The organism is Caballeronia sp. ATUFL_F1_KS39 (assembly GCF_023630985.1).
Classification (GTDB): domain Bacteria; phylum Pseudomonadota; class Gammaproteobacteria; order Burkholderiales; family Burkholderiaceae; genus Caballeronia; species Caballeronia zhejiangensis.
Window position 1 is genome coordinate 1 of the sequence record NZ_JALQDZ010000014.1, and the last position, 56944, is coordinate 56944.

Genomic DNA, 56944 nt, shown 5'->3' on the forward strand with positions numbered 1-56944 from the left:
CCGCGTAGATCGAGTTGTCGGGGGACACCCCCAAAATCAAAAAACAGACCCCGCCTCTAATATTAATCCTTGGGGAGAGCGCCGCGGGGGGCGCGAACGGCGGCAAAAGCGGCGGGGCGCGCGGCGCCCCCCGCGCCGAACGGCTGTGCGTGAGCGTGCCTTCGCATTGCGTGCTGCTGGAAAGCGCCGCGCAACGGCTCGGCGAAGCGGCGAGCAAGGTGCGGATCGAGGCGCCGCGCATCGCCTACATCGGCAATCGCGGCGCGCGCGTGCTGCGTCGCGCCGACGCCATTCGCGAAGACCTCGCCACCAATCTGCGCTATCCGGTGCGCTGGCACGAATCGACGATCGCGCTCGCCGAACTCGGCGCGAAGGTGTTCGTCGAGATGCCGCCGGGACAGACGCTCACGCAGCTTGCCGCCGAAGCCTTGCCGGACGCGGCTTCGATCGCGATGGACGCCGCACCCGCCGCATCCGTCGCCGCACGCGTGCGCGCCGCCTGCAGGCGCGCGACCGATTGATTCGCGTTCCGTGCGCGACTGATGCACGGTTTCCGCTGGCGTTTTCATCTTTTTTGCCGACAAAATCGGAATTTTCGAATAGCTTACGAATCGACTGTCATTAGCATTTCGCTGCGTTCGCGCAATCTGCGCAGAACGACGATCACAACAACATTCGAAAGGTAAAACTATGACGATCTTCCGCATCGCGCTGGCGGCCTCCGCTGTGTTCACACTTGCGTCGTGCAGCAGCATGAGCAGCATGGATCCGAACCAATTGATGCAATCCGGGCAAATGGCGACTCAGGCGCTGTCGCTGAGCGACTCCGATGTCCGCACGCTGTCCGACAAGTCCTGTGCCGAACTCGACAAGGAAAACAAAGTCGCGGCGGCCAACAGCCCGTACACCCAGCGCCTGAACAAGATCTCGAAGCAGCTCGGCGACAACATCAACGGCGTGCCGGTCAATTACAAGGTTTATCTGACGAAGGACGTCAACGCGTGGGCGATGGCGAACGGCTGCGTGCGCGTTTACAGCGGCCTCATGGACCTGATGAACGATGACGAAGTGCGCGGTGTCGTCGGGCACGAAATGGGGCACGTCGCGCTCGGCCATACGAAGAAAGCGATGCAGGTGGCGTACGCGACGTCGGCGGCGCGCACGGTGGCTTCGGCGGCGGGCGGTATGGTCGGAAGCCTGTCGGCGTCGCAGCTCGGCGATCTGTCGGAAAAATTCGTCAACGCGCAGTTCTCGCAAACGCAGGAATCGGCCGCTGACGATTACTCCTTCGATACGCAGAAGAAGAAGGGCTACGACCCGAAGGGACTGGTCACGGCGTTCCAGAAGCTCGCGACCATCGATGGCGGCAAGTCGAGCATGCTGAGTTCGCATCCGTCGTCGCCGGCGCGCGCGAAGCATATCGAGGACCGGATCGCGTCGGGGAAGTAAGGATGTGACTGAGCGCGAGCGGCGACGCTCGCGTTCTCTTCGGCGACGATTCAGAAGGATGACGAAGCGATGCACTTCGTCGCAATGCACTTCGTCGCAATGCACTTCGTCGCAATGCACTTCGTCGCAATGCACTTCGCCGACTAACGCGGCAAAAAGAAAAAGCCCCGCAAGTTTTTAACCTTGCGGGGCCTTTCTACGACAACTGGCGGAGACGGAGGGATTCGAACCCTCGATCCAGTTTTTAGCCAGATGCTCCCTTAGCAGGGGAGTGCCTTCGACCTCTCGGCCACGTCTCCCAAACTTTTCGCCGCACCGGGAGTGCAGTGCAACGAGATCGAGATAATAGCGTGTTCGCAGGCCGGGGTCAAATTCACACGACGATTTTTTTCGAAACGGCCAATATGGAATCGCGCGTTCAGCGAACCGCAACGATGTGAAGGCCCGCGAGCCTTCACATCTCCGTCACACGCTTACACGCTTACGCGCGATCCAGCTCGAACGCCTTGTGCAGCGCGCGCACGGCGAGTTCGGTGTACTTCTCGTCGATCAGCACCGAGATCTTGATTTCGGACGTCGAGATCATCTGGATGTTGATGCCCTCTTCCGACAGCGTGCGGAACATCGTGCTCGCAATACCCACGTGCGAGCGCATGCCGACGCCCACCACCGACACCTTCGACACCTTCGGGTCGCCCAGCACGGTTTCGGCCTGGACGTGGCCCTTCACCTGGTTGTTCAGGATTTCGAGCGCGCGCTGATAGTCGCCGCGGCCGACCGTGAACGTGAAGTCGGTCTTGCCGTTCACGCTCTGGTTCTGAATGATCATGTCGATGTCGATGTTCGCATCGGCGACCGGGCCGAGAATCTGATACGCGACGCCCGGCTTGTCAGGCACGCCCATGACCGCGATGCGCGCTTCGTCGCGCTGGAACGCGATGCCAGAAATCACTGCTTTTTCCATGTTCTCGTCTTCTTCAAAAGTAATCAGGGTGCCGGAGTGCATTTCGGCTTCGAGCGGCATCAGCGGGTCGGTCAGGCTGGAGAGCACACGCGTCTTCACCTGATACTTGCCGGCGAATTCCACCGAGCGGATTTGCAGCACTTTCGAGCCGAGGCTCGCCATCTCCAGCATTTCCTCGAAGGTCACGCGGTCCAGCCGGCGCGCTTCTTCCACCACGCGCGGATCGGTCGTGTAGACGCCGTCGACGTCGGTGTAGATCAGGCATTCGTCCGCTTTCATCGCCGCCGCGATCGCAACCGCCGACGTGTCCGAGCCGCCGCGTCCGAGCGTCGCGATATGGCCTTCCGGATCGACGCCCTGAAAGCCCGTGATGACCACGACCTTGCCCGCGTCGAGGTCCTTCAGCACGCGTTCGCCGTCGATTTCGCTGATACGCGCCTTCGTGAACGCGCTGTCCGTCTTGATCGGCACTTGCCAGCCGGCATAACTCACGGCGTCGAGGCCTTCCGCGTGCAGCGCGATGGCCAGCAAGCCCACGCTGACCTGCTCGCCGGTGGAGGCAATCATGTCGAGTTCGCGCGGGTCCGGATCGGCCTTGATGTCTTTCGCGAGACCGAGCAGGCGATTGGTTTCGCCGGACATCGCCGAGGGCACGACGACCATCTTGTGGCCGGCCTTATGCCATTTGGCGACGCGCTTGGCGACGTTCTTGATGCGCTCGACCGAGCCCATCGAAGTGCCGCCGTATTTGTGTACGATGAGTGCCATTGTCGTTCTTGAACTGGAGAGAAAACCGCGCTTCACGCGCTTTGACGCGAGAACGCTCGAGACTCGCGCTCGATCGCTTCAGGGGATGTCGAAGCCGGCTACGATACGCGGGCGCTGCCGCACGCCCTTCGCACGCTCGCGCCATTGATAAGCGACGCGAGCGGATGCGTCGTTGCGGGCGAAATCGAGTCTTTTGAACGCAGATGCCGCGCAAAAACGCGCTTGGGCGAAAACGAGTTACCGTACCCGATCGAGGCTGAAATTACAAGATGAGGCACCGGTGACGGCGATTTTACCGGCTTCGGCGCAACGTTTGCCCAAAGCGCCTCACACGAGCAGCAAATCCGGCCGCCACGAAATGCGCCGCAGCGGTCCGTGCGCGGCGCTCGGCGCGGCCTCGCGGTTCACGCCGACATGCGGCACGAACAGCAGCGCCTCGCCGATGAAAAGCAGCGGTACGTCGCGCTTCCAGGCCGGCACGCCGCGCTCCTGAAAGAGGTTCTTGAGCGTGCGGCTCGGCGCTTCGGCCGCGACGCGCATGCGCTCGCCGCCCGCACGCGAACGCGCGACGAGCGGCGCGGCGCGCAATACGCCCTCCCCGACGACATCGTCGGCGGAAGAATCAGCGGGCTCGAACACGAACGAGCCGCGCCATTGCGGCAGACGCCACACCTCTTCGCCCTGCCATAGCAGTTCCGCCGCGACTTTGAGCGCGGCCGCGCCTTCATCGAGATCGGGCGCATCGGCGCTGTCGCCGGCTTCCCAGAACAGCAGATTGCGATACACGCGCAAGCTGTGCCCCGCATGATCGACGCGCAGCGCGTGGCCATCGCGCGCGGCGGCGGCATCGCGCAACTGACGCAACATGTCGGCGATGCGCGCCGTCGATGCCGCCATCAAACCGCGCGAGCGGATCCAGAAACGCATGAGATTGATCGCGCGCTCGTCGTCGAGTGCGAGAAACGCGTCGAGCACGAGCGCGCCCTCTTCGTCGGCGCTCTGAACGTGTCCCAGATCGATGCGCGCAAGCTGATCCAAAAGCCGCTGCGCCGCCGCGGCATGCGATGCCGTGCGCGCGAGGGCATCGCGAAAGCCGGGAAAATGCACCGCGAGCATCGGCAGCACGTCATGGCGCAGCGCGTTGCGCGAATAGCGCGTGTCGGCGTTGGATTCGTCGTCGATCCAGCTCAGGTCGCGCTCGTGCGCGTATTGCTCCAGTTGCGCGCGCAGCAGGCGCAGCAGCGGACGCACACGCGGCGCGGCGCCGTCCGCGCGTTGCGGCGCCATCGCCGCGAGGCCCGCGACGCCCGCGCCGCGCAGCAGTTGCAGCAGCACGGTTTCGGCCTGATCGTCGGCATGATGCGCGATGAGCAGCGCCGCCGCGCCATGCTGATCGCAGAGCTCGTCGAGCGCGCGATAACGCGCGTCGCGCGCCGTGGCTTCGAGGCTCTCGCCGCCGGTCCGCGCGACATCGACATGACGCGCGTCATACCGCACGCCGAGCGACGCCGCAAAGCGCTCGCAATGCGCGGCCCACGCGTTGGCGTTCGGACTCAGACCGTGATGAACATGCAGCGCGATCACACGTCGCGCGCCGAAGCAACTCACGGCCGCGTCGAGCAGCACGGTGGAGTCGAGCCCGCCGCTCAACGCGACCGCGAGAAGTGAATCCGGGGAAAGGTCCGCGTCCGAAACCGCCGCGCGCACCGCCTGTAACACGAGGCGGCCGGCCGGGGTTTCGTTATCGGATGTCACGAGAGTTCGTGATGGATGAGATGACGAAGATGACGGGAACGGATTACGCGCCCGGCAGCGATTCCTTGAACTTGCCGTACGCCATCAGCTTTTCGAAGCGGCGCTCGCGCAAGTCGTTGACGCTCATGCCCTGGAACTGACGCAGCGAATCGGCGAGTGCGCGGCGCAGGAGCGCGGCCATGCCCTTCGCGTCGCGATGCGCGCCGCCGAGCGGTTCGTTCACGATCTTGTCGATGAGACCGAGCGCCTTAAGACGATGCGCCGTGAGGCCGAGCGCTTCGGCCGCTTCCGGCGCCTTCGCCGCGCTCTTCCACAGGATCGACGCACAGCCTTCCGGCGAAATGACCGAGTACGTGGAGAACTGCAGCATCATCACGGTATCGGCGACGGCGATCGCCAGCGCGCCGCCCGAGCCGCCTTCACCGATGATCGTCGTGATGATCGGCGTCTTGAGCTCCGCCATCACATAGAGATTGCGGCCGATGGCTTCCGACTGGCCGCGCTCTTCCGCGCCGATGCCCGGGTACGCGCCCGGCGTATCGACGAACGTGAAAATGGGCAAGCTGAACTTCTCGGCGGTACGCATCAGGCGCTCCGCCTTGCGATAGCCTTCCGGACGCGGCATGCCGAAGTTGCGCAGCGCGCGTTCCTTCGTGTCGCGGCCCTTCTGATGGCCGATCACCATGCACGGCTGGCCATTGAAGCGCGCGAAGCCGCCGACGATCGCAAGGTCGTCCGCGAATGCGCGGTCGCCATGCAATTCATGAAAATCGGTGAAAAGCTCGCTGACGTAATCGAGCGTGTACGGACGCTGCGGGTGACGCGCAATCTGCGAAACCTGCCACGGCGACAGGTTTGCGTAGAGATCCTTCGTGAGCTGCTGGCTCTTCTTCGACAGCCGCTCGATTTCTTCCGAAATATCGACAGCGGAATCGTCCTGAACGAAGCGGAGTTCTTCGATCTTCGCTTCGAGTTCAGCGATCGGCTGCTCGAAATCCAGAAACGTGGTCTTCATATGTTCGAGTCCTGGGAACATCGGGCAGCGCGTATTCTAACCGCGTCCGCCCCTCAAAAATTCGCGCGTGAACTATCGATTATAAAGCAACGATAGCGCGCGCTTTTCGCGTGGTTATTTTAGTGATCTGACGGAATCGGATTGAGGCTGCGCCACATGTACCACGTCGCGACCGTGCGCCACGGCTCCCAATTCGCCGCCACTTCGCGCGCCTCGCTGCGCGTCACCGGCTCGCCGCTGAAGTAGTTGACGCTGATCGCCTGAATCAGGCCGAGATCGTCGAGCGGCAGGACGTCCGGGCGCGACAGATTGAAGATGAGGAACATCTCCGCCGTCCATCGGCCGATGCCGCGAATCTGCGTGAGCTCGGCGATGACGGCTTCGTCGTCCATCGACGTCCATGCGTCGACGTGCAGCGCGCCCGATTCGAAATGCTGCGCGAGATCGAGAATGTACTCGGCCTTGCGTTTGGATAAGCCGCACGCCTGCAGTTTCTCGTGACCGAGCTTGATGAAGTGCGCCGGATGAACCTCGGGACATGCGCCCTTCACCCGTTCCCAGATCGCCTGCGCGGCCTTCACCGAAATCTGCTGGCCGGCAACGGAACGCGCGAGCGTGGAGAACGGATCGCCGAGATTGACGAGATGAATCTCGCCGAACTTCGGAATCAGCTTCTTGAGTATGCGGTCGCGTCGCATCAAATCTGCGCACGCGCGGTCCCAGTAGTCGGGACGAACGGCTTCGCGCGTGAGTCCGCCGATTTGCACGGGCACCGCGGCATCCGATGTGACGACGCGCGACTTGCGCACCACTTCGCCACGTTCGGCGACCAGCGCCTGAGCGCGCGCGCCATCGCCTGCGACCGCGCGGCCGTTGCCCTTCGCGGGCGACGCTTCGGCTTCTTCCGTGCCCGCTTTCGATGCGCGCGCAGCGCCGTTCAGGCGCGTTGCCGTCTCCGGCTTCGCGGCCTTGAGCGCAACGCTGCGCGCCGGCTTCGCCGTCTTGCCGGCCGCCGCACCTGCGCCATCGATCTTCTGCGTGTTCACTTTCGTTTGTGCGCTGCTCGCGCGCTTCGTTGCGCCCGACGCATCGCTGACAGACGCGGGTCGCTTGACCGGCGTCTTCCTGGCCGTTGCCATCTTGCCTCCTGCCTGGTGAGTCGATCAGAGGGTTCGAAGGGCCGCGCTCAAACGCGGCGCCATTCGGTCGACCCACCCGGTTTGTCTTCAAGCGCAATACCGGCTTCGAGCAATGCAGCGCGAATCCGGTCTGCTTCGGCATAGTTCTTCGCCTGCTTCGCGGCGATGCGCTCGGCGATCTTCGCTTCGATCTCTTGCGGCGAGAGTCCCTCGCTCGAGCCTGCGCCGCTCGCCCGCTGCAGGAACGCACGCGGCTCGCGCTGAAGCAGTCCGAGCACGCCCGCAAGACCCTTGAGCTGACGAGCGAGCGCGGCATCGCGCGTACGATTCACTTCGCTCGCGAGATCGAACAACACCGACACGGCCACCGGCGTGTTGAAGTCGTCGTTCATCGCAGACTGGAAACGCTGCGCGTTCGCCTCGCTCCAGTCAAGTTGCTGATTGTCCGGCTCGACATCCTTCAACGCCGTATATAGGCGCGTCAACGCGTTCTTTGCGTCGTCGATATGCACGTCGCTGTAATTCAGCGGCGACCGATAGTGTGCCCGCGCAATAAAGAAGCGCACGACTTCAGCATCAAATTTTTCAAGAACTTCGCGGATCGTGAAAAAGTTGCCGAGCGACTTCGACATCTTTTCACTGTCGATCTGCACGAAGCCGTTGTGCATCCAGTAGTTCACGAACTGCTTTCCGGTTGCGCCTTCGCTTTGCGCGATCTCGTTCTCGTGATGCGGGAACTGGAGATCCATGCCGCCACCGTGGATGTCGAACTGTTCGCCGAGCAACGTGCAGCCCATCGCGGAACATTCGATGTGCCAGCCGGGACGCCCGCGGCCCCACTTCGAGTTCCAGCCTGTGTCTTCCGGCTCGCCCGCCTTCGATTGCTTCCACAGCACGAAGTCGAGCGGATCTTCCTTGGCGTCGTTGGCCGTGACGCGCTCGCCCGCGCGCAAGTCTTCGATCGACTTGCCGGACAGCTTGCCGTAGTCGGTGAACTTGCGCACCGAGTAATTGACGTCGCCGTCTTTGGCCTGATATGCATAACCGTTGGCGTGCAACGCATCGATCATGCCGAGCATCTGCGGCACGAACTCGGTCGCGCGCGGCTCGATGTCCGCACGCGCGACGCCGAGCGCGTCCATGTCCTCATACATCGCCTCGATGAAACGCTGCGTGAGCGACTTGATCGATTCGTTGTTCTCCACCGCGCGGCGAATGATCTTGTCGTCGATGTCGGTGATGTTGCGGACGTAAGTCACCTTGTAGCCGGTCTCGCGCAGCCATCGCTGAACGATGTCGAACACCACGAACATGCGCGCGTGCCCGACGTGACAGTAGTCATACACGGTGATTCCGCAGACATACATGCGTACCTCGCCGGCGCGAAGCGGCGTGAAGGTTTGCTTGTCACGCGCGAGCGTGTTGTAGATGCGCAGCGAGTTCATAGAAGGCGAAGCATGGGCCGGAATCAACCGTGTGCCGGGCAGCGAGCGCCGTGAGCGATACGCGCGGGAGCGAAGAGACCCACACGCGAGCGCGAACACGACGGTCATGCGACCAGGACGGAGACGGCCACGAGTGGCGAAAGACAGTCTGGAGTCGGCGCGAGATGCTCGCCTGGAGATCCAGGCGCAAGACTCGTGCGCGGGACGTGCAGACCTTTTGTTAGAATGGGTCGGAGTATAACACCGGGACTTGAGCCTATGAAATCTCGAAGCGGCCGCGCGGCGGGCATGGCAAGCCGCGCTCCGGGCCGGGCCGAAAGCCTTGCCGGACACGACGCCGCATCGGGCATTTCCGCTCGTTCTCCCGTGCTCGCACGCCTTCGCGTGCTCGGGCGCTCGCCGTCCCTTTCGCCGCTTTCACGGCTTCTTTCGCCGCCTCATTCATTGACTCGATTCCAAGTGACTCATCGCCACGCGCGCACGCCTCTGCAACTCTCTTGCCGGCTCGTTTCCCGGACGCTCGCCATCGCGGCGCTCGGCTTCGCATGTGTCGGCATGTCCGGGGCCGCGCTCGCGCAGACCTCGACCGCAACTCGCGACGACACGCCGCAGATCGATTCGGCCATCGCGGGCAAGGACTGGAACGCCGCGCTAACACAACTCGATGCGCGCATCGCGAGCAATCCGCGCGACGTGCAGGCAAAGTTCAAGCGCGCCACCGTGCTCGCGCGCCTGAATCGCGACGACGAAGCCATCGCCGCCTTCACCGAGCTCACGCAAGCCTATCCAGAATTGCCGGAGCCGTACAACAACCTCGCCGCGCTCTACGCGAAGAAGGGCCGCTACGAGGATGCACGCGTCGCGCTCGAAACCGCGGTCAAGGCGAATCCAGGCTACGCGCTCGCCTATGACAACCTGGGCGATCTTTATCTTCGTCTCGCGAGCGAGTCGTACAAGCGCGCGCAATCGCTCGGCTCGAAGAGTCCGCTCACGCGCCAGCGCATCACGGCGATTCAGAACATCTACAACCCGCCGAAGAAGCGCGCGGGCGCGGCAGAAGGCGCATCGGGAACGGGCGCGGCAATTGCGCCAAGTCCGGCCGCGGACGAATGGGCGCCGGCATCCGGAGCCGCCTCGCAGACGATGCCCGGTCCCGACGATTACGCGCCGTTCGGCGGCCCGACGAGCCCGCTGCCGGCCACGCCATACGTCGCGCCGCAAGCGCAGCCATAAGCAGGCGCATTCGCGGCCGACTGTTTGCATTCACCACACGAGGATCGATCCTTCATGAAATTCCTGATGTTGGCGCTGTCGAGCGCTGCCCTGATCGCGACCACGCCTGCGTTAGCGCAGCCGAACGCGCAGGCCGCGCACCCCACCGTGCTCTTCAAGACCACGCAAGGCGACATCAAGGTCGAGCTGTATCCCGAGAAAGCGCCGAAGACGGTCGCGAACTTTCTCGACTACGTGAAGTCCGGTCAGTACAGCGGCACGATCTTTCATCGTGTGATTCCGGGCTTCATGATCCAGGGCGGCGGCTATAGCACGAGCTTCGCCGAGAAGCCGACGCGCGCGCCGATTCCGCTCGAAAGCAAGAACGGTCTGAAGAACGCCACCGGCACGCTCGCGATGGCGCGCACGAGCGATCCGAATTCGGCCACCGCGCAGTTCTTCATCAATACCGTCGATAATGCGGGTCTCGACTATCCGAGCCCGGACGGCAACGGCTACGCCGTGTTCGGCAAGGTCGTCGCGGGCATGGACGTCGTGAAGAAGATCGAAGGCAGCCCGACCACCACGCGCGGCCCTATGCAGGACGTGCCGCAAAAGCCGACCGTGATCGAGTCGGCCACCGTGGTCCCGCAGTAATCCGTAAGCGCCTGTCGCTGACCTGGCGCGCGCTGCGCCAGGGCTCAATCAAACACAATGGAGAGAACATCATCATGGTCGAACTGCATACGAACCACGGCGTCATCAAGATTGAACTGGACGCCGACAAGGCCCCGAAGACGGTCGAGAACTTCCTCAACTACGTGAAGAAGGGTCATTACGACAACACCGTGTTTCATCGCGTGATCGATGGCTTCATGATCCAGGGCGGCGGCTTCGAGCCGGGCATGAAGCAGAAGCCGACCGATGCGCCGATCGACAACGAAGCCAACAACGGCCTCAAGAACGAAAACGGCTCGATCGCGATGGCGCGCACGAACGACCCGCATTCGGCGACTGCACAGTTCTTCATCAACGTGAAGGACAACGACTTCCTGAACCACTCGTCGCCGACGCCGCAAGGCTGGGGCTACACCGTGTTCGGCAAGGTCGTCGAAGGCATGGACGTGGTCGAGAAGATCAAGAAGGTGAAGACCGGCTCGAAGGGCTTCCACCAGGACGTTCCGGTCGACGACGTGGTGATCGAGAAGGCCGTCGTGGTCTGATCACGGTCATTGCATGATCGATACGAAGACTTCATTCGATCGCGAAGCAGCGGGCACAGCGAAAAACGCGCGCCCGCTGTTTTTCATTGGCGATCTGCATCTCTCCGAAGCGATTCCGAAAACCGTTGCGGCCTTCGAGCATTTCATCGAGGTCACGGCGAACGACGCCGATTCGGTCTTCATCCTCGGCGACCTGTTCGAGTTCTGGATCGGCGACGACATTCTCGACGGCCCGCCAACCGACCCGCGCGCCAGCTTCGCGCGCCGCATGACGCGCCTCATGCATACGCTCTCGGAACGCGGCATCGGCCTATATGTGATGCACGGCAATCGCGATTTCCTGCTGGGCAAGCGCTTCATGAAAGATGCAGGCGCGCTGCCGCTGCCCGATCCGTTCGTCATCACCGCGTTCGGCAAGCGCATCGTGCTCGCCCACGGCGATGGCCTGTGCACCGCCGATCGCGCCTATCAAGGCTTTCGCTCGTTCGCGCGCAACAAGCTCGCGCAACGGCTCTTTCTGGCGTTGCCGCTCGACACGCGCCTGGGCATCGGCCAGCGCATGCGCTCGAAAAGCGAGGGCGCGCGCGTGACCACCGGCGTCAAGGCGAAGTACGACGTGACGAAGAAAGCGGTCGCGGAACTCTTCATCAATAGCCGCACGAACACGCTGATTCACGGCCACACGCATCGTCCGGCGATGCATCGCGAAGTCGCAGGCGTGCGCTGGGTTCTGCCCGACTGGGAACTCGACGCGGACCCGCCGCGCGGCGGCTATCTGCGCGTCGATGAAGAAGGCGTGCGCCCGCTGCCGCTTTAACTCGCGCGTTCGAGCGACGCGGCGCGCTCGTCCGCCGCCTTGCCATCCATCGACGTGCACAGGCGCTTGAGATCGACGAGCGCGGCGCCATCGACGGCGTTGAGCGCTTCCACGCGCGCGCCGAGCCGTTCGAGCGCCGCGACGATGTCGTCGATGCGCTGCGTCTGCGTCGACGCGTGATCGATCAGCCCGTGGATCGCGAGCGACACGGGATCGTCCGCGTTCGGCGTAATGCCGTAAGCGCAAAAGCCGCTCTTCGCGGTTTCATCGGATGGCTTCTTCGCGACGGCCGGCATCACGATGCGCGCCGGATTGCCCACCGCCGTACCGCCCGCCGGCACCGGCTTCACGACGACCGCATTCGAGCCGATCTTCGCATCGGCGCCGACCGTGAAGCCGCCGAGCACCTTCGCGCCCGCACCGACGATCACGCCGCGCCCGAGCGTCGGATGACGTTTCGCGCCGCGCGTGAGCGACGTGCCGCCGAGCGTCACGCCCTGATAGATCGTGCAGTCGTCGCCGATTTCGGCCGTCTCGCCGATCACGACGCCCATGCCGTGATCGATGAACACGCGCCGTCCGAGCGTCGCGCCCGGATGAATTTCGATGCCGGTGAGAAAGCGCGCGATCTGCGACACGAACCGCGCGAGCCAGCGCCACTGTCCGCGCCAGCACGCGTTCGCGATGCGATGCAGAGCGATCGCGTGCAGCCCCGGATAACAGGTGACGACTTCCCAGGCGCTGCGGGCGGCGGGATCGCGCTCGCGGATGGCGGCGATGTCTTCGCGAAGTCGGTCGAACATGGCGATGTCTCTGAAAGGGGGACGAGTGCTTTGCACGAATCGCGCAAAGCTTATCGGCGTTCGCCGTTTTTCGCCGATTGTAGGACGAGCGCGCGCAGTCTGCCCGATGCCCCCGACGCCAGCGCGGTCAGTCCTTTTTCGTCCGAAGGAGGATGTGCTTCGCGATGCCGCGCAAAATATTCACTTCTTCGCGCTCGAGCCCGGAACGCGCGAACATCCGCCGCACGCGCGACATCAGCTTCTTCGGATTGGCCGGATCGAGAAAATCGAGCGCGACGAGCGCGTCTTCGAGATGCGCGTACATGCCTTCGATTTCATCGCTCGATGCGCTCTGCCCCGCCGATTCCACCACGGCAAGCGGGCTCGCGGACGTCTGGAACGCGACGCGTAGTTCATACGCGAGCACCTGCACGGCCTGCGCGAGATTGAGCGAGCTGTAGGCGGGATTGGCCGGAATATGTGCGAGCGCGCTGCATCTTTCGACGTCCGCGTTGGAAAGCCCGGTGCGCTCGTTGCCGAACACGAGCGCGATATCGCCGTGGCGCACGAATTCATGCGCGCGTTCGGCGAGCGCGCGCGGCGGCATCTGCGGCGGCCCGTATTCGCGCATACGCGCGGTCAGCGCGACCGACCAGCGCACGCCGACGAGCGCATCGGCGAGCGTGTCGACGACATGCGCGGACGCGAGCACGTCGTCGGCGCCGGAGGCCATCGCGATGGCTTCGGGCTCGTTCTTGACGTCGGTCACGCGCGGCGCGACGAGGACGAGGCGCGCGAAGCCCATCGTCTTGAGCGCGCGGGCGGCCGCGCCGACATTGCCCGGATGACTCGGCTCGACCAGGATGAAGCGCGTCGACGTGAAGCCGCCGGCGGGCGCGGAAAGTTCGTTGGGTTCCAAGGCGCGGTTCGTGCTGAATTTTGAAGAAAGTGCGACCCGATATGTTAACGCGCTTTGGCCATGCGCCGGAACCGCGCGGCCACTTTCGGGTAAAATGGCGCCTTCGCGCGCGGCGAACGGTTCTTGCGTGGCTTCCAAAGAACCTTCGCGCGAACGCCCCGCTCTTATTCAATTCGTCTTTCGTCGACATAGTCGTTGTCGCCAATTTTCCCGTCCACACGAAGCTGCTGGGCGGTCAGAGGATTTCGCTCATGCATCCGATGCTCAATATCGCTGTCAAGGCCGCCCGCCGCGCCGGACAGATCATCAACCGCGCGTCGCTCGATCTGGATCGTCTCCAGGTCAGCAAGAAACAGCACAACGACTTCGTGACGGAAGTCGACAAGGCGTCCGAAGCCGCGATCATCGAGACGCTGCACACCGCCTATCCCGATCACTCGATCCTCGCCGAAGAATCCGGCGCGACGGATCGCGAGTCGGAGTTTCAGTGGATCATCGATCCGCTCGACGGCACCACCAACTTCATCCACGGCTTTCCGTACTACTGCGTGTCGATCGCGCTCGCGCACAAGGGCGTCGTGCAGCAGGCGGTCATCTACGATCCGACGCGCAACGACCTCTTCACCGCATCGCGCGGCCGCGGCGCGTATCTGAACGAGCGACGCATTCGCGTGGGCAAGCTCGACCGTCTGTCGGATGCGCTGATCGGCACCGGCTTCCCGTTCCGCGACGGCCAGGGTCTGAACGCCTATATGCGCCTCTTCAGCGAAATGACGCTGTCGTGCGCAGGGCTGCGCCGTCCGGGCGCGGCGGCGCTGGATCTCGCGAACGTCGCGGCCGGCCGTCTCGACGGCTTCTTCGAGCAAGGCATCCATCCGTGGGATGTGGCGGCGGGCAGCCTCATCGTGACCGAAGCGGGCGGACTCGTCGGCAACTACACCGGCGAATCGGATTTCCTGTTCAGAAACGAAATCGTCGCCGCCAATCCGAAGGTCTACGCGCAGATGGTCAAGATCCTCGACATGTACTCGCGCACGCGCCTGACCGGCGAATAAGCTGCATCGAAGGGGCGCGTCTTGCGCCCCTTTTGTTTGACCTCTTCCGCATCCCGGGCGCGCCGCCTGCTCTGCACCGAATGCAGGGCTCCGTTACAGTGCAAGCTTTGCCCTCGTTCCGGCAACGGCGATGCGCGCTTTCTTCCGCCCGCCCCGCTCTCACGCCGCGCGCCGCGCCCCACGTCATTCCCGCTCATGAAGAAAGGCTTCTATACGATCATCGCCGCGCAGTTCGTTTCGTCGCTCGCCGACAATGCGCTCCTGATCGCGGCGATCGCCATGCTCGCCGTCGTGCATTCCGCGCCGTGGGTCACGCCGCTGTTGCAGATCTTCTTCACGATTTCGTATGTTCTGCTCGCGCCATTCGTCGGCGCATTCGCCGATGCGATCCAGAAGCGCCACGTCATGTTCACGTCGAACGCGCTCAAGGCGGCCGGCTGCGCGATGATGATCGCGGGCGTGCATCCGATGATCGCGTATGGCGTCGTCGGCCTCGGCGCGGCGGCCTATTCGCCCGCGAAATACGGCATTCTCACCGAGCTCTTGCCGCCGCAAAAGCTGATCGCGGCGAACGCGTGGCTCGAATCGGCGACGGTCGGCTCGACGATTCTCGGCACCGTGATCGGCGGCGCGCTCGTGAGCCAGGTCGTCGGGCGCTGGGTCGAGCACGCGCATCTGCCGTTCGTGAGCAGCGCCGCGCACGCCGCGCTCTTCGCCGTGATGGTGATCTACGCGTCGGCGGCCGTCATCAACGTATTCATCCCCGATACCGGCGCGCGCTATCCGAATCTGCTGAACGAACCGACGAAGCTCGTCCACGATTTCTCGCGCTGCTTCATGGTGCTGTGGAAGGACAAGCTCGCGCAGATCGCGCTGTGGGTCACGACGCTGCTCTGGGGCGCGGCCGTCACGCTGCAATTGCTCGTGCTGAAATGGGCCGATGCGAACCTCGGCCTGTCGCTCTCCAAAGCCGCCGTGCTGCAGGGTGTGACGGGCGTGGGCATCGCGCTCGGCGCGGCGGCGGCGTCCGCGTGGATCGTGCTGCGCCAGTCGCTGAAAGTGCTGCCGGTCGGCGTGCTGATCGGCGCGGTCGCGGTCGCGATGGCGTTCTACAACAAGGACCTCTTTCCGGCCGGCGCGGGCGTGCATATCGGTCCGCTCTTCGCGCCGGCGTACATCCTGATGGCCTATCCGCTGATGATCGCGCTCGGCGGCCTGTCGGGCTTTTTCATCGTGCCGATGAACGCGATCCTGCAGCATCGCGGCGCGACGCTGCTGTCGGCCGGACATTCCATCGCGGTGCAGAACTTCAACCAGAATCTCGCCGTGCTCGCAATGCTCGGCGCTTACGCCTTGCTGTTGACGGAGAAGGTGCCGGTGCAGTGGATCATCGTCGTGTTCGGCGTCTTCGTGTGCCTGATGATGGCGCTGGCGATGCGCCGCCACACGCACAACGAGCGCGAAACCGATCTCGTCGCGCTCGTCGAGGAATGAACCTTGCTCCACGGTGAACGGTGTATTCTGGGTTCATGCCCCGGCGCCGGCTCACGAGGAAACCATGGGAGGAACGCCGGCGGCGGGGTCGGGTCGTAACGCCATGTACGGCCCGGCGCGGCCGATCGCGGGCATCCGCATGGCGCATCGCGGACGGACCCGGCGATATTCATTTCTCGGCAAACGTCAATAAAGGAGCATGGAAATGGGATTGTTCACACGTTCGACGCTCGACAGCAAGATCAATGGCGCAGCCGATGTCGGCCAGCGCGCGGTACGCGGTGCGAGCGACGCGGTCGATTCGGCGAGCAGCCAGTTGCGCAGCCTGCTCGATGATCTGGAAAGCTCGATCTCCGGCGCAAGGGACGTCGATGCCGACAAGCTGCGCAAGGAACTGCAATCGCGCCTCAAGACCGCCCGTTCGCAGATGAACGGCGCGGGCACGGCGCTCACCGGCAGACTGAACGACGCAGCCGGTTACGCCGACGAGTTCGTTCACGACAAGCCGTGGCACACGCTCGGCGCGGTGGCGGGTCTCGCATTGCTCGTCGGATATCTCGCCGGGCGCGCGTGACGCGCTCCGGCGTCATCGGAAGTCGCCGCCGGCACGGCATCGCGTCCGTGCCGGCGGCGGCGTTCGCGTGGGCAATGCATATCGACTAGACACATCTCGTTGGCCATTCGGCCGACTCGCCGTCATCTCGCGACAGGTTAAACTCCTGCTCTATCGGCTGAACGACGGCCGGCGCACGTCGCGCCCGGCCGTTTAGTCATTCTGGCCTTCAAAGCACGCAAGATGGGCACTCAAACGGCAACTCCCGACACCTCACCAGACACCGCCGCGCCGCTCGCGGACCTGTCGCAGCACACGCCGATGATGCAGCAGTATCTGCGCATCAAGGCGGAGCATCCCGGCACGCTCGTTTTCTACCGGATGGGCGATTTCTACGAGCTTTTCTTCGACGACGCCGAGAAAGCCGCGCGTCTGCTCGATCTCACGCTCACACAGCGCGGCGCATCGGGCGGCAATCCGATCAGGATGGCGGGCGTGCCGCATCACGCATGCGAACAATATCTCGCGAAGCTCGTGAAGCTGGGCGAATCGGTGGCGATCTGCGAGCAGATCGGCGATCCGGCGACATCTAAAGGTCCGGTCGAGCGCAAGGTCGTGCGCGTCGTCACACCGGGCACGCTCACCGACGCAGCCCTGCTCTCCGATAAGAGCGATGTCTATCTGCTGGCGCTCTGCCCCGCGCACAACCGTCGCGGCGTGGTGACGAGCGTCGGCCTCGCGTGGCTCAATCTCGCGAGCGGCGCATTGCGTCTCGCGGAAGTCGCGCCGAATCAGGTCAGCGCGGCGCTCGAGCGCATTCGTCCGGCGGAAACGCTCATCGCCGATTCGATCACCGACGTTCAGGCGTCGCTCGGCGTGACGCATCCCGGCGCGACCACGCGCGTGCCGGCGTGGCACTTCGACGTCGGCTCGGGCACGCAGCGCTTGCGAGAGCAACTCGATGTCGCGAGCCTCGACGGTTTCGGCGCGCAAACGCTCACCTGCGCGTGCGGTGCGGCCGGCGCGCTGCTGCTCTATGCCGCCGCCACGCAAGGCCAGCAGTTGCGCCACGTGCGCAGTCTGAAAGTCGAATACGAATCGGAGTACATCGGGCTCGATCCGGCCACGCGACGCAATCTCGAACTCACCGAAACACTGCGCGGCACCGAATCGCCGACGCTGTTCTCGCTGCTCGACACTTGCTGTACGACGATGGGCAGCCGCCTGTTGCGCCACTGGCTGCATCATCCGCCGCGCGATGCGTCGATCGCTCAGGCGCGCCAGCAGGCGATCGGCGCAGTGCTCGACGCGCCCACGAGCGGCGGCCTCGACACGCTGCGCGGCGCGCTACGCAAGATTTCGGACATCGAGCGCATCACGGGCCGTCTCGCGTTGCTGTCGGCGCGTCCGCGCGATCTGTCGAGCCTGCGCGATACCTTCGCCGCGCTGCCCGATCTGCGCGCCCTCGTCGCCGCAGTCGCCACGCATGCGCCGGCGCTCGAGCGCATCGACGCCGGGCTTGAACCGCCGCACGAATGTCTCGATCTGCTGACGAACGCCATCGCAGCGGAACCCGCCGCGCTGATTCGCGACGGCGGTGTGATCGCGCGCGGCTACGATCCCGATCTCGACGAATTGCGCGATATTTCGGAGAACTGCGATCAGTTCCTGATCGATCTCGAAGCGCGCGAGCGCACGCGCACCGGCATCGCGAATCTGCGTGTCGAGTACAACAAGGTGCACGGCTTCTATATCGAGGTCACGCGCGGGCAGACCGACAAGGTGCCCGACGACTATCGCCGCCGTCAGACGCTCAAGAACGCCGAGCGCTACATTACGCCCGAACTGAAGGCGTTCGAAGACAAGGCGCTTTCCGCGCAGGAACGCGCCCTCGCCCGCGAACGCGCGCTGTACGACGCGCTCTTGCAGAACCTGTTGCCCTTCATCGCGGATTGTCAGCGCGTCGCAAGCGCGCTCGCGGAACTCGATCTGCTGTGCGCGTTTGCCGAACGCGCCCGCGCGCTCGACTGGGTCGCACCGGAATTCAGCGCCGACGCGGGCATCGATATCGAACAGGGCCGGCATCCGGTCGTCGAGGCGCAGGTCGAGCAGTTCATCGCCAACGACTGTTGTCTCAGCCAGGACCGCAAGCTGTTGCTCATCACCGGCCCGAACATGGGCGGTAAATCGACCTTCATGCGTCAGACCGCGCTGATCGCGCTGATGGCGCACGTCGGCAGTTACGTGCCCGCGAAGCGCGCGCGTTTCGGCGCGCTGGATCGCATCTTCACGCGCATCGGCGCCGCCGACGATCTCGCGGGCGGACGTTCGACCTTCATGGTCGAGATGACGGAGGCAGCGGCGATTCTCAACGACGCTACCGCGTCGAGCCTTGTCTTGATGGATGAGATCGGACGCGGCACGTCGACCTTCGACGGCCTCGCGCTCGCATGGGCGATCGCGCGGCATCTGCTCACGCACAACGCCTGCTACACGCTCTTCGCCACGCATTACTTCGAGCTCACGCAGTTGCCCGCGGAATTTGCGCAGGCGGCCAACGTGCATCTGTCGGCGGTGGAGCACGATCACGGCATCGTGTTCCTGCACGCGGTGAGCGAAGGTCCGGCCAATCAGAGCTACGGTCTGCAGGTCGCGCAGCTCGCCGGCGTGCCAGGCGCCGTAATCCGCGCGGCGCGCAAGCATCTCGTCCATTTGGAGCAGCAGTCGATCAGCCAGCCCGCCGCGCAATTCGACCTGTTCGCGAGCCAGCCTTACACGCCTTATGAAGATGAAGCGCCAGCGAAGGAAGCGCCCGAACATCCGGTGATGGAAAAACTGCGCGCGCTCGATCCGAACGATCTGCGGCCGCGTGAGGCGCTCGATCTGCTCTACGAACTGCATGAACTGGCGAAGCTTGCGCCGGATGCCTCGCGTTGAGCGTGACACTTCGCGCGTTGGGCGTGCCGCGACACGTTTGACGCGCGTCATGGCGATCGGCGCCGCACTCGCGTGCGGCACGATCGCGCAGGCGCGCGCCGAGGGCAGCGCGCCGCTCGGCTTCGCGGTTCTGTCCGGCGCCATTTCCCGCCCCGCCGACGAAGCGCCCGTGCGCCGCATGCTCGACGCGATCGGGCGCGACCCCAACATCGCGTTCATCGTCTACGACGGCAATTTGAAGGACGGCGCCGAACCGTGCCGCGACAGCGTCTATCAGTCGCGGCACGATCTGCTCGACGCGTCGCGCACGCCGCTCGTGCTGCTGCTCGGCCAGCACGACTGGGCGGATTGCGGACTCGCGCATGCGGGTGCCTACGATCCGGTCGAGCGGCTCGACTTCGTGCGCCAGCTCTTTTTCGCCGATGCCGGGTCGCTCGGGCAGAACCCGCTTACGCTCTCGCGCGAAAGCGATGTCGCGCGCTTTCGGACCTTCCGGGAAATCGTGCGCTGGCAGGCGCAAGGCGTCGCGTTCATCGGGCTGAATGCACCGAGTCCGAACAATCACTATCTGACCGCGGGCGGGCGCAACGGCGAGTTCGAGGATCGCGCCGTCGCGACAACATTCTGGCTCGAACACGCGGCGGAATCGGCGCGACGTTCCGAGATGCGCGCGCTCGTCATCCTGTTGCAGGGCGATCCCGATTTTTCGCGCTACGAACGGCGCGAGCGCTTCGCGTGGCTGCGCTTCTCGCGCACGAACCAGCCGCGCGATGGCTTTCTGGAATTGAAACGCAGCCTCGTGAAAGCGGCCGAAAGTTTTCGCGGGCCCGTGATCGTGATTCACGGCACGGATGCGCCCGAGCCGAACGGCTTTCACATCGATCAACCTTTGCGCAACGACAAGGGCTTGATCGTTACGAATCTCACGCGCGTCGCGATTGCGTTCAAGAAGCCGCAATCGCAATGGCTCGAAGTGCAGAGCGATGCGCAGTGGCATCCGCCGTTTCGTCTGCGCGTGCGCGATGTGAATGTGAATGTGAAGGACACGCGCACGCGTGAACCGGTGGCGCCACCAGAGACGCCAGCTGCATCCTACCCGGCTCCTTACCCCGCGCCCTACCCCGCGCCTCAGCCGACGATGCCCGCATCAGCGCCGCCCGCGTTGCCGCGTAACGACCTGCCCGAGTCGCTGCCGGCGCCGCCGTCGATGCCCCTGCCGGCATCCGACCTGCCGCCGATCCTCACGCCGCCGCAGTCGTTGCCGCCGATCTATCCCGTGCCCGCGTCGGGCGTGCAGAACGGGACCGGCGCGACGAACGGGCAATAAAAAAGCGCAGCCGTAGCTGCGCTTTCTTCGCCGGCCGACGCGCTCAGTGCAGCGTCGGACCTGCGTCCTTGGGCGGTGCGTCGTCATCGTCTTCGTCGTCATCGACGACATGCAGGCCGTCCGCGCCGTGCGCGTGCTGATGTTCGATTTCGTCGTCCGTCGCCGTGCGCACTTCCTGCACCGACAGCGCGAAACGCAGCGCCATGCCGGCGAGCGGATGATTGCCGTCGAGCACCACTTTGTCTTCGGCGACGTCGGTCACGGTGTAGATGAGCGAGTCGATATCGTCATCGCCGTCTTCGGGCGTGCCTTCGAACTGCATGCCGACTTCCAGCGGCTCCGGAAAACGGCTGCGCTCTTCGACCTTCACGAGCTCGGGATCGTACTCGCCGAATGCATCCTGCGGCTCGAGTTGAATGAGCGTTTCATAGCCCGCCTCGTGACCGTCGAGCGCTTCCTCGATCTTGGGGAACGTGCCATCATAGCCGCCGTGCAGATAGACCATCGGCTCGTCGCTCTCCTCGATCAGATTGCCTTGCGCATCCGATAGCTTGTAAGCGACCGAAACGACAGTGTCTTTCGCAATTTTCATTGGATCCTCCAAGATACAAGCCTCGATTATACGATGCCCAAGCGGCCCTCATACGCAACACCGTCCCCCGTTTCCGGCCTTCCCGAGCATGCCCGCGCGCCTTTGCCGGACGAACTCACACCGCTGTTGGGCAACCGTACGCCGCGACAGTTCATGCGGCGTTACTGGCAGAAGAAACCGCTCTTGATCCGGCAGGCGATTCCCGATATCGCGGCGCCGCTCGCACGCGACGAACTGTTCGAACTTGCCGATCTCGACGACGTCGAGGCACGGCTCATCACGCATTTTCGCAATGCGTGGAATCTGGAGCACGGACCGTTCGCGCCCGACGAATTGCCATCGGTCAAAAAGCGTGAATGGACGCTGCTCGTGCAAGGCGTGAACCTGCATCACGACCGCGCACACGCGCTGATGAACCGGTTCCGCTTCATTCCGGACGCGCGCCTCGACGATCTGATGATCTCCTATGCGACCGATGGCGGCGGCGTCGGACCGCACTTCGACTCTTACGACGTGTTCTTGCTTCAGGTCCATGGCAAGCGGCGCTGGCGAATCGGCGCGCAGCGCGACCTTTCGCTAAAACCCGGACTGCCGTTGAAAGTTTTACAGCACTTCGAGCCCGAGGAAGAATGGGTGCTGGAGCCGGGCGACATGCTTTATCTGCCGCCGCATATCGCACACGACGGCATCGCCGAGGGCGAATGCATGACGGCATCGATAGGCTTTCGCGCGCCCTCGTCGCACGAGCTCACGGCTCAGTTCCTCTATCACCTCGCCGAGCGCGCCGGTGAAGCATCGGAGGGTGCTCGCGGCAACGCGCGGTATCGCGATCCGGCGCAGGAGCCGGTGTCGAATCCAGCGGCGCTGCCCGCGCTCCTGGTCGACCGCGTTGGCGCGATACTTGCGAACGTGAACTGGAACGAAAAGGACATCGCGGAGTTTCTGGGTACTTATCTGAGCGAGCCGAAAGCGAACGTCGTGTTCGATGCACCCGACCGTGCGCTGAATGAGCAAAAATTTGTAGAACGAGCGAAAAAGACAGGCGTCAGGCTGGATAGAAAGACCATTTTGCTCTACAACGCCCGTTCTTATTTCGTAAATGGCGAAGCGGAAGTCTTGTCGTCGAAGCTGAAAAAGTGGCTCCCTGAATTGGCCGATACTCGGTCTCTGAAGGCGAAACGCTTTGTAACACTTACAGACGAATCGACAATGACAGCGCTGCTACACGAATGGTATCGTGCGGGCTGGATTCTTTTGGGCGCTTTGCCTTGACGGGCGTGCCTTTACAGGATTTCACGGAATACAGCAGATGCTAGAAATTTGCTGTTCCGCAATATGAAAATTTGTATGAGAAAGACAACGTATCGTCCCCTGATTTATCGACGGTCGTTACGAAAGTGCCTATAATTTCCGGCCAAGCCGTAGGAAGTCTCACATAAAAAAGAATTGTGAGTCTCCACAGCGGCCCAGGTCGGTGTTGGAGCACACATTACCGGTACTTTGCGCTGTTGCTTACCTTTAACCATAAAAGGACGTGATCATGAAGAAATCCCTCCTCGTAGCATCCCTGTTGGCTGCTGTTGCTCTGGCTGCATGCAACAAGTCTAGCGAAACGGCTGCTCCGAGCGCTGCAAGCGATACGTCGGCTGCTTCGGCTCCGGCTGCTGCTGCTTCGGACGCAAACGCTGCTGCATCGAGCGCTTCGGCCGCTGCAAGCGACGCAGCTTCGGCTGCTGGCGCAGCTTCGGACGCTGCCGCTTCGGCTGCCGCTCCGGCATCGGGCGCAAGCCAGTAAGGCTAGCGCTACGCCGCAGGCCGCTTCATGCGGTCTGCCAACGAAAAAACCGGCCCTTGGGCCGGTTTTTTTGTATCTGCTTTTGTATCTGCTTGCTGCGTCGGTCGGCGCGCAAGGCGTCTTCGATTCAGAGCGTGAGCCAGTCGAAGCCTTCCGCCTGAGTCGCGACGACGACGTCCACCGCACTCGCGCCCAACACGGACGCAAGCGCCGCCTGCGCGAGGTGCGGCAGATTGTTTTGCTGACTCAGATGCGCGGCCACGAGATGGCGCAGCTTGGAGCGATCCAGCGACGCGAGAATGGCCGCCGCCGCTTCGTTATTCAGGTGTCCATGCGTGCCGCCGATACGCGCCTTGAGCATCGGCGGATAGCGGCTCGCGGCAAGCATCTCGACATCGTGATTGGATTCGAGCACGAGCGCGTCGCAGCCGCTCAGCACGCTCGTGATATGCGGCGTCGACACGCCGACATCCGTCAACACGCCGAGCCGGCTCGCGCCGTCGGAGAACACATATTGCAGCGGCTCACGCGCATCGTGAGGCACGGTGTACGGCAGCACGCTCAGATCGCCGATGGCGACGCTTTCATCGCCCCATAGCACGTTCAATTCGACCTTGGCTTCATCGGCGCCGATGGCGCGCGCCGTGCCCCAGCTCATGTACAGCGGAATCGACCAGCGGCGCGCCAGCGTCAGCGCGCTGCCGATATGGTCCGTGTGCTCGTGCGTGATGACGATGGCGTCGAGATCTTCGGCACGGCAGTTCAGACGCGCGAGACGGCGCTCGACCTCCTTGCCGGAGAATCCGCAATCGAGCAGCACGCGCGTCGTCGTCGTACCGCTCGATGCCTCGACGAGCAATGCATTGCCCTCGCTGCCGCTGCCGAGACTGGCGAATCTCACGATGTCTTCACTTCAGGATGTCGTTAGTTCAACTGCGCGTGCAGCAAGGAAACGATGCGCTGCGCATCGGACGACGTGTCCGGCTGGCCGTTCGCATCGACGACGCCGACTTGCGTGACCGAGTCGGCCTTCGGCCTCACGTTGACGAGGAACTGGCGCGTCGGCTTCGGCGTGTTGCTCGAGAAGAACTTGCCGAAGAGGCCATCCTTCTTCAGCTCCGCCATGGAGTCCGAAAAATGGACGTAATAGATGCCCTTGTCGCGATCGCGATTGTCGACCGTGAAGTTGGTGCGATCGAGCGCGAGGCCCACACGCAGCCAGGCGCGATCGAACGGCTCGGCGAGATCGAGCGTGGAGCCGCCCGCGCTCGGGTCGACCGCGACCTTCGCGCCGATCGGACGCGCTTGCGCCATCAACTGCTGCGACTGCTTTTCCGTCAGGCCGAACTTCTGCATCAGCTTCGTGAGCACCGCGGCTTCGAGCTGCGGATTACGCGGACGCGCCTCCCAGCGCGACGACGTCTTGTCCTGCCCCGTCAGCACTTCTTCCATCGCGCTGTGCGTGACGGAGATGTCGGTCGAGCCATCGGATGCGCGATCGACCTGCGTGCGGAACATGTCGCGCGTACCCGACGAGTACGCGAAGTCGAGCAGCTTGCCCACGCTGTTCCTGAACCAGTCGTTCGGAATGTTCGCGCGGTTTTCGGCCCAGTCCGTCGCCATGATGCCCGTCTGCGGGGCATCGGTCTTGAGCGTGAAGCCGTTCTCTTCCCAGAACTCCTTCAGCGGTCCCCAGACCTGGTCCGGCGAACGGCCATCGACGACGAGCCAGCGGTGATCGCCATCGCTTTCGATGTGCATGCCGAACGGATCCTGCGCGTTCGGCACGCCGAGCGTCGCGTTGCCGGCCGGCGTGACCGCTCGCTCCGCGGCGCCGCCGAGCGAGTTGATCTTGGGCGGCGCGGCATAACGCTGGCTGATGTCGGCCGTGGTCAGGTCGGACGGAACGGCCAGCGAGGGTGCGGTTTCAGCAGCCTTGTAGTTGACGCGATCCGGCGCGAGCCAGTCGTTGAGCGTGTCGCAACCCGCGAGCGCGAAGACCGCACCGGCGCCGAGCGACAGCACGCCCAGGCGTTTGGCACGAGTAAGAAGAGCGGAACGTTTCATGAGGTCCTTCTTTGCTGCTGATGCGCATTGCCTCGCGCCGAACCCGCTCTAGGCGAGCGGCTCAGCGAGGCCAATGTCGAGGCCAATGAGCGGCGGTTGATGACTGAAGGTGTGGTTCATTTCGATCACGTGCGGCGGCGCGGCTTTCGATTCCTTGTGACTCGGCGCGCCGCCCCATGCGATCAGGCGAGGAGCCCGGCGTCGCGCAACGCGCCACGCACCACGTCGTGATAGCGCGCGTCGAGCGGCGTGAGCGGCAGCCGGATGCCGCCTTCCATGCGGCCGAGCGCCTGCAGCGCCCACTTGGCCGGAATCGGATTCGATTCGCAGAAGAGTTGCTTGTGCAGCGACAGCAGCTTCAGATGGATGCGGCGCGCGGTGATCGCATCGCCTTCGATCGCGGCGCGGCAGAGCTGGCTCATTTCCTTCGGCGCGACGTTGGCCGTCACCGAGATGTTGCCGTGTCCGCCGAGCAGCATGAGCGCGATCGCCGTGGGATCGTCGCCGCTGAAGATGCTGAAATGCGCCGGCGCGTGCTTGATCAGATGCGCAGCGCGATCGATGTTGCCCGTCGCTTCCTTGACGCCGATGATGCCCGGCACGTCCGCGAGGCGCAGGATCGTTTCGTTGCTCATGTCGGCAACGGTGCGGCCCGGCACGTTGTAGAGCAGCACCGGCAGATCGACGGCTTCGGCGATCGCCTTGAAATGGCGATACATGCCTTCCTGCGTCGGCTTGTTGTAATACGGAACGACTTGCAGCGTGGCGTCGGCGCCGACCTTTTTGGCCTGCTTCGAGAGCTCGATGGCTTCGGCGGTCGAATTGCCGCCCGCGCCCGCGATGATCGGAAAGCGCTTGGCCGTGTGCTCGACGGCCGTCTGGATCATCAGGATGTGTTCTTCGACCGACAAAGTGGCCGACTCGCCACTGGTGCCGACCACGACGAGTCCGTTCGAGCCTTGTTCGACGTGCCAGTCGATCAGTTTTCGAAACGCCGGCAGATCGAGACTACCGTCCTCGTGCATCGGTGTGACGATGGCAGGGATACTGCCGCGGATCTGGATGCCGCCGTGTGTTCCGTTTGTCATGAAACTCTATGAATTTAATCGTGAATTTAATCGCAAAAAGCGATATTACGCGATTGTAGCGGATTAGCCGCCGAGCGCGTAACGTGGCGGACCCGGGGGTATGTTACTAATCGTGAGTGGGTTTTCCGCTGACTGCGGTGCGCGAACCGCACAGATTCGCTGCACGTAGGCAGGGCGCGGGTCATCGACGAACCCGTCTTCGTAGCCGATCACGCGCAGTCGCCCTAGCACCGCTTCGAGCAGTTCGCCGGGTTCGAGCAGAAACGCCGGATTCGACGGCTTGCCGATACTGCCGTTGCCCACCGCGAACGTTTCGTAGATCAGCACGCCGCCGGGTGCGAGCGCGTCGATGAAGTGCCCGAACAGCGGCCGATGCAGATAGTTGGTGACGACGACGGCATCGAACTTTCGATCGTCCGAAAGCGGCCACGGCGCGCCGTTTTCCAGATCGGCGGCAAGCGTTTCGATGCCTTCGAGCGCCGCCATCGACGCGAGCGCGTCCGCGTCACGATCGACCGCCAGCACGGAAAAACCGCGCGCCGCGAACCAGCGCGCGTGGCGCCCGCTGCCCGCGGCGACGTCGAGGACCGCGCCGCCGGGCGCGACGAGATGCGCCCAGCGCGCGACCCACGGACTGATCGCACTGTCCATCAGTTGTAAGACAGCCCCATGGCCTCGCGCACGTCGCGCATCGTTTCGGTCGCGAACTTGCGCGCCTTGTCGCAGCCGTCCGCGACGATCGCGCGCAACAGCGACGGATCGTCCATGTACTTCTGCGCGCGTTCCAGCATCGGCTGCTGCTCGCGCAGGATGCCTTCGATCACCGGCTGCTTGCACTCCAGGCAGCCGATGCCCGCGCTGCGGCAGCCCTTCTGCACCCATTCGTGCGTGTTTTCGTCGGTGTAGACCTGATGCAGTTGCCACACCGGACACTTGTCGGGATCGCCCGGATCGGTGCGGCGCACGCGCGCCGGGTCGGTCGGCATCTTGCGGACTTTCTGCTCGATGGTCGCCGCGTCCTCACGCAAGCCGATGGTGTTGCCGTACGACTTCGACATCTTCTGGCCGTCGAGGCCCGGCATGCGCGACGCTTCGGTCAGGAGAACCTGCGGCTCGACCAGAATGATCTTGCGCGCGCCTTCGAGATAGCCGAACAGACGCTCGCGATCGCTCATCGACAGGCTTTGCGATTCCTGCAGCATCGCGCGCGCTTGTTCGAGCGCTTCGTCGTCGCCTTCCTGCTGATACGCGACGCGCAGCTCGTGATACAGCTTCGAGCGCTTGCCGCCGAGTTTCTTGGCCGCTTCGAGCGCCTTCTCCTCGAAATCCGGCTCCTTGCCATAGAGATAGTTGAAGCGGCGCGCGATCTCGCGCGTCATTTCCACGTGCGGCACCTGATCCTCGCCCACCGGCACGAGCGACGCGCGATACAGCAGGATGTCCGCCGCCATCAGCACCGGATAGCCGAGGAAGCCGTACGTCGACAGATCCTTTTCGCGCAGCTTTTCGATCTGCTCCTTGTAGGTCGGCACGCGTTCGAGCCAGCCGAGCGGCGTGCCCATGCCGAGCAGCAGCGAAAGTTCGGCGTGCTCGGGCACGCGGCTCTGGATGAAGAGCGTCGCCTGTGCCGGGTCGATGCCGGACGCCAGCCAGTCGATGAGCACTTCCCAGACGTTTTTCTCGATGACCTCGGGCGTCTCGTAGTGCGTCGTGAGCGCGTGCCAGTCGACCACTGCGAAGAAGCACGGATATTCGGACTGCAGCCGCACCCAGTTTTTCAGCACGCCGTGATAGTGGCCGAGGTGCAGCGACCCGGTGGGCCGCATGCCGGAGAAGATACGGTCAGGGAACATGATGTTATGGGAATAGTGAAGCGAGGGGATTCAAGATGGCCGACACCGCCGTATAGCCGACGTTCACGAGCGGCCCGAGCCAGAAGCGCGTCAGCACGCCGGTCACGACGAGCGCCATCACGATGAAGAAGCCGTACGGCTCGAGCTTCGAAAACGCGATGGACGCGCGGACCGGCAGAAGCGCCATGACGACACGGCCGCCGTCGAGCGGCGGCAACGGAAAGAGATTGAGCACGCCGAGCACGAGATTCACGCTGATGCCCGCCTGAGCCATGCCCGTGAAGAACGGCTCGTCGATGTGAAAGGCCCGCAGCAGCACGAAGATCACGCCCCAGACGATCGCCTGGGCGAAGTTGCTGCCCGGCCCGGCCGCCGCGACCCACAGGCTGCCCCAGCGCGGATTGCGCAGGTTGCCGAACGCCACGGGCACGGGCTTCGCATAGCCGAACATGAACGCACCGCTCGTCACGAAGTAAAGGACGATCGGAATGACGATCGTGCCGATCGGGTCGATGTGGCGCATCGGGTTCATCGAAACGCGGCCGAGAACGTAGGCCGTGTTGTCGCCGAGCAGTCGCGCGGCGTAGCCATGCGCGGCCTCGTGCAGCGTGATCGCGAAAATCACGGGGAGCGCGTAGACCGCGATGGTCTGTATCAGGGAAGCATCCATAGGGCGGTATTGTAACAAGCAGGCAGGTTGGATCAGACACGCACGGCGGCGCCGGGCGCGCACTATTTCGCCCATGGTGTGAGCAAACGCTTAATCGGGTCGTATGCCCGTGTGCGCTACTGCGCGGCGCTTACGCCGTGAGCCCGAACGGTTCGAGACTGCCTCTCCCCGCGCGCACGAGCACTGGCTCCCCCGAAGAAAGATCGATCACCGTGGACGGCTCCGCCGGACACGCGCCGGCATCGATCACGAGTTCGATCTGTTTTTCGAGGCGTTCGCGGATTTCCTCGGCGTCGTTGAGCGGCTCGGTGTCGGGCGGCAGGATCAGCGTCGATGCAAGCAGCGGTTCGCCGAGCGCCTCCAGCAACGCGAGCGTGATCGCGTGATCGGGCACGCGCAGCCCGATCGTCTTGCGCGACGGATGCGAAAGCCGCCGCGGCACTTCCTTGGTCGCCTGCAGCACGAAAACGTAAGGCCCAGGCGTCACCGACTTGATCAGCCGATACTGCTGGTTGTCGACCATGGCGAAATTGGACAGCTCGGAGAGGTCGCGCACGAGCAGGGAGAGCAACTGCTTGTCGTCGATGCCGCGCACGCGTCGCAATCGCTCGACCGCGTCCTTGTCGTCGAGATGGCAGCCGAGCGCGTAGCTCGAATCGGTCGGCAACGCGACGAGACCGCCGTCCTTGATGATCTGCACGGCCTGATTGATGAGCCGCGGCTGCGGATTATCCGGATGAATGCGAAAGAATTGAGACATGGCGACGCCTTATTGTTTCGATCGTTATCGCGATGGGCCGAGCGGCGCGCGACTTCTTGTCTCGCGCGCGAGCGCGCCCTGCGCGATGCGCGTGCGGAAAATCACAGGTGATGCAAAGACCGTGCGCGCGAGCAGAAAGACGCGCGCCGCGGGAACGCTAAAGCCAGCGCTCCCAGACAGGCGTGAGATCGTCGGGCAACGGCGGAAGCAGGCCGAGATCGACGCGCCCTTCGCCCGCGCCGTGGAAGTCCGAGCCGCGCGATGCCTCGAACCCATAGCGGCGCGCGACATCGGCGTATTCGCGGTACTGGTCGGGCGTATGGCTGCCCGTCACGACTTCGATGGCCCGGCCGCCGAGCTCGATGAATTCATCGAAGAGCGCGGCGAATTCGACCGGCGTGAAATCGTAGCGGCCCGGATGCGCGATGATCGGCTCGCCGCCCGCATCCTTGATCCATTTCACGGCGTCCGCGAGCTTCGCCCAGCAATGCCCGACGAAACCCGGCTTGCCGTCGCCGAGATAGCGCGCGAACACATCCGACGTGGACTGCGCATACCCCGCCTCCACCAGATACCGCGCGAAGTGCGTGCGCGAGATCATGTCGGGATCGTCGGTGAAGCGCAGCGCGCCTTCGTAGCAATCCGGAATGCCGACCGCCGCGAGCGCCTCGCCGATCGCCACGCCGCGCGCCGCGCGCCCGTTGCGCGTCGATTCGAGCCCCTTGCGCAGCGCATCGTTATGCGGATCGACGTTCATGCCGACGATATGCACCGTGCGCGAAGCCCACGTCACCGAAATCTCGACGCCGGGCAGATAGCGCATGCCGAACGCCTCGGCGGCCTTCTTCGCTTCGTCCTGCCCGCCGAGCTGATCGTGATCCGTCAGCGACCATAGCGTGACGCCGTTCGCGTGTGCGCGCGCGGCGACATCGGCGGGCGCAAACTGTCCGTCGGACACGGTGGAATGGCAATGCAGATCGGCGTTCATCGTCGTTTATCGGGCTTCACTCACATTCTAACTGTATCGGCGCGACAAGCCGATTATGTAGTTCCTTCGTTCCGTGCTGCGCCGCTCACGCGCAGAACGATTCGACGAGCGCCGCGACGCGCTCCGGCTGATCGTGATGGATCATGTGACCGGCCTCGTCGACGATTTCCTCGCGCCAGTCGGGAAACGCCTGAAAGCGCGTCTTGAATTCGGCGATGGGCGTCTCGCCCGCGAAAGCCGCGAGCGTCGGCGAATCCTTCGCCTCGACGTGCAGCACGGGCGCCGCCACGCGCGCCCACGCCGCGCTCACCTCGTCGAGCCGATACAGCGTCGGTCCGCGCAATTTGTGCGCCGGATCGGCAAGCAGATGGAAGCGCCCATCCGCTTCCTCGCGGGACCAGTGTTGCGCGAGATAGCGCGCACGCGCGAGCGGCAGACGCGGATTCGTGCGGATCAGCCGGTCGGCGACTTCGTCGAGGCTCGCGTAGCTGCGCAGCGCGGGCGGCGCGCGCAGATCGTCGAGCCATTGCGAAATGCGCCCCGGCGATTGCGACGCGCGCGCCGCCGGCAATCCGAAGCCTTCGAGATCGACCACGCGGCGCACGCGCGCGGGCCGCACGCCCGCGTACAGCAGCGCGACGTTCGCGCCCATGCTGTGGCCGACGATGTTCACCTGACCGCCCGGCGCGTAATGGTCGAACAGCACGTCGAGATCGGAGAGATAGTCGGGAAAGTAGTAATGGCCGCCGCCCTTCTGCGCGACCGGCCAGTCGGAGAGCCCGAAGCCGCGCGCATCGGGCGCGAGCACTTGCCAGTCGCCCGCGAGTGCATCGACGACGAACTGGAACGACGCGCCGATATCCATCCAGCCGTGCAGCATGAAGAGCATCGGGGCGTCGGGCGAGCCCCAGCGGCGTACGTGCAGGCGCACGCCGCGCGCGTCGACGAATTCGGAGCGCGAATCTTTCATGGTGTCGTCTCGAAGTAAAAAAGGATGATCGTTCGATTATAGCGACGAAGAACCTGCCCTACTTCGCATCGTCCAAGCCGGCGAGTGCGCGCAGTTCGGCTTCGTCGAAACCGGCGTCGCGGCGCGCTTCGAAATTGAACGGGCCGCGCAGCTTCGGCGCGCGATATTGCGCGGCGAGGCGTTCGTAAGTCGTGTGCGGGTCCAGATTTCGCGCGTCGCACAGAAATCGGAACCAGCGATTGCCGATCAACACATGGCCGACTTCATCGCGCAGGATGACGTCGAGGATCGCCGCGGACGGGTGATCGCCCGCCTGCGCGAGACGCTTTCTGATCGGCGGCGACGCGTCGAGCCCGCGCGCCTCCAGTGTCCGCGGCACGAGCGCCATGCGCGCCAGCACATCGCCGCGCGTGCGTTGCGCCATGTCCCACAGCCCATCGTGCGCCGGGAAGTCGCCGTAAGCGTGGCCGAAATCGGCGAGGCGCGCGCTCAGCAGCGAAAAGTGATGCGCCTCCTCCGCCGCCACCCTCAACCAGTCGAGATAAAAATCCTGCGGCATCGACGGAAATCGCCAGACGGCATCGAGCGCGAGATTGATCGCGTTGAATTCGATGTGCGCGAGCGCGTGCAACAGCACGGCACGCCCCGCATCCGACTGCATGCTGCGACGCTTCAGCGACGATGGCTCCACGAGCGCCGGACGCTCGGGCCGGCCAGGCAGATCGCCGGGTTCCGCGAACTCGGCTCGTGGATCGATCCGCGACGGCTGGGCGCGCGCCGCATCGAGAAGTGCGCGGGCGCGCGCGGCTTTCGTCGCGGGATCGCGCTCGCGCAGGACCGCGAGCGCTGCGCGGCGGGCGCAGTCATCGGCTTCCGGGGAAATGACAAGGTCGTGCATCGGACTGTCTCGAAAACGGGCGTCGAACACTGCGTTCCAGCGGACGCTTACGGCAAACAGCTAAAATGGTAATCCCGGCGGACGCCTCAAAACGCGCAACAATGCGCGTGCGCCGCCTCACCGGCAGGCGCGCATTGTAGTCCCACCTTCACGACATCACGCCTCAGGAGACAATGTGGCCATCTACAAACTCGGCGACGACGCCCCGACCATCCACGAAAGCGTGTTTCTCGCGGACACCGCGACCATCATCGGCCGGGTGACGCTCGAGGAAAACGCGAGTGTCTGGCCCGGCGCGGCGCTGCGCGGCGACAACGAGCCGATCGTCGTCGGACGCGGCAGCAACGTGCAGGAAGGCGCGGTACTCCACGCCGATCCGGGTTTTCCTCTGACGATCGAGAGCGATGTCACCGTCGGCCATCAGGCAATGCTGCACGGCTGCACGATCAAAGAAGGCTCGCTGATCGGAATCCAGGCGGTGGTCTTGAATGGCGCGGTGATCGGCCGCAACTGTCTGGTTGGCGCGGGCGCCGTCGTCACCGAAGGCAAGGTGTTTCCGGACAATACGCTGATTCTCGGCGCGCCCGCCAAGGCAGTGCGGGAAATCGGCGAGGCGGATATCGCCCGCATGCGTGCGGCCACGGCGAGTTATGCCGACCGTCGCGAATATTACAAGGCGCACCTCGTGCGTATCGGCTGAACGGACGCCGCACGAGACGGCGCAGCAGCCTCAACACCCAAGGAAGAGTTGTGAACGACCAGTTGCAGAAATTCATGTTCAACGCGGCGCCGGTGCGCGGCGAGATCGTCTCGTTGCGTCATACGTGGCAGGAAGTGCTCGCGCGCCGCTCGTATCCCGTGGCCGTGCGCAACGTGCTCGGCGAAATGATGGCCGCATGCGCGCTGCTGTCCGCGAACCTCAAGTTCGACGGCACGCTCATCATGCAGATCTACGGCGACGGCCCCGTGAAGATGCTGGTCGTGCAGTGCAATTCCAACCTGTCGCTGCGCGCCACGGCGAAGCTGGCCGATGGCGGCGAGAGCGAGCTCGACAGCGAAATGTCGCTGCCGGACCTGCTGAACCGTCACGGGCGCGGCCGCTGCGTCATCACGCTCGATCCCTCCGACAAAAAGCCGGGGCAGCAACCGTATCAGGGCATCGTGCCGCTGTCGGACGAGCATGGCGCGCTCAAGTCGATGGCCGAAGTGCTCGAGCACTACATGCATCACTCCGAGCAGCTCGACACACGCTTGTGGCTCGCCGCCGATACCGACCGCGCCGTCGGCCTGCTGCTGCAGAAGCTGCCGGGCGATGGCGGCATCGTTCCGCATCCGGGCGAGCACGACGCCGATACGTGGCAGCGCGTCTGCCATCTCGGCAGCACGCTTTCGAACGACGAATTGCTGAAGGAAGAGCCGGATACCGTGTTCAAGCGCCTTTTCTGGCAAGAAAACGTCCAGCACTTCGAGCCGGCAGCGGCGCGCTTCCAGTGCACATGTTCGCGCGAGAAGGTCGGCGGCATGCTGAAGATGCTCGGCCGCGAGGAAGTCGACAGCGTGATCGTGGAGCGCGGCAATGTCGAAGTGCATTGCGAGTTCTGCAACCAGCGCTATGACTTCGACTCCGTCGACGTTGCGCAACTTTTTGTCGCAAACGAACTCTCACAAGGTGTGAGCCCGGCGTCGGACCGGCGCCACTGAAACGCCGCGCAAGCCTTGTCCAGTCGAGGTTTCGCCACGCGCGCCGGTGGCGCTCGAAGCACGGCGCGCCGCTTGCGGCCTGCTTTCGGCCCGGCTCTCACGACAGATTCCGCAAGCTATGATGGGACTCCTGCACAGATGTCCGGCCCGCTGGAGGTCGCAAAATGAAAACCGCAACGCTCAACTGGAAATTGCTGCCGTGTCTGGCCGGGGTCGCGCTCGTCGCCGGCTGCATGATGGATCCGCCCGGCCCGTCGCCGATCTATAGCCGCTTGCCCGACACATCGCCTGCGCCGCAACAGACGCTCACGCCGCAGCAGGAGATGGACCGCTACAACGCCATCGACAAGCAGGCGCTCAACGAATCGCAGCAGGCAGCCGCGGCTGGCAACGCCGCGAAGACGATGTCGCAGTTCTACGCGCCCGCGCCGGTGTCGGTCTACGGCGGCTATTCGAGCGGCGGCTGGGGCGGCCCGTACTGGGGCACCGGCATCGGATTCGGCACTTCGTGGTAGGCGAGGCGGCCATCCACCTTTGTTTGCCAAATACAAAAATGGCGCGGTCGTGACCGCGCCATTTTTTCTCTCAACCAGCCGGCGTCTTACTGCGCCGCGCCCTGCTGCTTTTTCTTCGCTTCGGCCGCTTTTTCCTTCTGCGCCTTCTTGTCCAGCTCGCGCAACTCCTGCTTCGAGCGCGACACGGGATTCGGCACCACCCGCAGCGGCGCCGCTGAAACCTGACCGCGCGTCGAGCCGTTCATGCCCGGCACGTTCGCGGAATTGACGGGCGCGTTCGAATTCGGCGAGACGAACTGCACGAACACCTCGCTGTCCTTCACCATGCCCATCTCGTAGCGCGCGCGCTCTTCCACGGCGGCGGTGCCGTTTTGCAGGTCCTGCACTTCGCCCTGGACGCGCTCGTTGCGCAGTCTCAGATTCGTGTTCTTGTCCGTCTGCTGCGCGAGCTGCTGCTGCAATTCATGCACGCGCAGCCAGCCGCCATGTCCCCACCAGAGCGGGTATTGGATCAGCACCAGCAAAAGAACCAGAACGACAGTTACGAGCCGCATTCACGTAGCCGAAATAAGCGCCGCCCGGCGGCAAGCTGCCCCGGGCGACGGGCTTCAAAAGATGACGCTTCAAAGACCACTAAGCGTCCTTATCGACTAAAGCGGCAAAAGCTTTAGCGCAAGTTGTAAAACGCCGACTTGCCCGGGTAGCTGGCGATATCGCCGAGATCTTCCTCGATGCGCAGCAACTGGTTGTACTTCGAGATGCGATCGCTGCGCGACAGCGAGCCGGTCTTGATCTGGCCGGCGTTCAGGCCGACCGCGATGTCCGCGATGGTCGAATCTTCCGTCTCGCCCGAGCGGTGCGAGATGACCGCCGTGTAGCCCGCGCGCTTGGCCATTTCGATCGCCGCGAAGGTTTCCGTCAGCGTGCCGATCTGGTTGATCTTGATGAGGATCGAGTTCGCGATGCCCTTCTCGATGCCTTCCTTCAGAATGCGCGTGTTCGTGACGAAGAGATCGTCGCCGACGAGCTGGATCTTCTTGCCGAGCTTGTCGGTCAGCGTCTTCCAGCCTTCCCAGTCCGACTCGTGCATGCCGTCTTCGATCGACACGATCGGGAACTTGTCGGCGAGCGTGGCGAGGTAATCCGCGAATTCGGTCGACGACAGTTGCAGGCCTTCGCCAGCCAGTTGGTACTTGCCGTCGTGATAGAACTCGCTCGCCGCGCAGTCGAGCGCGAGCAGCACATCTTCACCGGCGCGATAACCGGCCTTCTCGATGGCTTGCAGAATCGTCGACAGGCACTCGTCGTTGCTGCCGAAGTTCGGCGCGAAGCCGCCTTCGTCGCCCACCGCGGTGCTCATGCCGCGCTCGGCCAGGATCTTCTTCAGCGCGTGGAACACTTCCGCGCCGCAACGCAGCGCTTCGCGGAACGTCGGCTGGCTCACCGGGACGATCATGAATTCCTGGATGTCCAGGCTGTTGTTCGCGTGCGCGCCGCCGTTGACGATGTTCATCATCGGCACCGGAAGCTGCATCGCGCCCGAGCCGCCGAAGTAGCGGTACAGCGGCAGGCCGGCTTCTTCGGCGGCAGCCTTCGCGACCGCCATCGACACCGCGAGCATCGCGTTCGCGCCGAGACGCGACTTGTTGTCGGTGCCGTCGAGTTCGAGCAGGGTCTTGTCGAGGAAAGCCTGTTCCGAGGCGTCGAGGCCCATGATGGCTTCGGAAATCTCGGTGTTGATGTGTTCGACGGCCTTAAGCACGCCCTTGCCGCCGTAGCGGCCCGCTTCGCCGTCGCGCAATTCGATGGCCTCGCGCGAGCCGGTGGATGCGCCCGAAGGCACCGCCGCGCGGCCCATCGTGCCCGACTCGAGCAACACGTCGCATTCGACGGTCGGATTGCCTCGCGAATCGAGAATCTCGCGGCCGATGATATCTACGATAGCACTCATGGTTTCCTCAAGAAATGACGATGAATTCTGTCAGTCACAACGAAGCGCGCCGCCTGTTTTTACACTTCGATACACGCTTCACTGGCTTCGCTCAGACCCATTCGATGACCGCCGGGTTCAGCTCCGGCGCAAAGAGCGGTCGTTTCGGGACCGGATCGAATCCGGTCCGCATCGCTTTCGTGGGGAGCGGGCGTCTCATCCGCCGGTTGCGGATGCCGCCCCGATGCGTTGCACGCTCCTCCGTTGCCCGGATGACGCCGGACGGCCTGATCTCGCAACACGGGCGCCCATGATGACGCCCGCGCCGTACTACTTTTTGCTGCCGACGCTCAGTTGAAGTCGTTCTCGAGGAACGAACCGCTTTTCACCGCGCGATCGATCGTGATGAGCGTCGAAAGCAGCGCTTCCATGTGATGCAGCGGCACCGCGTTCGGGCCGTCGGACTTCGCGCAGGCCGGGTCCGGATGCGTCTCCATGAAGAGGCCCGCCACGCCCGTCGCGACCGCCGCACGCGCCAGCACCGGCACGAATTCGCGCTGACCGCCCGAGCTCGTGCCCTGCCCGCCCGGCAACTGCACCGAATGGGTGGCATCGAAGACGACCGGCGCGTTGGTTTCGCGCATGATCGCGAGCGAGCGCATGTCGGACACGAGGTTGTTATAGCCGAACGACACGCCGCGCTCGCACGCCATGAAGCGGTCTTCCGACAGACCCGCTTCACGCGCGGCGTCGCGCGCCTTGTCGATCACGTTCTTCATGTCGTGCGGCGCGAGAAACTGGCCCTTCTTGATGTTGACCGGTTTGCCCGAGCGCGCGCACGCGTGGATGAAGTCGGTCTGACGGCAGAGGAACGCGGGCGTTTGCAGCACGTCCACGACCGATGCGACCGCTTCGATTTCTTCCTCGGTGTGCACGTCCGTGAGAACGGGCACGCCGAGCTGCTTCTTCACTTCGCCGAGAATGCGCAGGCCTTCGTCCATGCCCGGACCGCGATACGACTTGCCCGAACTGCGGTTCGCCTTGTCGAACGACGACTTGTAGATGAACGGAATGCCGAGCTTCTGCGTGATTTCCTTCAGCCGGCCGGCGACGTCGATGGTCATTTGCTCCGACTCGACGACGCACGTGCCCGCGATCAGGAAGAACGGCTTGTCGAGGCCCGCTTCGAAATGACACAGCTTCATGCTTGCGCTCCCGCGGTGGCTTTCGCCGGCGCCTTCACGCCATTGCCTTCGGCGTGCGCGCGCGCTGCATCGACGAATGCCTTGAAGAGCGGATGCCCGTCGCGCGGCGTCGACGTGAATTCGGGGTGGAACTGCACGCCGACGAACCACGGGTGCAGCGACTGCGGCAACTCCATCATCTCGGGCAGATCCTCGCTCGGCGTACGGGCGCTGATGATAAGCCCGCCGGCTTCGAGCTGGGGCACGAAACGGTTATTGACTTCATAACGGTGACGATGACGCTCGTTCACATCGCTGCCGTAGATGCGCTCGGCCATCGTTCCCGGCTTGATCGGGCACTTCTGCGAGCCGAGGCGCATGGTGCCGCCGAGATCCGACTCTTCGTTGCGCTTTTCGATGCGGCCCGCGCGGTCGTACCACTCCGTGATGAGCGCGACGACCGGGTTGCCCGTGTCCTGATCGAACTCGGTGGAATTCGCATCGGCGAGACCGGCGACATCGCGCGCGAACTCGATCACCGCGAGCTGCATGCCGAGGCAGATGCCGAGATACGGCGTCTTCGATTCGCGTGCGTAGCGGATCGCCTTGATCTTGCCTTCCGTGCCGCGACGGCCGAAACCGCCCGGCACCAGCACGGCGTCGAGGTGCTTCAGTGCGTCGGTGCCTTCGGCGTCGATCTGCTCGGAATCGATGTACTCGATGTTGACCTTCGTCGACGTATGGATGGCCGCGTGACGCAACGCTTCGATCAGCGACTTGTACGATTCGGTGAGCTCGACGTACTTGCCGACCATGCCGATGGTCACTTCGTGCTTCGGATTTTCGAGCTTCTCGACGAGGTTCGACCACATCGCCAGATCGGCCGGCGGCGGCGCGAGCTTCAGCTCTTCACAGATGATGTCGTCGAGGTGCTGGTCGTTGAGCATCTGCGGAATCTTGTAGATGCTGTCCGCGTCCCAAACGGAAATGACCGCGTCTTCGGGCACGTTCGAGAACATGGAAATCTTGGCGCGCTCGTCGTCGGGAATGCGGCGGTCGGCGCGGCACAGGAGCACGTTCGGATAGATACCGATTTCGCGCAGCTTCTGCACGCTGTGCTGCGTGGGCTTCGTCTTGAGTTCACCCGCCGTCGCGATGAACGGCACGAGCGTGAGGTGCACGAAGCACGCGCTGTTGCGGCCCATGCGCAGGCTCATCTGACGCGCGGCTTCGAGGAACGGCAGCGATTCGATGTCGCCCACCGTGCCGCCGATTTCCACGATCGCCACGTCCGGCTGGCCGCACGTCGCCGCAGCGGCGCCGCGCTCCACGAATGCCTGGATTTCGTTGGTGATATGCGGAATGACCTGCACCGTCTTGCCGAGATACTCGCCGCGGCGTTCCTTGCGGATCACCGATTCGTAGATCTGGCCCGTGGTGAAGTTATTGGCCTTGCGCATCTTCGTGCTGATGAAGCGCTCGTAATGGCCGAGGTCGAGGTCGGTCTCCGCTCCGTCTTCCGTCACGAACACTTCCCCGTGCTGGAACGGGCTCATCGTGCCGGGGTCGACGTTGATGTAGGGATCGAGCTTGAGGAGAGTGACTTTGAGACCGCGCGATTCGAGGATCGCGGCGAGAGAGGCGGCGGCAATACCCTTGCCAAGGGACGAAACTACGCCGCCGGTGACGAATACATATTTGGTCATCGCTAGATGCTCGCGGGAAAAACGGATTATACCGTAAAGGCCGGTTCCCACGAAGCGCGCCCGGCGCGGATATTGGCTACAAATCCGCGCATTTCGGCGTCATTTTTGCGGAACGTGACGCGGGCCGTTCGTCAAGTCCCGCGCGCGTGCTCGCGCCCTTTTCAGCGCGCCGTCTGCATGGCCGTGAGCAGCCGCTGCACGGCGCGCGCGGTGTCGATCGGGCGCTCCATCGGAAAGAGATGGCTGCCTTCCATCCATTCGATGTGCTCGCCCGCGATGCGCCGCGTCATCCCGAGCCCGACCTGGCGCACTTCGCGCGAATGCGTCCCCGCGATGAAACCGACGGGCACCGGCGCGCCGTGCGCGAGCCGCGCGCCGAGCGTGTGCGGCAGCGTGCGATAGATCAGATATTCCACATGGCGATCGAATGCGAGCGAGCGTGCGCCGTTCGCATGGGTCTGCGGAATGCCGAAATCGATATAGTCGGACAGCATGCGTTCGTCCCAGCGCGCGAACGCCGGTTTCGACAGGAAATGCCGCCACGCCTCGTCGCGGCTCGCCCACTGCGTGCGGCGCTTGCGCGTCGCGGCGGCGGGCGACAGGCGCTCGTCCAGCCCGGTCCATTGCGTGACGCGCAGGAGTCCGCTCTTCCAGCCCGCGATCACCGGCGAATCGAGCATCACCACGCCCTTCACCCATTCCGGACGCTTCAGCGCCGCCATCAGCGACAGATAGCCGCCGAGCGAATGCCCGACGAGCCACACCTTCGGATGATCGCCGTCGGCTTCGCGCCGATAGCGGCTCATGTCGTCGATGAGCTGATCGACGAGATACGGCCAGTCGCGTGTCACGGGAAAGCGCGCGTCATGACCGATGCGCTCGATGCTGCGAACTTCGTATTCGTCGGAAAGCTCCGCGAACATCGTGCGATACGTCGATGCGGGAAAACCGTTCGCGTGCGAGAAATGGATGATGTCTTTCAAGCGTGTCTCTTGTTTTTTTAGCGTTTAGCGCGCCATCCAGTAGCGCGCGTGGCTTTGCCGGTAGCGCTCGAACGTAATCTGCGAACCGATTTCGATACGCGCCGCGCCGTCTTCGTCGCTGCGCGAAAGCACGATGTCGCGCATCCGGTAGCGCGCGAAAACGGTCGGATGCGGATGATGAAAACGGTTGCGATAGCCTACCTGAAATATCGCGGCCAACGGCCCGACAGAATCGAGGAAAGGCTCGGTGGACGAAGTGCGGCTGCCGTGATGCGGCACGATGAGCACATCGGCGCGCAGGTCTGACGCGTCGCGCGCGATCAGCATGCGTTCGACGTCCGCTTCGATATCGGCGGCGAAGAGCGCCGAGCGTCCCGCCGCGTTCGTCACCTTGAGCACGCACGACTGCCGATTCGGCTTGCCCGAAAGCGGTCCCGGCTCGGGCCACAGCATTCGGAATTCGACGCCGTCCCACGTCCAGCGCTGCCCCGCCGCGCAACGCAGCGTCTGCGCGCCGCGTGCGCGCGCATCGGACCACGACGCGTCCTGCGCGGGCAGCGACGCGAGCAGTTGCCGCACGGCGATCGATTGCAGCACCGCCGGCGCGCCGCCCGCGTGATCCGAATCGGAATGACTGATGACGAGCGCATCGAGCGCGCGCACGCCCGCAGCCTGCAGATACGGCACCACGATCCGCTCGCCCGCATGCGTCGATTCGGGACCGGGACCGGCGTCGAAGAGCAACGTGTGCCGCGCCGTTTCGACGACGAGCGCCGAGCCCTGGCCGATATCGAGCGCGGTGACGCGAAACGCGCCGACCGGCGCGGGATGCATCGCGGGCGCGAGCAGCGGCAGCCACGTCAGCGGCGCGGCGAAGCGCAACGGCCAGCCGCGCGGCGCGAGCGCCCATGCGACGCCGACGCACGATGCCGCGAGCGCGAACGCATCCGGCCGGGGCAAAAGCCAGAGCGACGCGGGCGCGGCATTCGCGAGACGCGCGAGCATGTCGCAGAGCACGGACAACGCGGCATGGGCGACGTGAAGCATCGGCGCATCGAGCGGTGCGGGAAGCATGAGACCGGCGAGCGTCGCGGGCGTCACGAGCGCGCTGATCCACGGGATGGCGAACGCATTCGCGAGCGGACCGAGCAGCGGAATCTGCGAGAACCAGTAGACGGTGAGCGGCGCGAGCGCGATCGTCACCGCGTACTGCACACGCGCGCTCGACGCGATATACCGCCGCGCGCGCGCGGCGAACCGCGCGACGATCGCGAGCGGCCTGCGCTTCGCGACATGTTGCGGACGATGACCGACTTCGCTCGGATCGACGCGATCCCATTGATCGACGTCGTCCCGTTCTTCCGTTTGCGCCCGCGACGCGCGACGTCCCGCCGACGCGATCGCATGCAGAATCGCCGCCACCGCGCAGAACGACAGCCAGAATCCCGGCGCTGTCACCGCCCACGGATCCGCGATCAGCACGAACGCGAGCGCCCACAGCAGCACGAGCGACGACGACGGCCGTCGTCCGAAGAAAAACGCGAGCGCAACGACCAGCAGCATCCACAGCGTGCGTTGCGCGGGCACGTTGAAACCGGCGAGCGCGGCATAGCACGCAGCGAACACGGTCGCGCCGATGGCCGCCGCTTTCGGCGTGGCCGCGATCAACGGCGCGCTCAGGCCGCGCAAGCGCACGCGCTTCCACACGAATCCGACGATCAACGCCGCCAGCCCCGCGACGAAGCCGATATGCAAGCCCGATATCGCAACGAGATGACTCGTGCCGGTCGCGCGCATGACGGTCCAGTCGGCATCGCTGACGGCGTCCTGCGCGCCCACCGCGAGCGCGACGATGATCCCGCGATGCGGCGCATCGCCGAGCACGGTCTCGATGCGTTCGCGTGCGCGCGCACGCAGCCGGTCGATCGTCAGCCGCGGACCCGACGCATCGGCGTGCAAACGGCGCGGCTCGCGTGCTGCCGATACATAACCCGTCGCGCGAATGCCGCGTTCGAGCAGCGTTGCTTCGGCATCGCGCAGACCGAAGTTGGCGTTGGCATGCGGACGCTTCAAACGCGCCATCAAGCTCCATCGCTCGCCGGCGTGCAGGTCCGGAACATGATCGCCCGACATCCAAAGCAAGCGCACGACGCGCGGAAAGTCATGCAATTTCGCGCCGTTGGCCTCGACTTCGAAGAGAAAGCGCGTACCGTCGGCGCGTCGCTCGGGCATGCCGCGCACGAAACCCGTCAGTTCGATGTCGCGCTGCTCGTAGCGTGCTGGCAATTGTTCGCGCAGCCGCACATCCGCGCGTATCGCCGCACACGCGAAACCCAGCGCGCAAGCAGCCAGCGCGAAGCTCGCGATGCGCGCACGCGGCTCGATCGCGCCCGACGCAATCGCGATGACGAACGCCGTGCAGCACGCGCACCACGCGATGACATCCGGCAAGCGAGCCTGCTGCTGCAACCACCAGACACCCAATGCAAATCCCAGCAGAATCGCCCGCACGTCTTCCCTCTTCGTTCCTCGTCACGGCGAACGCATGCAGCCGATGCGTCCATCGAAACGATTATGAAGAGGCGAGCGCGAGCCGTGGGAGCGCAGCGTGAGCGTTAGCCGTTGTGCCTAGGGAAAGCACGTTTTCGTCGATGCCGCGCAGTTGCGCGAGCACTTGCGCGATGCGCGCGACCTGGTCCGGCGTGTTGCGTTGCTTGTAGCGCCAGGACGGCGCGATGTCGGGCGCATCGGTTTCGAGCACGATCGCGTCGAGCGGCAGCTCCGTCGCGAGCCGGCGGATCTGCAGCGCGCGCTCGAACGTGAGATTGCCGCCGAAGCCGAGATGCATGCCTTGCGCGATGAACGCCTCGGCCTGCTGGAAACTGCCGTTGAACGCATGCGCGATGCCGCGATGAATGTCGTGCGCGCGCAAGCCCTTCAGCACCTTGTCCTGCGACTTGCGCACATGACAGATGACCGGCAGATCGAACTCGCGCGCGAGCTTCAGTTGCTCGTTGTAGAAGAACTGCTGGCGGGCGTCGTCGAGCGTCGGCACGAAGTAATCCAGCCCGATTTCGCCGATGCCCACAAAGCGCGGATCGTCCATGCTCGCTTCGATTTCCTCGCGCAGCGCGCGCAGGTCGTCTTCGTGCGCGCCCGGCGTGAAGAGCGGATGAATGCCGAGCGCGTACGCGCCGCCTTCGATGCGATGCGCCAGCGCCCGCACCGTGTCGAAGTTGAAGCGCCCGACGCCCGGAATCACGATGCGCGTCACGAGCGCATCGAGCGCGGCATCGGCGACGGCATCGCGGTCGGCATCGAATTCGCCGGCATCCAGATGACAGTGCGTATCGATCCACATGGCGGCCTCCGCGCGTCGCGAAAGATTCAGACCGGCACGACCGGCTCTTCGTGCAGCACGCCGTCGCGCAGGCGCAGGATGCGGTCGCAGCGCGCGGCGAGATCGGGATCGTGCGTGACGATCACGAAGCTCGTCTCGAGCGTGCGCGACAGCTCCAGCATCAGGTTGAAGACGGTATCGGCGGTGCCGCCGTCGAGATTGCCGGTGGGTTCGTCGGCGAGCACGCATGCGGGATGCGTGACGAGCGCCCGCGCGATCGCCACGCGCTGACGCTCGCCGCCCGACAATTCGCCCGGCCGATGCTTCGCCCGATGCCCGATGCCCACGCGCTCCAGCATGACGAGCGCTTCCTTGCGCGCGTCTTCCTCGGGCATGCGGCGGATGCGCAGCGGCATCGCGACGTTGTCGAGCGCCGTGAATTCCGGCAGCAGATGATGGAACTGATACACGAAACCGAGCGCGCGATTGCGCAGCTCGTTGCGTTCCTTTTCCTTCAGTTCGGTGAACGGCTTGCCGAGCAGCGAGACCTTGCCCGCGCTCGGTTCGTCGAGCCCGCCGAGCACATGCAGCAGCGTGCTTTTACCCGAGCCCGATGCGCCGACGATCGCGAGCTTTTCGCCCTTCATCACGTCGAGTTGCGCGTTGTTGAGCACCTGCACGTTGAAGCCGCCCTGCACGAACGTCTTCGAAATCGCCGATGCCCGCAGCACGATGTTGTTGGCCGGAATCAGATCACTCATAGCGCAGCGCCTCCGCCGGACGAACCTTCGCGCCGCGCCAGCTCGGATAGAGCGTGGCGAGCGACGACAACAAAAATGCGATGACGCCGATCTTGACGACATCGCCCGGCACGAGCTCAGACGGCAGTTCGCTGATGAAATACACCGAAGACGGCAGGAACTGCACGTTGAAAAGATGCTCGATCATCGGCACGAGCCATGGAATGCTCCACGCGATCAGACAGCCGAGCGTCACGCCGAGGGCCGTGCCGATGAAGCCGATCGTCACGCCCTGCACGACGAATATCTTCATGATCGAGCCCGGCTGCGCGCCGAGCGTGCGCAGAATGGCGATATCGGCCTGCTTATCGGTGACGGTCATCACGAGCGACGACACGAGATTGAACGCCGCTACCGCGATGATCAGCGTGAGGATGATGAACATCATGCGTTTCTCGATCTGCACGGCGGAGAACCACGTCTTGTTCTGCTGCGTCCAGTCGCGAATGTACAGATCGCCCGACAGCGTGCCCGCGAGCTGGCGCGCGACTTCGGGCGCGCGCTGCATGTCCTTCAGGCGCAGGCGCACGCCGGTCGGCGCGGGCAGGCGAAAGAGCGCTTCGGCATCGCGGATTTCGATGAGCGCGAGCGTCGAATCGTATTCGTAGTGCCCCGACTCGAAAACGCCGACGACGGTGAACTGCTTGAGGCGCGGCATCATGCCGGCCGGCGTGATGGTGCCTTCGGGCGCGACGAGCGTGATCTTGTCGCCCCGCGTCACGCCGAGGTTGGCCGCGAGATCCTTGCCGAGCACGATGCCGAACTCGCCCGGCTTCAGGTCCGTGAGCTTGCCTGCGCGCATTTCCTTGCCGATGTCGGACACTTCCGGCTCGAGCGTGGGCTCCACGCCGCGCAGCGCGACGCCGCTCACGGCGCCCTGACGCGTGAGCAGCGCCTGCGCTTCGACATAAGGCGCGGCGCCGATCACTTCCGGATTGCGCTTCGCTTCCTGCGCGGTCAGTTGCCAGTCGGGCATGGAGCCCGTCGGCGAGAAGATTTCGACGTGCGCGAGCACCGACAGCATGCGGTCGCGCACTTCCTTCTGGAAGCCGTTCATGACCGACAGCACGACGATCAGCGCGGCGACGCCGAGCGCGATGCCCGCCATCGAAACGAGCGCGATGAAGGAGATGAAGCCGTTGCCCGTGGTGCGTTTGCTGGCGCGCGTGTAGCGCCAGCCGATCTGCCATTCGTACGGAAGTTTCAAGCGATTCCTTTCTGCTGCTGTTCCAGCGTTGTTGAGTCCGGTGAAGCAAATTTGCGAAAGTTTGCCATATGTCGCGAAAGCCACGCACTGGCAGCCTTCGTCCGCGAGGCGGGAACGGCGCGCCGAGCCTGATCGGAGAAGGCGCTTTGCCCTACAATGCCGAGCATCATGCCCGTTCATCATCTCCATCTCCTGTTGCCGTTCGCCCTGCCTTCGGCCGCGGACGCCGCCACCGCCCTGCACGGACTGGAGAGCGCGGCGCTCGACAAGCTGCTCGCCCGCGCCACGCTCGAAGAACGCGTCATCGGCGAGGATTTTCAGCGCACGCTGCCGCACGAACGCTGGATCGCGCGCCGCTTCGGCGCGGTGACGCCCGCCGATCAGCGCTATGCCGACGACGCCCCGCTCGCGCCCTTCATGCTGCTCGCCGACGGCGGCACGCCCGGCGATGCGCTCTGGGCCTGCATCGAGCCGGTTCATGTCCGTATCGCGCACGATCATCTCGTATTGATCGATCCCGACACGCTCGGCGTGCACACGGAAGAAGCGCGCGCCCTGCTCCAGACCGCGCGGCCGGTGATCGAAGCGCTCGGCGTGACGCTGCAAGCGCCGACGCCATTACGCTGGTACGTGTCGGGTGAAGCGCTGGGCGCGCTCGCGGGCGCATCGCCGTTGCGCGCGACCGGGCGCAACATCGAAATCTGGCTGCCGCACGAGGCCCGCACCGGCGATCGCTCGCGCGCGTGGATGAAGCTGCAGAACGAAGTGCAGATGGCATGGTTCGAACATCCGCTGAATCTGGAACGCGAATCGCGCGGCCTGCCTGCGATCAATTCGATCTGGCTCCACGGACAAGGCGCGATGCGGCCCGTGCAAAGCCCGTTCGCGCGCGTGATGTCCGATGCGGCCGCGACGCGCGGTCTCGCGCTCGCTTCCGGCGTGAAGCCGTCGATGCCGCCGGCGTCGTTTGCATCGCTCTCGAAAGACGACGCGCAGGACGCGACGCTCGTCGAGCTCGATGCGTTCTCCGCGCCGTTCATCGAACAGGATTGGGCGCGCTGGAACGATGCGCTCAAGGCGCTGGAAAACGCGTGGTTCGCGCCCGCGCTGCAGGCGCTTCTCGACGGCTCGCTCGGCCGCCTGAGTCTCACGCTTTGCGGCGATACCGGCTCGGTCACGCTCTCGGTCACGCGCGCCGATCTGCGCAAGTTCTGGCGGCGCCGGCCGATCGCGGCGCTCTTCATCGAATAAGGCACTTTGCAATGACGCGAATCGTTACGCGCGCTTCTTCTCCCGCCGATGCCGAAGCGCTGATGCGCCACGGCCTGCATCCCGTCATCGCGCGTCTTTACGCATCGCGCGGCGTGACTTCTCCCGATGAAGTCGAAACCGAATTCAAGCGCCTGCACGCGCCCGCCGGCCTGAAAGGCTGCGACGCCGCCGCCGTCGTGCTCGCCGATGCGCTCGTCTCGGGACAGCGCATGCTCGTCGTCGCGGACTACGATTGCGACGGCGCGACCGCATGCGCCGTCGCCGTGCGCGGGCTGCGGATGTTCGGCGCGAAAATCGACTATCTGGTTCCGAACCGCTTCGAATACGGCTACGGGCTGACGCCGGAAATCGTCGAGCTGGCGTCGCGTTCGAAGAGCGGCCTGCCCGATCTGCTCATCACGGTCGATAACGGCATCGCGAGCGTCGATGGCGTCGCGGCGGCGAACGCGCTCGGCATCGACGTGCTCGTCACCGATCATCACCTGCCCGGCGACGAGCTGCCCGCCGCGCGCGCGATCGTCAATCCGAATCAGCCGGGCTGCGCGTTTCCGAGCAAGTGCATCGCGGGCGTCGGCGTCATGTTCTACGTGCTGCTCGCGTTGCGCGCGGAGTTGCGGCGGCGCGGCGCTTATGCCGATGGCACACCCGAGCCGCGTCTCGATGGCCTGCTCGATCTCGTCGCGCTCGGCACCGTCGCCGATGTCGTGAAGCTCGACTGCAACAACCGCATTCTCGTCGCGCAAGGCCTGAAGCGGATTCGCTCGGGCCGCATGCAGCCGGGCATCGCCGCGCTCTTTCGCGCCGCCGGCCGCGATGCGCGCGCGGCGTCGGGTTTCGATCTCGGCTTTGCACTCGGGCCGCGCCTCAACGCGGCGGGACGGCTGTCGGACATGTCGCTCGGCATCGAATGCCTGACGACCGACGATGTCGGCCGCGCCTGGGAGCTCGCGCAGCAACTCGATTCGATGAACCGCGAGCGTCGCGAAATCGAAGCCGGCATGCAGCAGCAGGCGCTCGCCGAATTGCAGACGATCGATCCGGGCGAGCGCGCCACGCTCACGCTCTACGACGCGAGCTGGCATCAGGGCGTGATCGGCATTGTCGCGGGGCGGCTGAAGGAGCGGTTTCATCGGCCATCGTTCACATTCGCGCACGCCGACGACAGCGGCACGCTCAGCAAGGGCTCCGGCCGCTCCATTCCGGGCTTTCATCTGCGCGACGCCGTCGATCTGATCGCCAAACGCGAGCCCGGCCTCATCCACAAGTTCGGCGGACACGCAATGGCCGCGGGCCTGACGCTTTGCACCGCCGACATCCCGCGCTTCACCGCCGCGTTCGAAGCGATCGGGCGCGAATGGCTGACGGCCGAAGCGCTGTCGCGCACCGTCGAAACCGATGGCGAACTCGAAGACGCATACTTCACGCCGCAATTCGTCGAAATGCTCGACGCCGCCGTCTGGGGACAGGGCTTTCCCGCGCCGACCTTCTCCGGCGAGTTCGAAGTCGCGTCGCAGGCGCTCGTGAAGGACAAGCATCTGAAGCTGTCACTGTTGCGCGGGCGGCAGCGTTTCAACGCGATCTGGTTCAACCACGTCGATCCGCTGCCGCCCCGCGCGACCGTCGCGTACCGGCTCGTCAGCGATTCGTGGAACGGCGTCGCGCGGGTGCAGCTGATCGTGGAGCACGCGGGCTGAGCGGCCCGCCGCGCACCCGGAAGGCCGGGGAAACCCTGTCGATCGGCTATAATTTCATCTTTTTACGAAGCCGAAGATCGACAATGGAAGCGGAACGTCTCAACGCGATCGAAAGCCTTCTGGCCGACCTGCGCCGCCGCGCGGGCGAGCTACGGGGGTATCTTTGACTACGACGCCAAGTCCGCGCGTCTAGCCGAAGTCAATAAGGAACTCGAAGACCCGAACGTCTGGAACGACTCGAAGAACGCCCAGGCGCTCGGTCGCGAAAAGAAGCTGCTCGACGGCGTGGTCTCCGCACTCACCGCCCTCGACAACGACCTGCGCGACGCGGACGAACTGTTCGGCATGGCGCGCGAGGAAAACGACGAGGACACGCTCGTCGCATCCGAATCCGATGCGGATGCGCTGCGCCTGCGCGTCGAAGACATGGAATTCCGCCGGATGTTCTCGAACCCGGCCGACCCGAACAACTGCTTCATCGACATCCAGGCGGGCGCGGGCGGCACCGAAGCGTGCGACTGGGCGTCCATGCTGCTGCGCCAGTACCTGCGCTACTGCGAACGCAAGGGCTTCAAGACCGAAGTGCTCGAAGAGTCCGAAGGCGACGTCGCGGGCATCAAGAGCGCGACGATCAAGGTCGAGGGCGAATACGCATACGGCTATCTGCGCACCGAAACCGGCATTCACCGCCTCGTGCGCAAGTCGCCGTTCGACTCGTCGGGTGGGCGTCACACGTCGTTTTCGTCGGTGTTCGTGTATCCGGAAATCGACGATTCGATCGAGATCGAGATCAATCCCGCCGATATCCGCACGGACACGTATCGCGCATCCGGCGCGGGCGGCCAGCACATCAACAAGACCGACTCCGCCGTGCGACTCACGCACGCGCCGACGGGCATCGTCGTGCAGTGCCAGAACGACCGCTCGCAGCACCGCAATCGCGCGGAAGCCATGCAAATGCTCAAGGCGCGTCTCTACGAATTCGAGATGCGCAAGCGTCAGGCCGAGCAAGACAAGCTCGAATCGAGCAAGACCGACGTGGGCTGGGGCCATCAGATCCGCTCCTACGTGCTCGACCAGAGCCGCGTGAAGGACTTGCGCACCAACGTGGAAATGAGCAACACGCGCGCCGTGCTCGACGGCGACCTCGACGACTTCATCAGCGCGAGTCTGAAACAGGGCGTTTAATTCGCCGACGCGGGTATCGACTTCGATATCCGCGTTTTCAATTCAGCCCGCCTCGCATCAAAAAGCCACAATCATCATGACCGAACCGATTCAACCGGGCGCCGCTCCCGAACTGGAAGAGAACCAGATCATCGCCGAGCGACGCGACAAGCTGCGCGCGATGCGCGAGCAAGGCATCGCCTATCCGAACGACTTCCGCCCGACGCATCAGGCCGCCGCGCTGCAGAGCGACTACGCCGAAACGGATAAAGACGCGCTCGAAGCGAATCCCCTGCCCGTCGCGATCGCCGGCCGGATGATGTTGAAGCGCGTGATGGGCAAGGCGAGCTTCGCGACGGTTCAGGATGGCAGCGGCCAGATCCAGTTCTTCGTGACGCCCGCGGACGTCGGCGCCGAAACCTACGACGCATTCAAGAAGTGGGATCTGGGCGATATCGTCGCCGCCAAGGGCGTGCTGTTCCGCACGAACAAGGGCGAGCTGTCGGTGCGCTGCACGGAGTTGCGTCTGCTCTCGAAGGCGCTGCGTCCGCTGCCGGACAAGTTCCACGGCCTCGCCGATCAGGAAACGCGCTATCGCCAGCGCTATGTCGATCTGATCGTCACGCCGGAATCGCGCAAGACCTTCATGGCGCGCACGAAAGCCGTCACGTCGATCCGCAATTTCATGGCGCAGGCGAGCTTCATGGAAGTCGAAACGCCGATGCTCCACCCCATTCCCGGCGGCGCGGCGGCCAAGCCGTTCACCACGTATCACAACGCGCTCGACATGCAAATGTTCCTGCGCATCGCGCCCGAGCTGTATCTGAAGCGGCTGATCGTCGGCGGTTTCGAGCGCGTGTTCGAGATCAACCGTAACTTCCGGAACGAAGGCGTGTCGCCGCGTCACAATCCGGAGTTCACGATGATGGAGTTCTACGCCGCGTACACCGATTACCGCTGGCTGATGGACTTCACCGAGCAACTGATCCGCCAGGCCGCGATCGATGCGCTCGGCACCGCCACCATCACGTATCAGGGGCGCGAGCTTGATTTGAGCAAGCCGTTCCATCGTCTGACGATCAATCAGGCGATTCAGAAGTACGCGCCGCAATACACCGACGCGCAGTTGTCCGATGCCGCCTTCCTGCGCACGGAACTGAAGAAGTTCGGTGTGGATACGACGCAGCCCGCGTTCCTCAACGCCGGTCTCGGCTCGCTGCAGCTCGCGCTGTTCGAAGAGACGGCGGAATCGCAATTGTGGGAGCCGACGTACATTGTCGATTATCCGATCGAAGTGTCGCCGCTCGCGCGTGCGTCGGATTCGGTGCCGGGCATCACCGAGCGTTTCGAGCTCTTTATCACGGGCCGCGAAATCGCCAACGGCTTCTCGGAGCTGAACGATCCGGAAGATCAGGCCGCGCGCTTCCAGAAGCAGGTCGACCAGAAGGACGCCGGCGACGAAGAAGCGATGTACTTCGACGCCGATTACATCCGCGCGCTCGAATACGGCATGCCGCCGACGGGCGGTTGCGGCATCGGCATCGACCGTCTGGTGATGCTGCTGACCGACAGCCCGAGTATTCGCGACGTGATTCTGTTCCCGCATCTGCGTCGCGAGGACTGAGCTTTCGCCTCGGTTTTCAGCGAAAAAAGCGCGCCTTTCGAGGCGCGTTTTTTTTCGATGGAACGATCGTTGTTGTAACCGCTGGTAAAAATTTCAAGCCGTATTCGGCCCGGAAGGGCGCACAGCCGCGAGCGATCGAGATTGGCATCGCTCCTGCTTTCCTCGAAAGAGACAATCTCCGCGAATTTGTTACACGCCGAAAAAGCGGAAAGTCGGCGCTTCCCCGAGAATGGGCGTAATCGCCGACATCGGTAGCGGCAGTTCGCCTCGAAACGGAGGTTCGATAATGGATAACGGAACCAGCAAACTCAGCACGTCACCCTCTTCCGGCAGCGCTCACCCGCCGCAGCGGCGTCTGCATCCGCTCATCGCCACGGCGGCGGGCGCAGTCATCGTCGCGAGCCTCGTGGCTACCGCCGCGATGACGGGACTGTTCCCGAGAGCATCGAGCAATTCCTCGCAGAACCCGCAGACACAGACGGCGGCGGTCGCGCAGCAGCCAGTAGTCGATTCCGCCGCGCCGAGCCCGGCGCAGCAGCAAGCCGCCGCTCAACAGCAGGCGGCGCAGCAACAAGCCGCCCAGCAACAGCAAGCGGCACAGCAGCAGGCGCAACCGGCCCCGGCGCAGCCACGACCCGCGCAGCCATCGTATGCGCAGCAACCGCCGCAGCATCCGGCGTATTGCTCGACGTGCGGCACCGTCGAGTCGATTTCGGCCGTCAAGCATGAAGGCCGCGGCACCGGCATCGGCGCGGTCGGCGGCGCGGTGGCGGGCGGCGTCGTTGGCAATCAGTTCGGCCGTGGCGGCGGGCGCACGGCGATGACGCTGCTCGGCGCGCTCGGCGGCGGTCTGGCCGGCAATTCGGTCGAAAAGCATATCCGCAGCGAAACCGATTACTCGGTGCACGTGCGGATGGAAAACGGCAAGACTCGGACCTTCACGTACAAGAATCCGCCGCCGTTCCAGCAAGGCGAGCGCGTGCATATTCAGAACGGCACGCTGGTCGCGGGTTGATCGGCGCGCAAAAAGCAAAAAGGCGGCGAACCTCATCGGTTGCCGCCTTTTTTGTTTGAAAGCGTCGAGTCCTAGTGTTCCCGCTGCGAACTGCGCGCGGGATTCGGCCGTCCGCGTATCGCGAGATAGCCCCACCAGATATAGCCCGAGAAGCCGTACAGCACGAACAGGCAGAACAGCATGACCGGCGGATCCGACGACACCAGTACGAACGCCACCACGATCAGCAACACGCCCGCGAACGGCACGCGATAGCGCACGTCGAGCGCCTTGCCGCTGTAGAACGGCGCGTTCGATACCATCGTCACGCCGGCGTAGATGGTCAGCGCAAACGCGACCCACGGCAGCCACACGAGCTTGAGCGGCACGCGATTGTCGGTCGCGAGCCAGACGAAACCGGCGATCAGCGCAGCCGCGGCCGGTGACGGCAAGCCCTGGAAGTACCGCTTGTCGACCACGCCGACGTTCGTATTGAAGCGCGCGAGCCGCAGCGCCGCGCCCGAGCAGTAGACGAACGCGGCGAGCCAGCCCCAGCGCCCGAGATCCTTCAACACCCATTCGTACATGACGAGCGCCGGCGCGACGCCGAACGACACCATGTCCGAAAGGCTGTCGAACTGCTCGCCGAACGCGCTCTGCGTGTGCGTCATGCGCGCGACGCGTCCGTCCATGCCATCGAGCACCATCGCGACGAAAATGGCGATGGCCGCGATCTCGAAACGCACGTTCATCGCCTGAACGACGGCGAAGAAGCCGCAAAAAAGCGCGGCCGTGGTGAACGCGTTGGGCAGCAGGTAAATGCCGCGTTTTCTGAGGAACTGCTGCCGCTTCGCGCGCCGCGTCTCCACGGCGCCGACGTCCTGCGCGGCCTTGTTGCGGCGGAACGCGCGCGGAGGCGTCGCGTTCGCGCGATTACGGCGCGGTTTGAATGCCGCCATCGAATCCTCCGCGTTATTCCGCGAATTCGGCGAGGATCGTCGACGAAGCCGAAACCTTCTCGCCGATCGACACGCGCGGCCGGCTGCCAACCGGCAGATACACGTCGACACGCGAGCCGAAGCGAATGAAGCCGTAGCGCTGGCCGCGCGTGAGCGGCTCGCCCACATGCACGTAGCAGAGAATGCGTCGCGCGATGAGGCCCGCGATCTGCACCGACGTCACGGTATGCCCGCCCGCCGTCTGCAGCACGACCGCGTTGCGCTCGTTCTCGGTCGACGCTTTATCGACGGCCGCGTTCAAATACGCGCCCGGAAAGTACTGCACCTTCGTGATGGCGCCGTCCACCGGCGAGCGCTGCGAGTGTACGTTGAACACGTTCATGAACACGCTGATCTTGAGCGCTTCGCGGCCCACGTACGGATCGTGCGCGGTTTCGACCGCGACGATGCGGCCATCCGCCGGACACAGCACCGCGTTGGGCTGGGTCGGAATCGGGCGGGCCGGATCGCGGAAGAACTGGACGACGAAAATCACGATCAGCCAGAAGATCCAGGCGAAGCCAAAGCCGCCGATCGCCTGAACGAGGATGGCGACGACAGCCGCGATGGCGATGAACGGCCAGCCTTCGCGGGCAATGATCGGATGAGGATAGTTCATGAACGAGTTCTGTGTTTTATAAAAACCGTAGGATAGCAAAAGCCGCCCGGCGCACAGGGCATCCGGGCGGCTTTCGATGCAGCAAAAAGCGTGACTAGCGAAAGATTTAGTTCTTCGACTGGTCGACGAGCTTGTTCTTCGCGATCCACGGCATCATCGCGCGCAGCTTCTCGCCGACTTGCTCGATCTGATGCTCCGAAGTCAGACGGCGGCGCGATTGCAGCGTCGGCGCACCCGCGCGGTTCTCGATGATGAAGCTCTTCGCGTATTCGCCCGTCTGGATGTCCTTCAGCACGGCCTTCATCGCCTTCTTCGTCTCTTCCGTGACGATGCGCGGACCCGTCACGTATTCGCCATATTCGGCGTTGTTCGAGATCGAGTAGTTCATGTTGGCGATGCCGCCTTCGTAGATCAGGTCGACGATCAGTTTCAGTTCGTGCAGGCACTCGAAGTACGCCATTTCCGGCGCGTAGCCGGCTTCCACCAGCGTTTCGAAGCCGGCCTTGATCAGGTCGACGGTACCGCCGCACAGCACGGCCTGCTCGCCGAACAGGTCGGTTTCGGTTTCTTCACGGAAGTTCGTTTCGATGATGCCCGCGCGGCCGCCGCCGTTCGCCACCGCATACGACAGCGCCACGTCGCGCGCGGAGCCGGACTTGTCCTGCGCCACGGCGACCAGGTGCGGCACGCCGCCGCCTTGTGTGTACGTGTTGCGCACGGTGTGGCCCGGGGCCTTCGGCGCGATCATGATGACGTCCAGATCGGCGCGCGGGATCACCTGACCGTAGTGCACGTTGAAGCCGTGCGCGAACGCGAGCGCCGCGCCCTGCTTGGCGTTGTCATGCACTTCGTTCTTGTAGACTTCAGCGATCTGCTCGTCCGGCAGCAGCATCATGACCACGTCCGCGCCCTTCACGGCTTCGGCCACTTCCTTCACCTTGAGGCCCGCGTTCTCGGCCTTGCTCCACGATGCGCCGCCCTTACGCAGGCCGACCGTCACGTTCACGCCGCTTTCCTTCAGGTTGAGCGCGTGTGCATGGCCTTGCGAGCCATAACCGATGATGGTGACTTGCTTGCCCTTGATGAGGGAGAGGTCGGCGTCCTTGTCGTAGAAAACTTTCATGGTGGTTCCTTGATCGTGCGTTGAATTTGGTTGCGCTACTTTGCTTCGTTTTGACTGGAAAGGCGTCAGACCTTGAGAATCCGCTCGCCCCGGCCGATGCCTGAGCTGCCCGTGCGAACCGTTTCGAGGATCGCCGTGGCGTCGAGCGCCTGGATGAACGCGTCGAGCTTGTCGGACGCGCCCGTCAGTTCCATCGTGTAGGTCTTCTCGGTCACGTCGATGATGCGGCCGCGGAAGATATCCGCCATGCGCTTCATTTCTTCGCGTTCCTTGCCGACCGCCCTTACCTTGATGAGCATCAGCTCGCGCTCGATGTGGGCGCCCTCTGTCAGGTCGACCACTTTCACCACCTCGATCAGGCGGTTCAGGTGCTTCGTGATCTGTTCGATCACGTCGTCCGAGCCAATGGAGACGATGGTCAGCCGCGACAGCGAACTGTCTTCGGTCGGCGCCACCGTCAGCGTTTCGATGTTATAGCCGCGTGCCGAAAAGAGCCCGACGACGCGCGATAACGCGCCCGGTTCGTTCTCCAGCAAAACGGAGATGATGTGTTTCATTGTCTTTTCCCGAATGTGTCCAGAAGAGGCGTTCGTCCGAAAAACCCGCGCGCGTCACATGTCCTTTGTGAAGACAGGCGCGCGCGGGCCTCGCGAGTCGAAGCCGCGTTATAGATCCTCAGACCCGAGCAGCATTTCCGTGATGCCTTTGCCTGCCTGCACCATCGGGAATACGTTTTCGGTGGGATCGGTCTGGAAGTCGAGAAATACGGTGCGATCCTTCAGGCGCAGCGCTTCCTTCAGCGCCGGCTCGACGTCCGCGGTCTTTTCGACGCGAATGCCGACGTGACCGTACGCCTCAGCGAGCTTCACGAAGTCGGGCAGCGCGTCCATGTACGAACTGGAATAGCGCTTCTTGTATTCGATCTGCTGCCACTGGCGCACCATGCCGAGATAGCGGTTGTTCAGCGAGATGATCTTGACGGGCGTGTTGTACTGCTTGCACGTCGAGAGCTCCTGAATGCACATCTGGATCGAGCCTTCGCCCGTGATGCAGACCACTTCGTCGTCCGGATAGGCCATCTTCACGCCCATCGCCGCCGGCAGGCCGAAGCCCATCGTGCCGAGACCGCCCGAGTTGATCCAGCGGCGCGGCTTGTTGAACGGATAGAACTGCGCCGCCCACATCTGATGCTGGCCGACATCGGAACACACGAACGCGTTGCCGTCGGTCAGTTCCCAGAGCTTTTCGACGACGTACTGCGGCTTGATGATCTCGCTCTTGCGGTCGTAGGACAGGCAATCCTTCGAGCGCCAGCCTTCGATCTCGTCCCACCACTTCGCGAGCGCCTGCGTGTCCGGGCCGTGCTCGGCGTGCTGAAGCTGCTCGATGAGCTCCTTGAGCACTTCCTTCACGTCGCCGACGATGGGGATATCCACCTTCACGCGCTTGGAAATGGACGACGGGTCGACGTCGATATGGATGATCTTGCGCGGCGACGACGCGAAGTGCTTCGGATCGCCGATCACGCGGTCGTCGAAGCGCGCGCCGATGG

The 56944-nt window shown here is 64.1% G+C and carries 53 protein-coding genes and 1 tRNA gene (1 of these 54 cut by a window edge); 21 read left to right on the forward strand and 33 right to left on the reverse strand.

What is annotated here, in order from left to right; genetic code table 11:
* Nucleotides 1-149 precede the first annotated feature (149 nt).
* Complete coding sequence (locus NCR93_RS08790) at nt 150-521, forward strand: ACP S-malonyltransferase (protein ID WP_250532203.1); 372 nt, start codon at nt 150-152, stop codon at nt 519-521.
* Nucleotides 522-690: 169 nt separating this feature from the next.
* Nucleotides 691-1449, forward strand: coding sequence for a metalloprotease LoiP (loiP, locus tag NCR93_RS08795; RefSeq protein WP_175982696.1), 759 nt, complete (start codon nt 691-693; stop codon nt 1447-1449).
* Nucleotides 1450-1655: 206 nt separating this feature from the next.
* Here loiP and NCR93_RS08800 read toward each other — a convergent pair.
* The 6 genes from NCR93_RS08800 to cysS all read right to left on the reverse strand — a co-directional run bounded on the left by NCR93_RS08800 (nt 1656) and on the right by cysS (nt 8535).
* A tRNA-Ser gene (locus NCR93_RS08800) sits at nt 1656-1748 on the reverse strand.
* A gap of 182 nt (nt 1749-1930) precedes the next feature.
* Nucleotides 1931-3181, reverse strand: coding sequence for an aspartate kinase (locus tag NCR93_RS08805; RefSeq protein ID WP_175982697.1), 1251 nt, complete (start codon nt 3179-3181; stop codon nt 1931-1933).
* Between the two features lie 327 nt (nt 3182-3508).
* Nucleotides 3509-4936: a tRNA lysidine(34) synthetase TilS gene (gene tilS / locus NCR93_RS08810; protein WP_034473076.1), complete on the reverse strand. Its 1428-nt coding sequence runs from the start codon at nt 4934-4936 to the stop codon at nt 3509-3511.
* Nucleotides 4937-4979: 43 nt separating this feature from the next.
* Nucleotides 4980-5951: an acetyl-CoA carboxylase carboxyltransferase subunit alpha gene (locus NCR93_RS08815; RefSeq protein ID WP_008341830.1), complete on the reverse strand. Its 972-nt coding sequence runs from the start codon at nt 5949-5951 to the stop codon at nt 4980-4982.
* A 119-nt stretch (nt 5952-6070) separates the two neighbouring features.
* Nucleotides 6071-7090, reverse strand: coding sequence for an endonuclease III domain-containing protein (locus NCR93_RS08820; RefSeq protein ID WP_175982698.1), 1020 nt, complete (start codon nt 7088-7090; stop codon nt 6071-6073).
* Between the two features lie 47 nt (nt 7091-7137).
* The gene (cysS, locus tag NCR93_RS08825) at nt 7138-8535 is read right to left on the reverse strand and encodes a cysteine--tRNA ligase (RefSeq protein WP_175982699.1); all 1398 of its coding nucleotides are present in this window, start codon (nt 8533-8535) and stop codon (nt 7138-7140) included.
* Between the two features lie 555 nt (nt 8536-9090).
* On the opposite strand from cysS, the gene NCR93_RS08830 reads away from it, so the two are divergent.
* The 4 genes from NCR93_RS08830 to NCR93_RS08845 all read left to right on the forward strand — a co-directional run bounded on the left by NCR93_RS08830 (nt 9091) and on the right by NCR93_RS08845 (nt 11787).
* Complete coding sequence (locus NCR93_RS08830; RefSeq protein ID WP_175982736.1) at nt 9091-9768, forward strand: tetratricopeptide repeat protein; 678 nt, start codon at nt 9091-9093, stop codon at nt 9766-9768.
* A gap of 54 nt (nt 9769-9822) precedes the next feature.
* Nucleotides 9823-10404 carry a peptidylprolyl isomerase gene (locus NCR93_RS08835; RefSeq protein ID WP_008341835.1) on the forward strand — a complete coding sequence of 194 codons (582 nt, stop codon included), beginning with the start codon at nt 9823-9825 and terminating at the stop codon, nt 10402-10404.
* 74 nt (nt 10405-10478) lie between these two features.
* Nucleotides 10479-10970 (forward strand): peptidylprolyl isomerase, encoded by a 492-nt coding sequence (locus NCR93_RS08840; RefSeq protein WP_008341836.1) that lies wholly within the window; start codon nt 10479-10481, stop codon nt 10968-10970.
* Between the two features lie 13 nt (nt 10971-10983).
* The gene (locus NCR93_RS08845) at nt 10984-11787 is read left to right on the forward strand and encodes a UDP-2,3-diacylglucosamine diphosphatase (protein ID WP_175982700.1); all 804 of its coding nucleotides are present in this window, start codon (nt 10984-10986) and stop codon (nt 11785-11787) included.
* On the opposite strand, the gene cysE is transcribed toward NCR93_RS08845, so the two are convergent.
* Nucleotides 11784-12590: a serine O-acetyltransferase gene (gene cysE / locus NCR93_RS08850; RefSeq protein ID WP_175982701.1), complete on the reverse strand. Its 807-nt coding sequence runs from the start codon at nt 12588-12590 to the stop codon at nt 11784-11786. The genes NCR93_RS08845 and cysE overlap by 4 nt on opposite strands.
* A gap of 127 nt (nt 12591-12717) precedes the next feature.
* Nucleotides 12718-13488: an RNA methyltransferase gene (locus tag NCR93_RS08855; protein WP_033535788.1), complete on the reverse strand. Its 771-nt coding sequence runs from the start codon at nt 13486-13488 to the stop codon at nt 12718-12720.
* Nucleotides 13489-13739: 251 nt separating this feature from the next.
* Here NCR93_RS08855 and NCR93_RS08860 point away from each other — a divergent pair, with 251 nt between their 5' ends.
* From NCR93_RS08860 to NCR93_RS08880, 5 genes are all read left to right on the forward strand, one after another.
* The gene (locus tag NCR93_RS08860) at nt 13740-14543 is read left to right on the forward strand and encodes an inositol monophosphatase family protein (protein ID WP_008341842.1); all 804 of its coding nucleotides are present in this window, start codon (nt 13740-13742) and stop codon (nt 14541-14543) included.
* A gap of 195 nt (nt 14544-14738) precedes the next feature.
* A complete protein-coding gene (gene lplT / locus NCR93_RS08865) occupies nt 14739-16037 on the forward strand; it encodes a lysophospholipid transporter LplT (RefSeq protein WP_175982702.1) in 1299 nt (432 codons plus the stop codon).
* A gap of 205 nt (nt 16038-16242) precedes the next feature.
* Complete coding sequence (locus NCR93_RS08870) at nt 16243-16611, forward strand: ElaB/YgaM/YqjD family protein (protein ID WP_008341847.1); 369 nt, start codon at nt 16243-16245, stop codon at nt 16609-16611.
* Between the two features lie 222 nt (nt 16612-16833).
* Nucleotides 16834-19527, forward strand: a complete 2694-nt coding sequence (gene mutS, locus NCR93_RS08875) for a DNA mismatch repair protein MutS (RefSeq protein WP_034473073.1) — start codon at nt 16834-16836, stop codon at nt 19525-19527.
* A gap of 49 nt (nt 19528-19576) precedes the next feature.
* Entirely contained in the window at nt 19577-20854 is a 1278-nt protein-coding gene (locus NCR93_RS08880; RefSeq protein ID WP_034473072.1) for a hypothetical protein, read from the forward strand.
* A 43-nt stretch (nt 20855-20897) separates the two neighbouring features.
* Here the strand turns inward: NCR93_RS08880 and NCR93_RS08885 are convergent, their stop codons facing one another.
* Entirely contained in the window at nt 20898-21446 is a 549-nt protein-coding gene (locus NCR93_RS08885; RefSeq protein WP_008341850.1) for an FKBP-type peptidyl-prolyl cis-trans isomerase, read from the reverse strand.
* A gap of 33 nt (nt 21447-21479) precedes the next feature.
* Between NCR93_RS08885 and NCR93_RS08890 the strand changes: the two genes are divergently transcribed.
* Both NCR93_RS08890 and NCR93_RS08895 read left to right on the forward strand, forming a co-directional pair.
* Nucleotides 21480-22718, forward strand: coding sequence for a cupin domain-containing protein (locus NCR93_RS08890; protein ID WP_175982703.1), 1239 nt, complete (start codon nt 21480-21482; stop codon nt 22716-22718).
* A gap of 268 nt (nt 22719-22986) precedes the next feature.
* Entirely contained in the window at nt 22987-23241 is a 255-nt protein-coding gene (locus NCR93_RS08895) for a hypothetical protein (RefSeq protein WP_074168913.1), read from the forward strand.
* 127 nt (nt 23242-23368) lie between these two features.
* Here NCR93_RS08895 and NCR93_RS08900 read toward each other — a convergent pair whose 3' ends face one another.
* From NCR93_RS08900 to NCR93_RS08945, 10 genes are all read right to left on the reverse strand, one after another.
* Entirely contained in the window at nt 23369-24142 is a 774-nt protein-coding gene (locus NCR93_RS08900) for an MBL fold metallo-hydrolase (protein ID WP_008341854.1), read from the reverse strand.
* A 23-nt stretch (nt 24143-24165) separates the two neighbouring features.
* Nucleotides 24166-25308 carry an NlpB/DapX family lipoprotein gene (gene bamC / locus NCR93_RS08905; RefSeq protein WP_008341855.1) on the reverse strand — a complete coding sequence of 381 codons (1143 nt, stop codon included), beginning with the start codon at nt 25306-25308 and terminating at the stop codon, nt 24166-24168.
* A gap of 182 nt (nt 25309-25490) precedes the next feature.
* Entirely contained in the window at nt 25491-26396 is a 906-nt protein-coding gene (dapA, locus tag NCR93_RS08910; protein WP_008341856.1) for a 4-hydroxy-tetrahydrodipicolinate synthase, read from the reverse strand.
* A gap of 63 nt (nt 26397-26459) precedes the next feature.
* Nucleotides 26460-27047: a class I SAM-dependent methyltransferase gene (locus tag NCR93_RS08915; RefSeq protein ID WP_175982704.1), complete on the reverse strand. Its 588-nt coding sequence runs from the start codon at nt 27045-27047 to the stop codon at nt 26460-26462.
* Nucleotides 27047-28249 carry a tryptophan--tRNA ligase gene (locus NCR93_RS08920; protein WP_008341861.1) on the reverse strand — a complete coding sequence of 401 codons (1203 nt, stop codon included), beginning with the start codon at nt 28247-28249 and terminating at the stop codon, nt 27047-27049. Before NCR93_RS08920 ends, NCR93_RS08915 begins: the two co-directional genes overlap by 1 nt.
* 4 nt (nt 28250-28253) lie before the next feature.
* Nucleotides 28254-28919 (reverse strand): site-2 protease family protein, encoded by a 666-nt coding sequence (locus NCR93_RS08925; RefSeq protein ID WP_008341863.1) that lies wholly within the window; start codon nt 28917-28919, stop codon nt 28254-28256.
* Nucleotides 28920-29049: 130 nt separating this feature from the next.
* Nucleotides 29050-29679, reverse strand: a complete 630-nt coding sequence (locus NCR93_RS08930; RefSeq protein ID WP_008341865.1) for an L-threonylcarbamoyladenylate synthase — start codon at nt 29677-29679, stop codon at nt 29050-29052.
* A 157-nt stretch (nt 29680-29836) separates the two neighbouring features.
* Nucleotides 29837-30667 (reverse strand): 3',5'-nucleoside bisphosphate phosphatase, encoded by an 831-nt coding sequence (locus NCR93_RS08935; protein WP_175982705.1) that lies wholly within the window; start codon nt 30665-30667, stop codon nt 29837-29839.
* Nucleotides 30668-30752: 85 nt separating this feature from the next.
* A complete protein-coding gene (locus tag NCR93_RS08940; protein WP_008341868.1) occupies nt 30753-31637 on the reverse strand; it encodes an alpha/beta fold hydrolase in 885 nt (294 codons plus the stop codon).
* Between the two features lie 58 nt (nt 31638-31695).
* Nucleotides 31696-32535, reverse strand: a complete 840-nt coding sequence (locus NCR93_RS08945) for a ferritin-like domain-containing protein (protein WP_175982706.1) — start codon at nt 32533-32535, stop codon at nt 31696-31698.
* Nucleotides 32536-32710: 175 nt separating this feature from the next.
* On the opposite strand from NCR93_RS08945, the gene NCR93_RS08950 reads away from it, so the two are divergent.
* From NCR93_RS08950 to NCR93_RS08960, 3 genes are all read left to right on the forward strand, one after another.
* Nucleotides 32711-33235 carry a gamma carbonic anhydrase family protein gene (locus tag NCR93_RS08950; RefSeq protein WP_008341871.1) on the forward strand — a complete coding sequence of 175 codons (525 nt, stop codon included), beginning with the start codon at nt 32711-32713 and terminating at the stop codon, nt 33233-33235.
* A 50-nt stretch (nt 33236-33285) separates the two neighbouring features.
* Complete coding sequence (gene hslO / locus NCR93_RS08955) at nt 33286-34236, forward strand: Hsp33 family molecular chaperone HslO (RefSeq protein ID WP_175982707.1); 951 nt, start codon at nt 33286-33288, stop codon at nt 34234-34236.
* A gap of 164 nt (nt 34237-34400) precedes the next feature.
* A complete protein-coding gene (locus NCR93_RS08960; protein ID WP_008341874.1) occupies nt 34401-34751 on the forward strand; it encodes a hypothetical protein in 351 nt (116 codons plus the stop codon).
* A gap of 86 nt (nt 34752-34837) precedes the next feature.
* Here NCR93_RS08960 and ftsB read toward each other — a convergent pair whose 3' ends face one another.
* The 9 genes from ftsB to NCR93_RS09005 all read right to left on the reverse strand — a co-directional run bounded on the left by ftsB (nt 34838) and on the right by NCR93_RS09005 (nt 45901).
* Nucleotides 34838-35305 carry a cell division protein FtsB gene (ftsB, locus tag NCR93_RS08965; protein WP_008341875.1) on the reverse strand — a complete coding sequence of 156 codons (468 nt, stop codon included), beginning with the start codon at nt 35303-35305 and terminating at the stop codon, nt 34838-34840.
* 113 nt (nt 35306-35418) lie between these two features.
* The gene (gene eno / locus NCR93_RS08970; RefSeq protein WP_008341877.1) at nt 35419-36702 is read right to left on the reverse strand and encodes a phosphopyruvate hydratase; all 1284 of its coding nucleotides are present in this window, start codon (nt 36700-36702) and stop codon (nt 35419-35421) included.
* A 329-nt stretch (nt 36703-37031) separates the two neighbouring features.
* Nucleotides 37032-37886, reverse strand: coding sequence for a 3-deoxy-8-phosphooctulonate synthase (gene kdsA / locus NCR93_RS08975; protein ID WP_008341878.1), 855 nt, complete (start codon nt 37884-37886; stop codon nt 37032-37034).
* Nucleotides 37883-39571 (reverse strand): CTP synthase, encoded by a 1689-nt coding sequence (gene pyrG, locus NCR93_RS08980; protein WP_008341880.1) that lies wholly within the window; start codon nt 39569-39571, stop codon nt 37883-37885. The genes kdsA and pyrG overlap by 4 nt, the downstream gene beginning before the upstream one ends.
* A gap of 161 nt (nt 39572-39732) precedes the next feature.
* Nucleotides 39733-40554 carry an alpha/beta fold hydrolase gene (locus NCR93_RS08985; protein WP_008341881.1) on the reverse strand — a complete coding sequence of 274 codons (822 nt, stop codon included), beginning with the start codon at nt 40552-40554 and terminating at the stop codon, nt 39733-39735.
* 24 nt (nt 40555-40578) lie between these two features.
* The gene (locus tag NCR93_RS08990) at nt 40579-43065 is read right to left on the reverse strand and encodes a DNA internalization-related competence protein ComEC/Rec2 (RefSeq protein ID WP_175982709.1); all 2487 of its coding nucleotides are present in this window, start codon (nt 43063-43065) and stop codon (nt 40579-40581) included.
* A gap of 61 nt (nt 43066-43126) precedes the next feature.
* Nucleotides 43127-43915, reverse strand: coding sequence for a TatD family hydrolase (locus tag NCR93_RS08995; protein ID WP_175982710.1), 789 nt, complete (start codon nt 43913-43915; stop codon nt 43127-43129).
* 26 nt (nt 43916-43941) lie between these two features.
* Complete coding sequence (gene lolD, locus NCR93_RS09000) at nt 43942-44655, reverse strand: lipoprotein-releasing ABC transporter ATP-binding protein LolD (RefSeq protein ID WP_008341887.1); 714 nt, start codon at nt 44653-44655, stop codon at nt 43942-43944.
* The gene (locus tag NCR93_RS09005; RefSeq protein WP_033535777.1) at nt 44648-45901 is read right to left on the reverse strand and encodes a lipoprotein-releasing ABC transporter permease subunit; all 1254 of its coding nucleotides are present in this window, start codon (nt 45899-45901) and stop codon (nt 44648-44650) included. The genes lolD and NCR93_RS09005 overlap by 8 nt, the downstream gene beginning before the upstream one ends.
* A gap of 156 nt (nt 45902-46057) precedes the next feature.
* Here NCR93_RS09005 and NCR93_RS09010 point away from each other — a divergent pair, with 156 nt between their 5' ends.
* From NCR93_RS09010 to NCR93_RS09030, 5 genes are all read left to right on the forward strand, one after another.
* A complete protein-coding gene (locus tag NCR93_RS09010) occupies nt 46058-47152 on the forward strand; it encodes a hypothetical protein (RefSeq protein WP_008341889.1) in 1095 nt (364 codons plus the stop codon).
* An 11-nt stretch (nt 47153-47163) separates the two neighbouring features.
* Nucleotides 47164-48867: a single-stranded-DNA-specific exonuclease RecJ gene (recJ, locus tag NCR93_RS09015; protein WP_175982711.1), complete on the forward strand. Its 1704-nt coding sequence runs from the start codon at nt 47164-47166 to the stop codon at nt 48865-48867.
* 83 nt (nt 48868-48950) lie between these two features.
* Nucleotides 48951-50055, forward strand: a protein-coding gene (gene prfB / locus NCR93_RS09020; protein ID WP_144403574.1) for a peptide chain release factor 2 whose coding sequence is annotated in 2 segments (ribosomal slippage) — nt 48951-49031 and nt 49033-50055 — 1104 coding nt in all. Because the reading frame shifts where the segments join, the coding sequence is not laid out codon by codon here.
* Nucleotides 50056-50131: 76 nt separating this feature from the next.
* Entirely contained in the window at nt 50132-51658 is a 1527-nt protein-coding gene (lysS, locus tag NCR93_RS09025) for a lysine--tRNA ligase (RefSeq protein WP_175982712.1), read from the forward strand.
* Nucleotides 51659-51944: 286 nt separating this feature from the next.
* The gene (locus NCR93_RS09030) at nt 51945-52673 is read left to right on the forward strand and encodes a glycine zipper 2TM domain-containing protein (protein ID WP_175982713.1); all 729 of its coding nucleotides are present in this window, start codon (nt 51945-51947) and stop codon (nt 52671-52673) included.
* Nucleotides 52674-52744: 71 nt separating this feature from the next.
* On the opposite strand, the gene pssA is transcribed toward NCR93_RS09030, so the two are convergent.
* The 5 genes from pssA to NCR93_RS09055 form a co-directional block, all read right to left on the reverse strand.
* A complete protein-coding gene (gene pssA, locus NCR93_RS09035; RefSeq protein ID WP_008341899.1) occupies nt 52745-53611 on the reverse strand; it encodes a CDP-diacylglycerol--serine O-phosphatidyltransferase in 867 nt (288 codons plus the stop codon).
* Between the two features lie 13 nt (nt 53612-53624).
* A complete protein-coding gene (locus tag NCR93_RS09040; protein WP_034473054.1) occupies nt 53625-54269 on the reverse strand; it encodes a phosphatidylserine decarboxylase in 645 nt (214 codons plus the stop codon).
* A gap of 106 nt (nt 54270-54375) precedes the next feature.
* Nucleotides 54376-55392, reverse strand: coding sequence for a ketol-acid reductoisomerase (gene ilvC / locus NCR93_RS09045; protein WP_008341903.1), 1017 nt, complete (start codon nt 55390-55392; stop codon nt 54376-54378).
* Between the two features lie 65 nt (nt 55393-55457).
* A complete protein-coding gene (gene ilvN, locus NCR93_RS09050) occupies nt 55458-55949 on the reverse strand; it encodes an acetolactate synthase small subunit (protein ID WP_008341906.1) in 492 nt (163 codons plus the stop codon).
* A gap of 108 nt (nt 55950-56057) precedes the next feature.
* Nucleotides 56058-56944 carry the 3' portion of an acetolactate synthase 3 catalytic subunit gene (locus NCR93_RS09055; protein WP_008341907.1) on the reverse strand. Its footprint extends 877 nt past the window's final position, so the window shows 887 of its 1764 coding nt (coding positions 878-1764); the start codon falls outside the window, past its right edge; the stop codon is at nt 56058-56060.

What these genes read in the sequence shown, in the direction of transcription:
- loiP (WP_175982696.1), top strand. Translation starts at nt 691, where the DNA reads ATGACGATCTTCCGCATCGCGCTGGCGGCCTCCGCTGTGTTCACACTT.
- NCR93_RS08805 (WP_175982697.1), bottom strand. Translation starts at nt 3,181, where the DNA reads ATGGCACTCATCGTACACAAATACGGCGGCACTTCGATGGGCTCGGTC.
- NCR93_RS08815 (WP_008341830.1), bottom strand. Translation starts at nt 5,951, where the DNA reads ATGAAGACCACGTTTCTGGATTTCGAGCAGCCGATCGCTGAACTCGAA.
- NCR93_RS08820 (WP_175982698.1), bottom strand. Translation starts at nt 7,090, where the DNA reads ATGGCAACGGCCAGGAAGACGCCGGTCAAGCGACCCGCGTCTGTCAGC.
- cysS (WP_175982699.1), bottom strand. Translation starts at nt 8,535, where the DNA reads ATGAACTCGCTGCGCATCTACAACACGCTCGCGCGTGACAAGCAAACC.
- NCR93_RS08830 (WP_175982736.1), top strand. Translation starts at nt 9,091, where the DNA reads ATGTCCGGGGCCGCGCTCGCGCAGACCTCGACCGCAACTCGCGACGAC.
- NCR93_RS08835 (WP_008341835.1), top strand. Translation starts at nt 9,823, where the DNA reads ATGAAATTCCTGATGTTGGCGCTGTCGAGCGCTGCCCTGATCGCGACC.
- NCR93_RS08840 (WP_008341836.1), top strand. Translation starts at nt 10,479, where the DNA reads ATGGTCGAACTGCATACGAACCACGGCGTCATCAAGATTGAACTGGAC.
- NCR93_RS08845 (WP_175982700.1), top strand. Translation starts at nt 10,984, where the DNA reads ATGATCGATACGAAGACTTCATTCGATCGCGAAGCAGCGGGCACAGCG.
- cysE (WP_175982701.1), bottom strand. Translation starts at nt 12,590, where the DNA reads ATGTTCGACCGACTTCGCGAAGACATCGCCGCCATCCGCGAGCGCGAT.
- NCR93_RS08860 (WP_008341842.1), top strand. Translation starts at nt 13,740, where the DNA reads ATGCATCCGATGCTCAATATCGCTGTCAAGGCCGCCCGCCGCGCCGGA.
- lplT (WP_175982702.1), top strand. Translation starts at nt 14,739, where the DNA reads ATGAAGAAAGGCTTCTATACGATCATCGCCGCGCAGTTCGTTTCGTCG.
- NCR93_RS08870 (WP_008341847.1), top strand. Translation starts at nt 16,243, where the DNA reads ATGGGATTGTTCACACGTTCGACGCTCGACAGCAAGATCAATGGCGCA.
- mutS (WP_034473073.1), top strand. Translation starts at nt 16,834, where the DNA reads ATGGGCACTCAAACGGCAACTCCCGACACCTCACCAGACACCGCCGCG.
- NCR93_RS08880 (WP_034473072.1), top strand. Translation starts at nt 19,577, where the DNA reads ATGGCGATCGGCGCCGCACTCGCGTGCGGCACGATCGCGCAGGCGCGC.
- NCR93_RS08885 (WP_008341850.1), bottom strand. Translation starts at nt 21,446, where the DNA reads ATGAAAATTGCGAAAGACACTGTCGTTTCGGTCGCTTACAAGCTATCG.
- NCR93_RS08890 (WP_175982703.1), top strand. Translation starts at nt 21,480, where the DNA reads ATGCCCAAGCGGCCCTCATACGCAACACCGTCCCCCGTTTCCGGCCTT.
- NCR93_RS08895 (WP_074168913.1), top strand. Translation starts at nt 22,987, where the DNA reads ATGAAGAAATCCCTCCTCGTAGCATCCCTGTTGGCTGCTGTTGCTCTG.
- bamC (WP_008341855.1), bottom strand. Translation starts at nt 25,308, where the DNA reads ATGAAACGTTCCGCTCTTCTTACTCGTGCCAAACGCCTGGGCGTGCTG.
- dapA (WP_008341856.1), bottom strand. Translation starts at nt 26,396, where the DNA reads ATGACAAACGGAACACACGGCGGCATCCAGATCCGCGGCAGTATCCCT.
- NCR93_RS08915 (WP_175982704.1), bottom strand. Translation starts at nt 27,047, where the DNA reads ATGGACAGTGCGATCAGTCCGTGGGTCGCGCGCTGGGCGCATCTCGTC.
- NCR93_RS08920 (WP_008341861.1), bottom strand. Translation starts at nt 28,249, where the DNA reads ATGTTCCCTGACCGTATCTTCTCCGGCATGCGGCCCACCGGGTCGCTG.
- NCR93_RS08925 (WP_008341863.1), bottom strand. Translation starts at nt 28,919, where the DNA reads ATGGATGCTTCCCTGATACAGACCATCGCGGTCTACGCGCTCCCCGTG.
- NCR93_RS08930 (WP_008341865.1), bottom strand. Translation starts at nt 29,679, where the DNA reads ATGTCTCAATTCTTTCGCATTCATCCGGATAATCCGCAGCCGCGGCTC.
- NCR93_RS08935 (WP_175982705.1), bottom strand. Translation starts at nt 30,667, where the DNA reads ATGAACGCCGATCTGCATTGCCATTCCACCGTGTCCGACGGACAGTTT.
- NCR93_RS08940 (WP_008341868.1), bottom strand. Translation starts at nt 31,637, where the DNA reads ATGAAAGATTCGCGCTCCGAATTCGTCGACGCGCGCGGCGTGCGCCTG.
- NCR93_RS08945 (WP_175982706.1), bottom strand. Translation starts at nt 32,535, where the DNA reads ATGCACGACCTTGTCATTTCCCCGGAAGCCGATGACTGCGCCCGCCGC.
- NCR93_RS08960 (WP_008341874.1), top strand. Translation starts at nt 34,401, where the DNA reads ATGAAAACCGCAACGCTCAACTGGAAATTGCTGCCGTGTCTGGCCGGG.
- ftsB (WP_008341875.1), bottom strand. Translation starts at nt 35,305, where the DNA reads ATGCGGCTCGTAACTGTCGTTCTGGTTCTTTTGCTGGTGCTGATCCAA.
- eno (WP_008341877.1), bottom strand. Translation starts at nt 36,702, where the DNA reads ATGAGTGCTATCGTAGATATCATCGGCCGCGAGATTCTCGATTCGCGA.
- kdsA (WP_008341878.1), bottom strand. Translation starts at nt 37,886, where the DNA reads ATGAAGCTGTGTCATTTCGAAGCGGGCCTCGACAAGCCGTTCTTCCTG.
- pyrG (WP_008341880.1), bottom strand. Translation starts at nt 39,571, where the DNA reads ATGACCAAATATGTATTCGTCACCGGCGGCGTAGTTTCGTCCCTTGGC.
- NCR93_RS08995 (WP_175982710.1), bottom strand. Translation starts at nt 43,915, where the DNA reads ATGTGGATCGATACGCACTGTCATCTGGATGCCGGCGAATTCGATGCC.
- lolD (WP_008341887.1), bottom strand. Translation starts at nt 44,655, where the DNA reads ATGAGTGATCTGATTCCGGCCAACAACATCGTGCTGCGGGCATCGGCG.
- NCR93_RS09010 (WP_008341889.1), top strand. Translation starts at nt 46,058, where the DNA reads ATGCCGAGCATCATGCCCGTTCATCATCTCCATCTCCTGTTGCCGTTC.
- recJ (WP_175982711.1), top strand. Translation starts at nt 47,164, where the DNA reads ATGACGCGAATCGTTACGCGCGCTTCTTCTCCCGCCGATGCCGAAGCG.
- lysS (WP_175982712.1), top strand. Translation starts at nt 50,132, where the DNA reads ATGACCGAACCGATTCAACCGGGCGCCGCTCCCGAACTGGAAGAGAAC.
- NCR93_RS09030 (WP_175982713.1), top strand. Translation starts at nt 51,945, where the DNA reads ATGGATAACGGAACCAGCAAACTCAGCACGTCACCCTCTTCCGGCAGC.
- pssA (WP_008341899.1), bottom strand. Translation starts at nt 53,611, where the DNA reads ATGGCGGCATTCAAACCGCGCCGTAATCGCGCGAACGCGACGCCTCCG.
- NCR93_RS09040 (WP_034473054.1), bottom strand. Translation starts at nt 54,269, where the DNA reads ATGAACTATCCTCATCCGATCATTGCCCGCGAAGGCTGGCCGTTCATC.
- ilvC (WP_008341903.1), bottom strand. Translation starts at nt 55,392, where the DNA reads ATGAAAGTTTTCTACGACAAGGACGCCGACCTCTCCCTCATCAAGGGC.
- ilvN (WP_008341906.1), bottom strand. Translation starts at nt 55,949, where the DNA reads ATGAAACACATCATCTCCGTTTTGCTGGAGAACGAACCGGGCGCGTTA.